The following is a 40919-nucleotide window of genomic DNA, read 5'->3' as shown; positions in this document are numbered from 1 at the left end:
TCGAAGTTTTACCCAAAAGACTTGCTCTTAGAACCCCATACTTCAACTCTGTTAGGTCGCTTAATATGAATGTATCATTAATGAATCACAAGATAAAGCCGTCCTACAAGGACGGGGCTTTAGACCCAAAATTTACGGTAACTTTACTGATAAGACTGGCTTGGAAGTTGGTGCGATCGTAGCCCTTCCAAAATTTCCAAACGCCCCAGCCATAGGCCACGAGCAGCAAAAAGGGGATAACAAATTTCATAGGTAGAAAGAGGGGTAAAGGTGAGTATCGTTACGTTTGCAATTTTAATCGCTTCTGGATGAGTGCTCATCTGTTGGCTCGTCGGTTTTGGGCGTGATGGTGAGATCCGGTAAGCCGTCGAGGTTTTCGGCTTGGGCGGGGGCTTTTTCGGTGGGCAGGATGAGGGTGAGGCCGTTGGGAATGCAGTCGATGGTGATTGGCGTTGTCCCGGACAGTTCGCCATCGATGACAACGTTTTGGGGGGGATCGGTGGTGATTGTGAGGCGGCGGGTGCGGAAGTAGCCGATGTCGTCGCGTTCGGCGGGACGGTTTTGGATCGCAGTTTGGAGAAGATGCTGGGAGGCAGCGATCGCCCCCGCCCAATTGACCGGCGAGATGATCGTGACATCAAGCAAGCCATCATCGGGTAATAATTCTGCTGGCCCTTGGGCAAAAATCGAGGTCGAGGGCGCAATATTAGCCACCGTCACCGCGATCGCTGTCACTGAAATCACCCGATCTTCTGTGTCGAGTTCCACTTGAAACGGATCGAGAGTCCGCAGTTGTTGCACTCCCGAAAACCAATAGGCCAAAGCGCCAAACTGGTCTTTGGCGGCGCGATCGGCTCCTTCCACCACATCGGCTTCCAACCCCACCCCCGCCAACAAAATCACCGGCCGCCCCTCACTGCGCCCCACATCCACCGCCTGGGTCAACCCCTCACGGATCACCGCACAGGCCGCCACGGGATCATTGGGAATATCAAAGGCCGCCGCAAACGCATTCGCCGTCCCCCTCGGAATAATCCCCAGGGGAATTTCCGTGTTAATCAATTCCCCCGCCACCTGAGACACCGTACCATCACCCCCCGACGCGATGATCAGGTCGTAGCCTTCGGTTTTGGCCTGCTTGACGCGATCGCGGGCACTGAGGTCGGGAGTCGTCGGGTAAATGGTGAGATCAAAATGGGGATCTAACTGCTTGGTGATGATGGCGCGATCGCGTTCTGCATTGCCTTGGCCCGATGCCGGGTTAAAAATCAAACAGGCTTTTGTTGACATCAACCCTCGCTTGTGGTGTTTGGTTGTCGGTCTTGAACCGAGGCCCAAGGCTGATCGCCGTGAGTTGTCGCGATCGCCCCGGCCTAACTCAAGATTCCTTCAAGATAATCGTAAATGCTGAATTGATCCGTCACCTGGGCCGGGGTTAACGCGCCATGAATCACCCCACGATACTGCACTAACGCCAAGTCAAACCGACAGGGAACGGTGCTGTATTGGGGAAACTCGCCTAAAAAGAGTTCAGCCGTGTGCCAGAGTTGGGCCTGTTTGCGGGGGGTGATGGCGAGGAGGCCGTGATGATCCCAGTTGCGATCGCCCCGCGTCTTCACCTCCACAAACACTAGGGCCTGATGATTGGGTTCTTGCGCCACCAGATCCAACTCCCCCCGGCGACATCGCCAGCGGTGGTGTAAGACCTGCCAACCCCGGCACTGAAGCCACTGTTGAACGCGAATTTCACCCCAATACCCGACCCAATAATCCTGCTGTTTCTGTGGTTTGCCCATGGGTACATCCCTCCTTCGTTGCATCACAATCTCGCTCCGTCCAAACTGAAAGAACTCTAGCGGAGAACAATGATAGGATCGCAATAAAACCTGATGAGCATCTGTGTTGAAACCGTCATGATTATGAAACGTTTGGGGTTAAACCTTCGCCGCATCGCCGCATTTGGCCTGGGTCTGATGATGCTGGTGATGCTCTGGGGGGCGATCGCTCCCCCTGCCGCCGCCACCGACTATAACAATCGCTTTTTAAACGGGGTCGATTTCTCCGGCCAGGATTTGCGCGATTCTCAATTCAAAAGTGCCGATGTGCGCCAGAGCGATTTTAGCCATGCCAACCTCGAAGGGGTAACCTTTTTTTCCGCCAACATGGATTCGGTGAACCTCGAAGCCGCCAATCTTCAGTTTGCCATGCTGGGATCAGCCCGCTTGACCCGTGCCAACCTCCACAATGCCAACCTGGAAGGGGCCTTAGCCATGGGGGCGCGGTTTAACGGGGCCAACATTGACGGGGCAGACTTTACCGATGTGTTGCTCCGTGAAGATATTCAAATGGAACTGTGCGATCGCGCCACCGGAACCAACCCCACCACCGGCCGCGCCACCCGTGACACCCTACTCTGCGACTATCTCTAAGGCGATGAACACCACCGCACCCACCCCAGAGCAAGACCGCATTTTGCAGCAAGCACGGGCCGGAGACCCCCAGGTGATTGCGCGGCTCCTCAATTACAAGCTCAATCCTGAAGGGATTAACGCTAAAGTCACTTGGAACAAAAGCCGTCTCCAGATCGATCTCGCCGCTGCGGAGTTTCCCCAACCCCAACGCTGCACCCAAATCATCGAACGGGGCTTAAAAAAACTGCAAATCCCCGGCTTGAGTCAGGTTGAAGTCATCGGCCAGCGATCGGAACAGTCCCAACCCCTCTGGCGACAAACCCTCTCCCTCGCCAGTACCGCCCTCGCGATTGATTTGGCCGCCTGGTTAGAATCCGGCTCCTCCCTTCAGGATGCGGTGGTCAATTTACCAGCGGTCTCCTCGCGTCGGAGTGAAATCACCACCCTCCCCGGCCCTGAAGTACAAGAGCAAAAATATCTTAATTTTCAACTGGGCATCGAAAACCCCGCTCTCCTGCCCGTGGAGTCGATTCAAGAGGTGCTGTATTTAGCGATCGCCCATGTCCTTCCCGTCCCCGACATGCCCGATTGTGTCTTGGGAATTTATAACTGGCGCGGCGAAATGCTCTGGATCTTAGACCTCAACCATCTCCTTGGCCTCGGCGGTCTCGATCTCGAATCCCTCTCCACCGTCACCGTGATCATCCTCAAATCCAGCACCCATTTACTTGGGGTTATGGTACAAACCATTGACGAAATCACCCCCTACGATCCCACCCTCCTCCAACCCCCCGACGGTCTTTTCCCCCCCGAACTCGAACCCTACATCACCGGCTATCTCCGGGAAACCAGCAGCATTGTCCTCAACTCCGAAGCCATTTTCCACGCCCCAGTTTTGCAACGCCGCTAGTGTCGTGGCATAGCTAAAATTGGGCTTTGTTGTAGGGTGGGTTAGGCGGCTAAAACACAGGCTATCACTGCAATCTAGCAATCCGCCGTAACCCACCGATAATGTCCAACGCTCCATGGGACGGTGCGTTACTGCAATCTAGCAATCCGCCGTAACCCACCGATAATGTCCAACACTCCATGGGACGGTGCGTTACTGCAATCTAGCAATCCGCCGTAACCCACCGATAATGTCCAACGCTCCATGGGACGGTGCGTTACGCTTCGCTAACAGCACCCTACTGGCGTGACACAGCTAAAATTGGGCTTTGTTGTCGCAAAAACCCGTTTTAACGGGTTCAGATTGAGTAGGCCAAAGTCGGCTTTGAGTCTCTCTAAAATTCCCGGACGCTAGCCTGGCCATCTTTCACTTCGCCCACAAGTACCAAGTCGGTACAGTTGACGAACAAGCCGTTTTCCAAAACACCGGGAATGTTGTTCAGGGTTTTTTCTAAACCGGCGGGGTCGGGGATGTCGTCAAATTTCACATCAATGACGAGATTTCCTTCATCGGTCACCACGGGGCCGGCTTTTTTCACGCCCATACGCAGTTCGGGTTTACCGCCTAGGGCAGCGATCGCCCGCATCACCGGAGTCATCGCCATGGGAATAACCTCCACCGGCAGCAAAAACGTCGAGCCGAGGCGATCCACTAACTTTCCTTGATCGACCACCACGATAAACATCTCCGCCAAGGTATCGACGATTTTTTCGCGGGTATGGGCTGCGCCGCCCCCTTTGATTAAATTTTTCTGGGGATCAACTTCGTCCGCCCCATCGATCGCCACATCAATTTTGTCCACAGCATCCAAGCTCGTCAGGGGAATGCCATATTTTTTGGCCAACACTTCAGCCTGAAAAGAGGTGGGAATACCGACAATATTCGTGAGGTCACCGCTGGCGAGGCGATCGCCCAAGGATTGAATCGCAAACGCAGTAGTTGACCCCGTGCCTAACCCCACAATTGAATTGGATTGAACCCGTGCGGCGGCAGCTTTGCCCACCTCCTGTTTCATCACTTGAACGGGATCGGTCGTCATACCATTACTCCTGATTAGTCGCATCAAAAACCGTTCTCATAATCCCACGAAACCGGGATCAATACGTTGAGATGGGGGGCGCGATCGCGCCGCCGTCCCCATCGCTCACAAAAAAAGGCAAGGAACCCACGTCCCTTACCCGAATGAACTCAAATAATTACAAGCGTGAATCGCTCAAGAACTGCTGGTTTGAGCAGACAGCATTTCTTTCAGTTTCGCCAAATCATCCGCCCAGCGGGGATCAGGTTGCACAGAGCCACCGCTTGAACTGGGCGTGGTAGCTCGCTTTTTCGCAGCGGGAGCGCGTTTCGGGCTGGGGGTTGGGGTGCTGCTGCTGGCGCTGCTCCCTTCCTTTTCTACCTTCGCTTTTTCACGGGGCAACGCTTTCTCAATTTTGAGCGTGCTTTCCATAAACGCTTGACCATTGTGCTTTTCAATCACTTGGTCTGCCATTTCGTCCGTCGGAACGGTCACAAACGCAAAGCCCCGGCATTTCCCGGTTTTGCGATCCTTAATCACCTTCGTCGAAACTTCTTCTCCAAATTCTTCAAAAATGGCGTGCAACGCTTGGCGATCCACAGATTCTTTCGGCAAATTGCCAACATAAAGACGAATAGACATAAGTTATTATCTCCGGATATGAATAAACGAAACGAACAAAGTCACCCAGTCACAAGCTGTGGACTTGGGCTAAACCGTAACACCGCTTTGCACAGGGAGCATGGAACGTAAATGAATTGAAGTGATGTTGTGCTCCCAGCCCATGATGATGCGATCGCGAATTTTTTGCCAAAATAATACTGATTAAACTGCCGACAACACGACTAAGAGTTTTCAGGCATACAACAGCTCAATTGTATAACAACGTCTACTCTGGGCAGGGAATGACCTGTGAACTCCTGCATAACTGACAGGCCAGATACAATTTACTTTTTTTTGTTGGCTCCACGATTAATTATTACAGAATGTTTACACAATTCGTCAAGTTTTCTCCAATCTTCTCTTCAAACGCCCCCGGAATTCTGAGATTAACCCCAGCCCTAATCCGTCCAAACGGTCAGTATACCCAGCCCTGACCCCCTTTCCTCCGCTGCCTAGTCCTCCTCAACATTCTTTCAGAGTTTGTGTTCAGTTTGAGCGGTTCTCCCTGGGGAAAGTCGCTAAAACGGGCGTAACACGAACAGCCACCGCCCTCGCCCATGGGTCAGAATTGGAGAAATCACAAAACGGTATCAATATTGACTGGCAGTTTTGTCAAGCCTTTGTTATGTTTTGTAATATCATCACCAATTCGCTTTGCTGATTGGGATGTCAGTTCAACGTCTTTATGTCGTTTGGAGGTCACTATGTCCAAGCCCATCGATCTATCTTTGGAGCAACAATTCAACATCCGCACGTTCGAGACTCAAGTTAATCAGATGAGTCGTGAACAGGCCCAAGAATTCTTGGTCAACATGTATCGCCAAATGTTGGTGCGTGAAAACATGTACAAAGAGTTTCTGCGGCACGAATGGGGGATTGGAGCCTAACCGACAAGATCCCCAGGAACGGCGAGGCCGACCTCAGTTCTCTTGCACTGTCCACAGCGGAAAATGCTAGGGACGCGGGGCGTTCCCTCAGACCGTTACTCTTAACCGTGACCCGACGGGTAACCGCCCACCTACAACCCACTCATCCCCAGCAGAAGATTATGCTGTGATTTCTCTGGGATTATCCTTTCTCTCTACCGGTGGTGCTGCGCCGATCCCTTTACTCCTCACCTTTATTCGATCGCGCCTCTGTGGTGCTGCGCCGATCGCCCCTGCGCCGATCCCTTTACTCCTCACCCTTGTGCGATCGCGCCTCTTCTGCACCATTGTGTTAAGCAAGCCACAGCGAAATTCAACAAGCATAGGATAATGAAAGGAAGCTGACCCCTCACCCGCTCCCGCTTATGTTTGAACGTTGCCTAGTTTGCACCGATTTTTCCGATGGTTTACATCGTCTGATCCATTTTGTCCCTGAATTAGCGGCGAGCGGTTGCCAACAGATTGTTTTTGTCCACACTGTACCCTTTTCGGACGAATGGGGCGTGCCACGGGTGGATCACGAAAAAATAGATCAGGCCCGAACCCGACTGCTGGCGGCGACGATGGATTGTCCCGCTGACACCGAGGTTCAGATTGAAGTGGTGTCCGGTAAGCCCACTGAAACCATCCCTAAATTGGTGGCCCATTACCACAGTCAAGTGGTGATGCTGGGAACCCCGACCCGCAGCTTGGCCCAAGAAACCATTTTTGGCAGTACCACGGTGGGGCTAACCCGCAGCCTCTCACAACCCCTGATGATCCTGCGCCCGCAACTGATTTCCACCTACACCCGCGAAGAGCTAAGCCTCCGCTGTCAACACCTCTGGCGCTATCTTTTAATTCCCTACAATGGCAGTGAAGCGGCACAGTATTTGATTCAAGAACTGAAAACCGTGCTCCAGCAGAACGAGCAGCAGCGTTTGCAAGCCTGTTTGTTAGTGTGGGTGATCACAGAAAGCGGTGGCCGACGGGAGTTTCGCCACGAGGTTGAGGAACAAATGGCCCAGGAAAAACTAGCAGATGTTCAGGCGGAACTTAAAGCCTACGGCTTGCAGGTGGAAACGGTGGTGCGTTCCGGTGACCCCATGGAGGAGCTAAATGATGTGGCGCTGGAGTTTGATATCAGTGCGATCGCAACGGCCTATGTCAGTCGAGGCGCGTTAATCGATTGGACTGCTCCGAGCTTTGCCAACGAAATTCTACGCCATAGTTGGTTTCCCGTCCTCTTCTTTTCATCCCAAGACTAAGCCCCTGCGCCATGCGATCGCCTGGGGTCAATAAGGGGGACGGGTGGAAACACTATTGTGGTTCGCTTCGAGCTTCATCAGAATTTTGGGCTTCAACTTTTCGAGTTCCTGCCGGAGCAAACCTTTACTCATCGCCGCTTGACCCGCGTCGGGAATACCCTTGCTAATTTGCACCCAATCTTGGAGGCGTTGACATTGTTCGGGGTCAATGGTGGTGGTGGTGACATGTTCGCAGCGGGCAGGATTTTCCAGGGCGAAAAACAAGACCCGATAATGGCCAATTTCCCCCAGTAAGCGCGTCACTTGCTGACCCATGGGGGTTTTAAGGTCAAGATAGCAGGGCAACCAACGCGCTCCGTGCTGACGGTTGTAAAGCACCGTTAACCACAACAGCATCGGATGGGGAATGGTGGAAAAGAGAAACTGATTATACCGAGTGCTAGAGCGTCGGTTAACAATGTCATTTAACTCCAGCATCACCCAGAGGGAGGCAACGGCATCGCTTTCAGAGCGGATGATTTGCGGGAAAACAATTTTTTGGCGCGGCTTATTGTTGGGCCATTGTTTACTCCAGCAAGCGTTTTCGATCGTGGAGGGGATGCTAGGGGTGGTTGAGGTCGCGGCGGTGGTGGCGATCGCATCCAATTGCGCAATTTTCTGCGATCGGTTGAATTCCACCTCCATCGGTTCAATCAGTTGCAAAATTTCCTGCACCGACTGGGGACGATGCTCCGGGTTTTTCGCCAAACACCGCATCACCAACTGGCTCAACTCCGGCGGAATTTTTAACTCCGGGCGCAGGGGCAACGGTCGGAATTCGTGGTGCGCCTTGTACCAGCCCCCAAAGGAATTATTTTCCGGCAACAGGGGCATATCCCGTGAGAGCATCTCGTAGAGCGTCACCCCCAGACTGTAGATATCCGAGCGATGATCTAATTCTTTCCCTTCCATCTGTTCCGGCGAACAGTAGGCCAACGTCCCCATAAACGAATGGGTTTGATCCCGGTTGGCTTCGATTAATTTCGCAATCCCAAAATCCAGCAGTTTCACCAGTTCCCCCACGCTGGGATCTTGGGTGAGGAGAATATTACTCGGTTTAATATCTCGGTGAATGATTTGGCTCGGTTCCCCTTTAAATAAAATGCCCTGGTGGGCACAGTTCAGCCCCCGGCACACTTGGCGCACAATACTCAAACACCGTCCGAAGGGGATGGCGTTGGCTTTGATGATGTCGCTGAGGTTTTCCCCTTGGAGAAACTCCATCACGTAGTAGGGCACATCATGTTCATCTACGCCGTAATCCTTAACGCGGACAATGTGCATCGTTTTTTCCGCGAGGAGAGCGCAAATGGTGGCCTCTCGCTCGAAGCGATCGCGCATCCGCTGATTTAACAGGGTCTGCGCCAAAAACTTGACCGCAACATTAACCCCGCCCAACAGCGTATCTTCGGCACGGTAGACACGCCCCATCGCGCCTTTCCCCGCGAGTTCAACCAGATGATAGCGATTCGATAAGCGACGACCAAGGTTTGGGTCAGTCATAGTTACGATTCCCTTCTGAGAGCCATAGGTGATGGAGGTGGAATGGCTTCAGGCGCAGGCTAGCCTTTCCCCACCATTATGGCTTGATTTTCATACAGAATTTGGTAAATATACGGAGCTAACCTTGACGACGAAGGGTGGCTTCTAGGGTGGTGGTCATGGCATTCCCGACAAAAATACCACTCGAGAGCAGATAGGTTTGATCATCAAGACGATACAGGCTCTCGAATCCGCTCTGTCGCTGGCTTTGGCGTTCATCATCGCTAATCACACGATAGGTTTGCACAATCGAGTCCGGTGCAACCCACCCTTCCCCTTCAATATGCCCAAAGACACTGTGTTGAAGGACAAAATTATAGAGGCGATCGCCTAAATCTAGACGGCCTCTGTACTGTAGGGTAATGGGCGGCTGCTCACCATTGGGAAAATCCAAGCGAGTCACCCAGGTAAACCAGTTTTCTTGTCCCCAGGCGATTAAGGTTTTGCCCTGGATGGGAATGGGTACACCACTGCGTTCTAACCAGTGACCTTTGAACGTCCAGCGCCCTTCCTCTAGCAGAAAGGTGTGAGACACGGTGCAATAAGAGACGATAGGTTTTCATGCACTAGTATACCCTCAGGACTGACGAATCACGGGATGAATCTCACCGAGGGTACAGGCCTGCTTGGCTCCCGTGACGGCGGGGACATTGCCAGGGCTGCCATCCTGCCAACGCCAATAGGCCAGGACGGCAAAGGCGATCGCTTCTTTACTGCCGGAATCTACACCGTGCTGATCCGTGGTTTCCACCCCAGCGGGGGCGAGGTGGTGGGCAAGGCGATCGCGCAGGTAATGGTTACGGCTACCGCCACCACAGAGGAGGATGCGATCGGGTGGGTGGGGTAAAAAGGTGCGGTAACTGAGGGCGACGGTGCGGGCGGTGAAGTCGGTCAGGGTGGCGAGCCAATCCGCATCACTGAGGCCGTAGAGTTGGGCCTGTTCCCAGCAGTGTTGGAGGTAGTCCGGGCTGAAGAGTTCGCGGCCCGTGGATTTCGGGGGCGGTTGGTGGAAAAAGGGATGTTGCAGCCAGGTGTCGATCAGGTCGGCGCAGGGTTGACCTTGGGCGGCCCATTGACCGCCGAGATCGTAGGTTTGTTGGTAATGGGTGAGTTGGGCGATCGCTAAATCGAGCAGCACATTCCCCGGCCCGGTATCCCAGCCTAAAATCTGGCGTTGCCAATCCGGAGACTGACGCGGCGGCAGATAAGTAACATTACCGATGCCCCCAAGGTTTTGGACGCAGCGATGTTCTGTGGGGTGGCTGAGGAGGGCCACGTCAAGACGCGACACCAGAGGCGCACCCTGGCCCCCAGCCGCGAGATCCGCCGCCCGAAAATTGCTCACCGTTGGAGTTTGGGTCAACTGGGCGATCACTTCCCCCCGGCCCAGTTGAACACTGTAGCCCAGGTGATCGCCCTGGGGAGGGCGGTGAAAGACGGTTTGACCATGGGAACCGATCAAATCCACGGGGCCGGTGCTGGCCTGGAGGTGTTGGGCGGCCCCAGCGAAGGCCGTTGCGATCGCATCATCAAGGGTCGTCAACTGCGCCACCGTCAGGGGTTCACCGCCACAAACGGCGAGAATGTGCGATCGCAGTTCCGGCTCATAGGGCACAGTGATCCCCGCTTCGAGCGTGACGCGAATATCGAGATCCTGCCCCTCGATCGTCACACAGGCCACGTCAATACCATCCACGGACGTGCCACTCATTAACCCCATCACCCGCATTCTGTTTCACTCCCAATTCACCTTAAACAGCAGAATCCCTTTCGATGCAGACACCGAAAGGGATCGATCCAAACCAACGCGATTACTGGGTCGCCAGTAATTCCACGTCAAAAATGAGCGTAGCATTGGGGGGGATCACACCGCCAGCACCCCGCGCCCCATACCCCAGATCCGGCGGAATGATCAGCGTGCGGCGTTCACCCACCTGCATTGATAGAACGCCCTCGTCCCAGCCTTTAATCACTTGACCCACGCCAATTTTGAAGGAAAAGGGTGTGCCGCGATCGCGGGAACTGTCAAACTTTTTCCCATCTTCCAACGTGCCCGTATAGTGGACTGTCACCCGTTGGCCCGCCGTGGGACTCGCTGCCCCTGCCGGTGCCGGGGTAATCACTTCATATTGCAAACCGGAATCCGTTGTCACAATGGTGCTGTCGCTCACAGGGGCTTCTTCCTCGTCAAGAACAATGGTGGGGGCCGGAGCCGCCTCACGTTCCGTCAGTGTATCAGGGGTTGGCTGGCTTTCGGCAGCGATCGCACTCGGCCCCGCCCCCAAACCCAACACCAACGAGGTGATCAAAACCACCGCACAGACCGCCATCACGCCAAAACTAATCCAAATTTCACGCATAAACACTTCTCTTAACGCCACAGTTTATTTTCTAAATCTCGCACTTGATGCTCCAAACGGTCAATGCGGCCGCGCAGTTCATCCACTTCCGACTGCCGCGCCACCCCAAAATCCTGGAGCACATTCCGCAGTTGGATCTGCATCCGCTCTTCAAAATTACCCTGTTCTGTTTTCACTTTGCCCACCACTTCATCAATAATCGTGCGGGCTTGCTCCGGATCAATCTTGCCTTCAGTCACTAATTGATCGCCGACCTCGGTTAATTTTTCCGCTAGGAATGAGGTTGTGCCCACGCCGATCATGAGCATTTCTTGAATCCAGTTGGTGTTTTCCATACCCGTCTCCCATGGCGTTGATTGTACAAATCCGCTTCTCCATTGTCCCGCCCCAGCCCTGAATCTGCCACTCTGCGGCCGGAAAAGTTATCACCCCCCCGCCGATCAAAACGCCCAGACAAGGCGGTTTGTGAACCTTAAGGAAATAATCCGGTAATTCCGTAATGCGAGCATCTTGCTCGCTAAAGGTTGAGAGCCTTTTTCAATGACCGGATTAAATCGTTAACCTCAATTAGCCCCTTGGGTTGAAAGCAAGGGAACGATGCGCCCTTAATACATCCGGGTGAGGATATAGGACGAGAGATCTTCGAGGGCTTGGGCACAGGGGGAGGGGGGCAGGGTTTTGAGGTGGGCGATCGCCTGTTGGGAATGATGGGCCGCTAAGGCACGCGATCGCTCAATGCCGTCCGTTTCCCGCACCGCAGCTAAGGCTTGTTCTAGATCCCCCGCTTGGCTAAATTCGCGCTCAATTAACGCCGCAATATAGGGCTTTTCCTCCATCGCGTAGAGCACCGGAGCCGTCAAGTTACCGCTGGCCAAATCCGAACCCGCCGGTTTCCCCAGCACATCACTGGTGGCGGTGAAATCGAGAATATCATCCACAATTTGGAACGCGAGGCCGAAATGATGGCCAAAATGATACAGGTCTTGGGTTAACTCCACCGACGCATCACTAAGCACAGCGGCAGCCTTGGCACTGTTGGCAATCAATGACGCGGTTTTGTAGTAGCTTTTTTCGAGATAGGCTTCGATGGATAAATCCGTATCAAAGCGGTTTAACCCCTGGCGAATTTCCCCCTCGGCAAAATCGCGAATCACCTCCGAGAGCAATTTCACCACCTGCAAATTATCCAGATTGGCGAGATACCAGGACGACTGCGCAAACAGAAAATCACCGGCCAACACCGCAATGCGATTCCCAAAAAAGTTATTCACCGTGGCCACATTGCGGCGTAACTCTGACTCATCCACCACATCATCATGGACGAGGCTGGCGGTGTGGATCATTTCGGTGATTTCGGCCAGGCGACGATGGCGGGGGGTAATCTCTTGCCCGGCCATGGTTCCCCGCGCCACCATCAGGACGATCGCCGGTCGCATCCGCTTTCCTCCCGCGCCAAAGAGGTGTTCCGCTGCCGCACTTAAAATCGGGTGCTTGGCCCCCACGAGGGTTTTAAGGTTGGTGCTGAGAATGTCAAGGTCGGCTTCTACGGGAGAAAACAAGGATTTTACAGAGGTCATTGGTACGCCCCAATCGGCAGAGGACAGCAGGATGGTTAAAAAAAGTTTACATATCTTTTCATTTATTTTAAGACAAGTGCCCAGTGATCCACCAAGTTTGTGGAAAATTCCGGGGTGATCCGGGGGGCGATCGCTCATTTTGACCCAAAACTGGACGGAATGCCCCTAAAGCATGGTGAGATCCCCCACCACCTCCAGGCGTTTATAGGGACTGAGTTTCATAAATTGTTCCGATAGGGTTTCTGCGACGGGGGGCGTGATCCAGCCCAGTTGACGCAGAATGTGGATCGCGATCGCCGACTTCGCCCGCTTCGCCCCATCATGCACCTTAATCGCCAAGCCTAATCCTTCCCCAACGCGGCTAATACATTGAATGCCTTCGGCTCCGGCTTTACTCACTAATTCCCCTTCCGTCATCCGCATCAATTCCGTATCAAAGGCCCCCTCTCCCGCCACCAAATGCGGATAGTAGGTCATCGCTCGCACAATCCGTTCGAGATCAAGATGATCCCCGGACGCTAGTTGGGCGTATAGACTCGCCATCTGGATCAGGGGCATTGAATAGATCGGCGCACCACAATCATCGCGGGCGCGAATAAATTCATCGGCGGGCATCCCCAGGAGTTCGCTGATTTTGGTGATGATCAGTTTTTGGACGGGGTGGCTACGGTGCAGGTAGGTTTCGAGGGGATAGTACCGCTGTTGGGCGACGGCGAGCATCCCGGCGTGTTTTCCGGAGCAGCAATGTTGGAGGGGGCTGTCTTTGTCGGGGGGGGTGGGACATTGGAGGGCGGTGGGATCAATGTCGCAGCGCCAGAGAATATTGAAGACTTGGCGGGCGTGCTCGACGCTGCCGTGGTGGGAACTGCAGATGACGGCAAGGTCGCGATCCGTGAGGCCGTAGCGTTCGATCGTGCCGGTGCTGGTGACGGCGAGGGCTTGGAAGGGTTTGAGGGCCGAACGGATAAAGGTGCTCATGGCCGCATTACCGGCTTGGGTGAGCAAGCGCCCGCGATGGTCGGCAATCACCGCTGTGACGCGATGGGTGGATTCAAGAATACCTTCTCGGAGGAGTTGTACTTCTAGTTCTGGGGCTGGGTTCCGAAGGCCTCGCGTCATAATAGCGTTTTAGCAATGGGATAAAGAATAGGGAAGGGGATCTAATTGAGGGTTAAAGGTGGGTATCGGCGACGAACCAGAGGGCACTGCCGCCGAGGATACTGAGGGCGATCCAGAGGAAGGTGGTCTGGAGTCGTTGGAGGATGGGTTGCACTTGATAGGATACAACGAGGCGATCGCGCATCAACACTTCATCGGTTTTTTGCCATCGCTGACCGTCATACCAGCCGGATTCTTCGTAGACTACCTCGGTTTGTGAGAGGCGATCGCGAATATACAGCCACCCTAAATAAAGGCGGAGCAACAGCAGCACCACAATCACCAACGCTCCCCCACTGGCGGCTAAGGCAAATTGCAGCGGCAGCCGTTCCGGTCGAAAGCTCGCCGCCGCCGTTGGCCCCGCAATCACCCAACTCCAGGCCCACACCCAAAACAGTTTGCGCACATAAACGAAGCGCGATTGCACCGTCCAGTTAAAGAGCCAGGCTTCGCGCAACTGCTCATATTCATTGAGGGGTTGTTGCTCTTCGGGGACAGGACACCGGGTGGAAGGTTGAGAGGACATCACAGTAGCGGCTCCGGATCATCAGCGGGGAAATCAATGCGCTCGGCATGACCCCAAAATGCCTCTAAATTATAAAACTCTCGCTCGGTGGGCAGCAGCACATGAACAATGATTTCGCCGTAATCTTGCAAGACCCAACTGCCTTCGGTTTTGCCGGCGGTGCGGAGGGGGTAGCGTTGCCACTGCTCTTCCATTTTGGCTTCGACGGCATCGGCGATCGCCCGCACCTGAGTGCGCGAAAACCCACTTGCCACGATGAAATAGTCACTAAGGTAACAGACATCAGTGACGCGCAAGAGGGTGATCTCGGCGGCTTTGCGCTCATCGGCAGCGATCGCGATCGTCCAGGCCATTTGAGAGGTGGGATCAGCCGCGAGGTGTGCCGGCAGTGAGGGAGGAGAAAGGGGCGATCGTTGTTGGGTCATGCACAAAATTAGAAAAACAGAACTCCCCCGATCATAACGAAGCCTGTTCCGGTCGTCCCAAAGTTGCAATGTTTTGTTGATGTGCCTACGGATCGCCGCCCCATCCCCCCGCCAGCATTATTTCAGAATCTCATCGCCCACCGTGATACAGGGTTCGGGCTGGGTGAGCTTGAGAAAGAGGTCTTCATAACGATCAATGGCAGATCGGCAGGCGTAATTAGCGATCGCATGCTGTCGCCCTTTTTGCCCCAGGCGTTCAAGCTCTTCGGGCTGACGATATAACGCCTCCACCGCCACCGCCAACGCCTTCGCATTTTCCGGCGGAACCAACACCCCGCCCCCACTGGCTCGAATCGCCATCGCCGCCGTCCCCTCCTCCGGAACCGCCGCCAAAATAGGGCAACCACTGGCCAGCAGCACCTGAATTTTAGAGGGCATATTAAAGGACACCACATTGAATTTCTGCACCACCAAGCCCACATTCGCCGCCGCCAGCATCGTGGGAAGCTGGGCACGGGGTTGGAACGTCAGGAATTGCACATTTTGGAGATTGCGTTTGCGGGCGCGGCGGCGCAAAGGATGGAGCGCATCCTCAGGGCCAACAATCACAAACACAATCTCTGGTAAGTGAGCGAGTTTCCGAGCGGCATCAATCACATTAATGAGCGGTTGGGTGAGGGCAATATTCCCGGAATACAGCACCACAAATTTATCGCCGAGCTTGTGCTCCGCACGAAACGCATTATCGTAGCGATCCAACGGGCGAATAAAATTAACATCGACCCAATTGGGAATCAAACAAATCTTTTGAGAATCGACGTTCTTTTGCGTCAGGTTTTCGATGAAGCCTTCAGAAATAACTGTAATTTTTGTGGCAATGAAATAATTAAATTTTTCTAATGCTTTGAAAATCTTAACAGCCACCGCATTCCGCAATAGGCCCACTTGAATCGCGGCATCGGGCAAGATGTCCTGCAAATTGAGCACCACCGGACAACGATAGAGGAACCCCAGCACGGCCGCCGGCACGCCCACCGGCAACCCCGGAACCGTCATCAAAATGACACTGGGCCGCCCCCCTCGCAGGGCTTGCAAAAAACTCAACAGCATAAAGCTCAGTTCAAAAAGGCCACGATTGATCAGGTTTCGGTTTTTACTGATGCGCACATAGCAGCGTTGAACCGTCACACCATTGATCTCTTCTGTGCAGTAGAGTTTGCCCCGGTAGGCTTCAAAAATCTCGCCGGCAGGATACCAGGGCATCGCGGTGATCACCCGCACTTCATGACCACGTTTGACCAATCCTTCTGCTAACTCGGTCATCAAGGGCGCAATACCGATGGGTTCCGGGTAGTAGTTATAGGAGTAAATGAGGATACGCATAAATTGGGAGACGATGAGAGAACGGCAGGGAGCGATCGCCAAACGGCATCAAGACGGATAGATGGCACTCCATTAATGACAAACTCAACCCAAAAGATCTATTTGCGTCCCACGAACGCAACGTCTTAACTATCTACTCCGCTTTCTATCCTACTGAATCCGTACCTAAAAGATTCGAGTAAAGAAAAATCAAAACCCAAAACGAGTACGGCAGAATGGAGGTGTTGCCTATAACTATAAAGGGGATTCAATGGCTATGATGCCTCGTACCTGGTTTACATCATTTTGTTTAGCGGTATTACTTTTCTTAACATCTTGCACCGCAGCGCCGCCGTCGGAGTTTGACCAAGCCCAACAGGACAGTACCCAATCGGGGGCTGCGGCAGTGGCAGATACCGCCGTCAGTGGCGGCAGTTTGAATGAATATTTTCCGCAACCAGCGGAAGATTATGATCTGGTGTACGCCCAAGAAAAAACGGGGTTTGCCCAGGCGAAGCTTAAGCAAGCCGGGACGGAGGTGGCGGTGCTCTCCATCGCTGACATTCGCAACAACCCCGATGCGGCCCAGAAATACGCCGACAGCGCCGAAACCTTAGCCGGTTATCCGTTGGCGGCGCAGGGAAACACCGGAACGGGGGTACTGGTGGCGGATCGCTTTCAAGTCAAGGTGCAATCTCGTGCGGAGAGTTTTACCGAAGGCGATCGCCAAGACTGGCTTGAACAGTTTAACCTCGATGGTCTCGCTGCCCTCGACAGTCCCTAACCTCACCATCGCGTCCAATGTTGAATGCTGAGGAGCGAGATCAACCCTGTTAGCTCCTTTGTCTTTCCTGTTCCTTTATTCGAGAGATGACCATGAGCAAACCGATTTTTGAACTTGTTGACGAATTGCCTGAGCAAAATATGACCGTCCGTGCCCTCAAGGCGCTGGATTTTCTTGTGCCCGGTGAGTGGAACAATCTGGTGGGGTTTAAGGAGACAATCCGCACCGTGACGGGCGAAACCGATCCGGAACTGGTGAAACAGATTGGCGATCGCGCCATCTGGCTCTTTAACGACAAATCCGAAGGCTACCAACGCGCCCTCTGGCTCTATCAAACCATCGACAGTGCTGACAGCGCCCTCGGAGCGGCGGCGTTGGCCAATAAAGTCGGGGAAAAAGTGCCCCTTTTGGGCTTCATGAGCAAACTGACCCCCAAAGCCGATCAAGCTCAAACCATTGATCTCTGCCTGAAGCTGGTGGTCGAAGTGGTGGCCTTTTGCCAAATTAACGGCATTCCCGGCGATAGCATCGGCGATTTTGTCAAATCCCTCGCGGACTACAGCGGTGAATCCCTGATGCGGATGGCCGCCTTGGTGTGTTTTGATGCGTTAATTCCCCTCGGCCCGGATTTTATCCAAGGCACTCAGGCTAAGCTGAACAGCCTTTCGCCCCAAGATCTCGAAAATAATGCGGTGTTTAGCCAAGTCAAACAACTCATTCCGGGCCAAAGCACCCCGAAACAATTAGCCTTTATCGGCGAGAGTTTCGACAGCGTCAAAGGTTGGATGGGCGGATTTGTGAACCGGAATGATCTATCCGTGGCGAAGGTAACGGGCAAGTTAGGGCAGTTTATCGAAGTGTCAGATAGTAAGCTCGATTACCTGGCGGCGTTTCTGGATGTCACCACGAATTACTACGAACATACCGGGACTCAAACCCTGGCCCGGCGACTCATTGAGCGGGCTGCCGCCGAAATTTAACCCGTTCATGGTTTAGATCCATGGCGATTCATCGGCAAGGGGCGGCAAGCCCCTTGCTTGTGGCTCGGTGCGATCGCAAATCACGTCCACCGCTGCCGGCGGGGGTGAGGGTTTAAGGTGTGCCGGTAATCCAGGTTTTAACCATGTCGAGGATGCTGGCTCCACCGCGATAGAACACCCAAATCACGGAGACCATGACCACTGCGATCGCCACACAAGCCGTTGCACCAGCGGCACAGATCGCGCCGTCGTCTTCCACAAGTCCAATCCCCGTTAGAAAAATCCCCATGGCGGGGAGGGTATTCGTACCGGGGATAATAATCATCATTGAAATGGCCATGAGGGCGATCGCACTGCCCACCCCTAGACGACCCGGTAAACTCGTGCAGACGGCGGTCAAGCGGGGCTTGCTGATCCCTTCGAGGCGACGTAACCAAGGCAACCCAGCTTTAACAAACCGTTGCGCCAGCTTGGTTTTGATGCTCCAATTCGCCATCCGCTGCGGCAACCATGGTTTTTGTGACCCGGTCATAAACTGCACCGCCAGGACAAAAATGAGCAGGCCAAAGGGCACGGAATAGCCCGGTGCTGGAATTGGCAAGGCCGAGGGTAACGACAAAATCACAAATAAAAAGCCAAAAACCCGCTCACCGGCCAGTAGCAGCACGTCGTTGAGTTTCACCGTCTCGGCGCGGTCTTCTTCAAAAAAATAGCGATTCAATTCCGTGGAAAGTTTGGCCATAGGGTTGCCGTTGATGGGGAAATGCCCGCATCTCAAAAATTTTTCCCATTTACTATACACCCCAGCGATCGCCTCCTAGCACATCGCCATTTTTAGCGCGACGACCTAGCCTAGAGGGATTCAGGAATGGGCGGCAAGGCAGAGGGATTGAGCAAACGATTCCAGGTCTCAATTTGGGCTTGGGCGGCGCTATAGGCAGCGGTATTGGGGGGCACAAGGCGGGCGATCGCCACAGCCTCAGCCAAGCTTGACCCCGATCGCTGACGGGCGATCGCCAAAATCTGCCCACTCCATTGATTGATCCGTTGCCGACTGGTAGCCCCTTGGCGGCTATTGCTGGGGACTTGCTGCGCCAGTTCAATGGCGGCTCTGAGGGCTTCGGGTGTACCGGCTTGGGCCCGCTGGGTCGCTTGGGCCAACTGTTCTGCGCCCCGCACCTCCTGCTGCCACCCTTCAATCTGCCGCTGGGCTTCCCCGTAGAGGCTCCGCCCGGAAGAAATTTGTTGCGCCACTTGGATCGCTTCGAGGTATTGACCCCGATTGGCTAAGGCGATCGCCCGATCCAGAGTGGGGCGGTCTTCTTCGCGTTCGAGTTGCCGTTGCCAATCATTAATCTGTTCTTGAGCTTCCCCGTAGAGACCCCGCCCAGAACTCACCTGGCGAGCGCGTTGAATTGCCCCTTCAAGATTCCCGGCACGCGCCAATTCTGCCGCAGCATCCAAGATCGGTTGGTCAGCGGTGCGTTCGATTTGGCGAGTCCAGTCATTGATCAACCCTTGGGCTTCGGCATAGCGGGGATTAGTTTGAGGGACGGTGCGGGCTTGGGAGATTGCCGCTTCCAGGGCGCTTTGGGTTCCCCCCCGTGCCAAGGCAATGGCCGCATCTAAACTTAAGCCGCCTTCAATGGAATCTTGCCAACGGCTGATCAGTTCTTGGGCTTGGTTGTACAGCGGGCGGCCAGGGGCAATTTCTCGCGCTGTGGCGATCGCATCTTCATAGTTAATCTGCGTCCCAAAACTCGCCACCGACACCGCATCGGCCAGGGTGCTAATGTCGGCAATTTCATCCTCTAGCCGCAAGGTGCTCGGAATTTTATTCACCACCTGCATCGCGGCTTGCCATCTTCCCTGCCGCAGATTGACCATGGCCAACTCCACCAGCTTTTCTTTGGCGCGATTGATTAAGGTTTGGGCTTCGTTATAGGTGGAGCTTGTTTTGGGCACTTGTTGGGCCGTGGCGATCGCTGCCAGTAAATTATCCAGGCCGCCCTGATCGACTTGGGCAAACACCGCATCTAATTTTTTACTCTCTTCGCGGGCCGTATTGAGGGTTTCAAAAAGCTGGTCATACCGGGTTGTCGCCCAGTAGCGATTATCTAATTGGGTCAGCCCCGCCGCCGTTTGGAAGGCTTGACCCCAAAGCCCTTCATCCATTTGCGCCAAAGCTTCCGCTTCAATGGCTTCGGCCTCGTCCCAAATCTCTTGCCAGCGTTGAATTTTGCCTTGAATCAGGGTGGGATCATCAAACTGGCTGGAAATTTGGGTGGCGAGGGCGATCGCTTCCTCTAAATTGCCCTCTTGAAACGTGGATTCCCCCAAGCGCAGTAGTTCCTCAATCCAAATTTCGGTGTAGCGTTCAATTTCGGGATAAAGGGGATGATCCACCGGGAGATTCTGCACCAGTTGCAAGGCTTCCATCAGATCGGGAATCGTCCCCTTATTGGCGGCCAACTGAGCACAGTAAAGCCGCATGGAAGCCGAAGCCGTGGGTAAAAAGATCTGGGGGCAGTTGGGAACGGCGGGCGACTTCAGGAGCAGAGCCGTAGCGGTGAACCCAATGCCGCCGGTGCAGAGGACAAGAAAAAGGGCGATCGCTTGCCAATTGAGGCGGCGGGGGGCAAGCTCAGTTTCTGCCGATGCCAATTCCTCAGGCTCAGGCTGGGGGGCAGGCCGAGTCTGGGTTGGCGTAGTGGGCTGGACAAACTTAGAGCGGGGCAATGCACCAATCAGGTGAAATCCATCATCTAAGGACTGTTCCCGGTTGGCGTGAGGGGAGGATGGCAATTGAGAGTAGTCATTTGGTTTCATCGCTAACCCCACAGTAATGCACGTGAGTTCAAGTCTTGCAGTGCAGAATGTGCATAATGATAACACGCTCATCCCTAGCCCTTGCCTCAGACCTTGATGGGTCGGGCGTTGCTTGCCCTCGTTGTCCTCAACAATACTATTGCCGTGTTAAACGTTGTGTTGCGCTGGTCATTTCTCCGTCGTGTGGTGTTAAGAATGTTGTCCGGATCATTGCTGTTGATGACCGTGCCCACAGCAGCGATCGCCCAAGCCCAAGATCTATCCTTAACCGTTGTTCGTGATCCGTCGAATCAAACCCAATGGAGTGGCATTACGCGCCGCTTACAAGCCCTCGACGTGGCCTATTGCGTCCTAGAGGGGACGGATCTACACCCCCAGCGTTTACCTCAACCGGCGAATGCGGTCATGGTGCTGGCCAATGTATCGGCTCTCAATGCCAGCCAAGGGATGGCGATCGCCGCCTGGCTCCAGCAGGGCGGACGAATCATTGCCACCGGCAACACCGGCAGCCTCGCCCCCGAAGCCGTCAAAACTCAACTTCAAACCCTCCTCGGTGCCACCTGGGGCTTTCCCCTCACCACCCCCACGGCCCTGCAATTAAACGCCACCCTCCCTGTGCCGGCCCTCCCCCTGGCTACCCCTCTCCAAGGCGCGGCCATTCTCCCCACCGATGGCAATAGCCGGGTGTTGGCCCACTGGCAAACCCAGCGGTCAACCCCAGCGATTGTCGCCACGGATCAAACCGTCTTTTTAGGCTGGCGCTGGGGCAATGACCAAGTGGCCTCTGTGAATACCGATGTGGCCTGGTTTGAAGCGTTGTTGCAGCAATATGGACGGCGGCGCAGTGCCGGGTTTGGCAATGGACAAAACTGCGCCACCGGGTCAAACAGGATCACCCAAACCGTGACGCAAACGGTTTCCCAAGCCAATCCCCCAGCCCCACCACGTCCCACCACTCCCCCCGGAGGGCGACCGGCGGCGGCAACGCCGGCCCCTGCGATTCCGGCCGCAGCCCCGACGACGGCCCCGCCCTCTTCCCCACAGGTGGCCACGCTGCTGGCGGCTGCACCGGCCTCCTTACGAGCGCAATATCAAGACGTGACTCATCTGTTTGAACGCTATGAAAGTGCGATCATCGCCGCCGAATCCCAAACCTTAACCGAGTCGTTTCAGGACACGGTGGCCCAAATTCGGAACAAGGGCGATCGCAGCCCGGCCCCAGCCTCCAGCACCTTGCAGGAAGCCCGCGATCGCCTCAATGCGATCGGCACCCTGATCGCCAGCCAATCCTTTCCCCAAGCCGCCGCCGCCACCCGTCAACTGCACAGCCACCTCTGGGACAGCTTCCCCACCGAGCAACCGATCCGCTATCCCGAAACCCGCGCCATTTGGCTCGATCGCGGCACCATCGTCCGCACCCGTTCCGAAGCCGATCTTGCCCGCATCTTTAACCGCCTCGCTGACGCTGGCATCAATACCGTTTTCTTTGAAACCGTCAACGCCAGCTACCCCATCTATCCCAGCACCGTCGCCCCCGAACAAAACCCCCTCACCCAAGGCTGGGACCCCCTCGCCGCCGCAGTTAAACTCGCCCACGAGCGCGGCATGGAATTACACGCCTGGGTCTGGATTTTCGCCGCCGCCAATGAACGCCACAATCAACTCCTGGGGCAACCCGACCACTACCTCGGCCCCGTCCTCAGCCGTAACCCCACCTGGGTCGCCACCGATCGCCGTGGCGATCCCTTTCAAGTCAACTCCCGCAAAGTCTTTTTTGATCCTGCCCATCCCGAAGTCCGCGCCTATCTTCTCGATCTAATTGACGAAATTGCCACCCGCTATGACGTAGACGGCATCCAACTCGACTACATCCGCTACCCGTTCCAAGATCCCAACCTGGATCAAACCTATGGGTTTGGCCTTGAAGCCCGCCGTCAATTTGCTCGCCAAACCGGCGTTGATCCCCTGACCATTCGCCCCAACGATCCCCTCTGGTCTCAGTGGACTCAATTCCGCATTGAGCAGATTAATACCTTCGTGCAAGCGGCCCACACCCTGTTACATACCAAACACCCTGGCACGCTCCTGTCCGCCGCTGTCTTTCCGATGCCGACACGAATTCGGCTGACCCGCCTCCAACAAAACTGGGAAGCATGGCTCCAGGGGGGCTATGTTGATCTGTTAGCACCGATGACCTATGCCACAACGACCACGGAGCTACAAACATTAACGGCTCCGGTGCTCGGCCATGGGGTGCGAAGTGCGACGTTATTGCTGCCGGGCATTCGGTTGTTGCAGTTGCCGATGGTGGGGACGTTGGATCAGATTCAATATTTACGGGACTACGCGACGGGGGGCTATGCCCTGTTTGCGGCGGAAAATTTAAGTCTCAACTTACAAACCGCCCTCCGCCAAACTCAAGGTCGCCGCACGCGGCAAGGGTCTGAACCGATCGCCCATCGCCAACCCTTTGAAACGGCTGTGTTACGGTATCGCGCCTTAGAGCGAGAATGGCAATATTGGGCGCAACAGGAGGCCTTGCCGGCGGATCAACCTCTCTGGCAAGATTGGGCGACCCGATCGGCCCAATTGGATCAAGCCCTGGCCCGGTTGGCGGCTGACCCGTCGGCTCGCCATGCTCAACAGGCCCAGCGGGTGCTGCGTGAGTTTCGAGCGAGGGTAGGGCAGCAGTGGCAAGGGGCGGCGATCGCTTCCCCCTATCGCCGCAAAGTGTGGGACAATCACCTGATGGGATTAGAGCATTTACTACGGTACGGGATTCAGCATAATTTGCCTTAATGCTTGGTCTAGGGTTTCAAGCGCCAACGTTCACCAGTTGTCGTACATTTACAGTGAATCTTGGATCTGGTAACTCCGATTCTAAGCAGGTTAACCTAGATGCGTAGCAAGATTTGGTGGTGTCGCGAAACTTAAGGAGTTGGTGTGTCCAAGTTTATTCAAAAGCCTGAAAAAAAAGCCGTCATGCCTGTACCGGAATCCTCTACACCGGCTACAGCTCAACCGAATGTGCCTCGCGCCTCAAAGGGTGCGGGGGGGCGATCGCGTCGTCCTCTGTACAAACGGGTCTGGATTTGGGTGGCTCTCGTGACGGCAACGGGAATCGGTGGAGGGTCAGCCTATCTCTATCAACGGTGGCAAGACCTCGAAGCGACACTCCCCGAATCGGTTGATGAGGTGATGACCTACAACCGTGAAGAAACCCTCCGGGTGATCGCGGCCGACGATACGGTGCTCCAAGAGCGCGGCCCGATCAGTCATGAAGAATTAGATATTGAAGAGATTCCAGACTCCCTGGTGCAATCCTTTATCGCCAGTGAAGATCGTCGCTTTTTGAATCACAAGGGTGTCGATTATCAGGGGATTTTGCGGGCCACTTGGGCGAACCTGCGGGCAGGGGAAGTGGTGGAAGGGGGAAGCACGATCACGCAACAGTTGAGCCGGATTGTCTACCTCAACCAAGACCAAGAGGTGATGCGTAAACTCCGGGAAATGCGGATTGCCCAAAAAATTGAAAATGCCTATAGCAAAGAGGAGATCCTCGAACGGTATTTGAATCTTGTCTATTTGGGCAGTGGGGCCTACGGGGTTGCTGATGCAGCGTGGGTCTATTTTGGCAAGGATGTTGATGAATTGACTGTGGTGGAAACGGCGATGCTGGCGGGGATTGCGCCGGCTCCGAGTGCCTATTCACCCTTGGAAAATCCGGAGGCGGCCCAGGGACAGCGCGATCGCGTCTTGAATCGGCTCTATGACCAAGGGTTTATTGAGGAAGCCGAGTATGAGGCAGCGATCGCCTCAGATCTCGCCCTCAATCCCCAAAAACCCAAACGCTTCAATCGTCAGGTTCCCTACTTCACCGACTACGTCCAAGAAAAACTACCCGAAATTCTCTCCGAGGAACAACTCGCAGCAGGGGGGTTAACGGTGGAAACCTCCATTGATCTAGAGTGGCAGATCGCCGCCGAAGCCGCCGTGGCGGAAATCTCCGAACGCTATGGTTCTAGCCAAGACTTCCAACAAGCTGCCCTGGTTGCCATTGACCCCACCACCGGCGAAATCAAAGCCATGGTGGGGGGCAAAGACTACAACAGTGAAGAGAATAACGGCCAGTTTAACCGAGTCACTCAGGCCCAACGCCAACCGGGATCGACCTTTAAACCCTTTGTCTATGCAACGGCGATCGCCGCCGGATTTTCCCCCTACAAGAGCTATCGAGACGCGCCCTACGTCGTCGATGGCTACGAACCGAAAAACTACGACGAAACCTATCGGGGCAACATCTCCATGCTCGATGCCCTGACCCGCTCCGTTAACATTCCGGCTGTGCGTGCGCTGATCGAAGTGGGTTGGAACCCCGTCATTGAAATGGCCAAAAAAATGGGCATCACCTCAAAACTTGAACCCACCTACTCCCTCGCCCTTGGGGTTTCCGAAGTCACCCTCCTCGAACTCACCAGCGCCTATGGCACCTTCGCCAATGAAGGGAAGCACGTCCCCGTCCATGGCATTACCCGCATCCTCGATCGCAATGGTGAGGTGATCTATGAAGCAGAGCGCCAGTCTGTACAGGCGATCGATGCTGAATCCACCGCGATTATGACCTGGATGTTAGAAACCGTCGTGGACTACGGCACTGGCACAGCGGCGAATCTGCCCGATCGTGATGTCGCTGGTAAAACCGGCACATCAGACGATTACCGTGACCTGTGGTTTGTGGGGTATATCCCTCAACTCGTGGCCGGGGCCTGGCTCGGCAACGATAACAACAGCCCCACATCCGGCGCTAGCACCACAGCAGCGGCTCTATGGCACGCCTTTATGAAACGCATTGTGGATGATATTCCCGAAGCTGATTTTCCCCCGCGGCCTGACAAGCTAGGGGGACGGGAAGCCACCATCGAAGTTGAACCGATTAAACCGAAGAAAAGTTTCTACCGAGAGCCGCCCAAGCCGGAACCTCCACCCTCGAATCGGAATCGTTCGACTCCTGCGCGTTCGTCCTCCCCCTCCTCCGGCAGTTCGTCGCCACAGTCTAGTCCCGCTCAAAATTCCAATTCTGAGCCAGCGAGCAGTCCAGCGAACAATGTGCGCAAGCGACAAACGGAGTCGAAGCCGAGCCAGCCAGCCCCCTCGCGTCCACCGGCAAACACTCAGAGTCGGCCGGCTCCCTCGCGTCCGCCGGCTCCGGCTCCGGCTCCGGCCCCCCCGCCCGCCGCTGCTCCCGCGCCCCCTCCGGCGGCTACCCCAGCCCCAGCCCCAGCCCCCGCACCGCCGGCCCCCCCTGTGATTGAAAAGCCGCCGAAACCTGCTGCCGATGCTCCGGCGGCCAGTGAATAGTGATCCCATCGTCTGGGAATGGCTCAGGCTAGAATTGAACCACTGAAACCCTAAGTTGGAGAAGAACCGTAATGCTAATGCGTCGTTTTGTGGCTGTAACCTGCGGTGTTGTGAGTGGATTGATGGCGATCGCATCCGGTGCGATCGCCCAAGTCGAAGTAACGAACGAATTCCCCGTTCCGCTCGAAACCATTCCCGAAGCCTTTGACAATGGCATCACCTACAGTTCCCAAGATGCCTTCTCGACCACATTCACCATCGGTCGTCAGATTGACTTCCTCACCGGCTTAACTGGGTTTCCTGAAGTGGAAATTAATCGGGATGCTGCGATCGTCCATTCCATGTACGTCGATGTTCTCCGCCAGCAATACAGCAACGGGCCCATCCTCCGCACCCCCGACCTCACCAACCCCTATAATTCCAGTCTCCGCACTGAACCCTCCTTTAGCAATCTTAATCAACCGCTGCCGGGGGGAGAATTCTGGCTCAATCCGATTCGCTAATCCAGGGTACAGGAGTTGAACCTGTCTAGGGCGAATTATGAGTTCGCTGCCTCAACCGCTCGGCCAACCCTGGGCATAATTTCTCTATCATTATATAGAGTGACCCACTCCTTTGCAGACTCAAAATTGGGGCGGGGCGTTTTTCGCCGTATAATAAACCGAATTGTTTTGCGCTAAGGTGGCATGATGATCCCCTGTGTCGAATTATGAAACTGAACTCAACCTTAATGCTCACGCTGGTTTTACTGCTGCTGATGGTGGGAGCAGGCGGGGTTACAGGCTGGTGGGCCTATGTTTTAGGGGATTTAGCCCTACAAGGTGTCAGTCAACCCGATGTTAGCCCGTCCAAAAAACTCACCCAACAACCAAACGAAACTTCTTCCCCTGACCCAGCAAGTCCAGCCAACACCTCAACGGGAACGCCACAGACCTTCAATTTTCTCCTTGATGAAGACACCTTAATCAAGCAGGCCCAAGAGGTGATCAACGGGACGAATCAAGTCCCGGAACCGCCGGAAAAGCCAGTGGCGGATGAGGTTGTAAACCCCGACGATACTGAATCGTCTGCTGAGACTCAGCTCATCCGCAACCCTTCATTTTCCACCATTGAAGGGGAGTCTCAAGGTGTGACATTACAGGTGAGTAATGTATATCAACAGGATGGTGCGCTGGTTTTAACGGTGAATTTAAAAAATGAAAGTAGTGCGGCGGTGCAGTTTCTCTACAGCTTTTTAGAAGTTCGGGATGAACAGGGGCGTTCCCTGACGGCGATCACCGATGACCTGCCGGGGGAAGTCCCCTCCAATGGGGATTGGTTTACGGGGACGATTCGGATCGCCGATGTCGTTCTCGCGGATGCGCAAACCCTCTCCCTGGCCCTGACTAATTATCCTGATCAAGAGTTACAACTCAATCTCACGGGAATTCCGGTGACATCCGAGGCGGCCGTTGAGTGAGGAGGCAATGAGACACACCGTCTCCCTATGAACGTTTTGATGGTTTCAACGTTTGATGCGATTCCCTTGACGGGTCAAGCTCTGGGGCTGCGCTTGGTGTCGGTGGGGCTGCTGATTGCGATTAATGCCTTTTTTGTGACGGCGGAGTTTGCGATTGTTTCGGTGCGGCGATCGCGCATTACCCAACTGGTGGCAGCGGGGGATCTTCAGGCGCGGATGGTGCAGACGCTGCAAAATCGGATGGAACGCCTCCTCTCCACAACCCAGATCGGGATTACCCTCTCCAGTTTGGCCCTAGGGTGGATTGGCGAAGGGACGATCGCTCTCATCCTGCGCACGATGATTCACAATTTGGGGATTCCCTGGTTTAGCCCTTGGTTTCTGTCCCATTCCCTCGCCACGCCGATCGCCTTTTTTGCCCTGGCCTATTTACAAATTGTCTTGGGGGAACTCTGCCCGAAATCCGTGGCGCTAATTTATTCGGAGCAGTTAGCGCGGATGCTCGCGCCGCCGAGTTTAGCGATCGCTCGTTTTTTTAACCCCTTCATTTGGATTCTCAATCAATCGACGCGCTGGCTCCTGCGTCTCGGCGGTGTTGAATATGCGGGCCAAGCCTGGTACAACCGCGTCACCCCAGAAGAATTGCAACTGATCATCACCACCGAGCGAGAATCCACCGGCTTAGAAGTCGAAGAACGAGAACTCTTGAAAAACGTCTTCGCCTTCGGGGAAGTGACGGCAGCGGAGGTGATGATCCCCCGTACCCAACTGACGGCCATTGATTCCACGGCCACCTTTACCGACCTGATTAATCTTGTCGTCAGCACTGAACATTCCCGCTATCCCCTAACGGGGGATTCCCTCGATGACATTGTGGGGATTATTGATTTTAAAGATCTGGCGATCCCCCTAGCGCAAAATCTCCTCGCCCCCGATACCCCGATCCGCCCCTGGGTGAAGCCCGCTCGCTTTGTGGCGGAAGGGATTCCCCTCAATGAGTTATTGACCTTGATGCAGCGATCGCACCTGGAAATGGTGATGGTCATGGATGAATTTGGCGGTACAGCGGGCCTCGTCACCCTCAATGATTTAATCGCGGAAATCATCGGCGATGAACAGATCAGCGATCCCAACGACGAACTGACAATCCACACCATCGACGAACAAACCTCCCTCGTCCCGGCTCAACTAGACCTCGAAGAAGTCAACGAAATGCTCGGCCTCGATCTCCCCCTCACCGATGAATACCAGACCCTAAGCGGCTTTGTTCTCTACCATTTCCAAAAAATCCCCCAAGAAGGCGAAGTGCTCACCTACGACAACCTAGAGTTAACCGTCGTCACCGCCGAAGGCCCCCGCCTCCATACGATCCGGATCTATCGCCACGAACCGGAACCGGCAACCGAGCCAGATAACGATCCACTAGACGATTGAGTTGAGCGGCGGTGATGATTCAGGTGGGCGGCTGGATGATGAGCATTTCGTTGCCGCCTTTTTGGAAATGGTAGGAGACGGGGCAGAGGTGGAGGCGATAGCCCTGAGTGGTGAGGGAATCATAAACCGCGTTGAAGTGGCGCGATCGCTCCCCCGTGAAATTCTCCACAATCGGGAAAATCCGCACCTCCGCCGCCACCCGCGCCAATTCCACCAACGCCGCTTGATGAAACGCTAGGGAAAGTTGCTCAGAATAGGTAAAGAGCAAATGAGACGAGAGGGCGAGGGTAAACTGTTGATCTGCAAAGGGGAGCGAGGGTAATTCTGCCACCTGATACCGCTGGGCGGCTTTCCCCGGAATGAGATCCGCGAGAAAGGTTTGCATGGCGAGGAGGCGGCGATCGCCTAAACGTTCCGGCGTTTCCCCCGGTCGCCAGTTAAATCGCTCCCGCGCTTGCTCCATTCCCTGAACAATGATCGGATAGACGGCCTCAATCCGCTGTTCAAGCTGGGCGGGGGAATAGTGATAGATCGGGTCACAGGAAATAATGTGGTGTCCCTGTTCGGTCATTTCGGCGTTAAAACTAGCGGGGCCGCCGGCACAATCAAGAATCACCCCGGCAAGATCTGCATCAGTGAGGTTAAACATGGCGTGGTAGTCTGCACTAGAGCGCCCCCACGGCACAATTTCTTCGAGTTGAAAAACCATCGGTTTGGAACGAGAGTGAAGGGGATGAAGTTGAGCGCGGCACTGCTTAAGGGTAGCGCAACCTGAAATAATGAAGAGCAGAAGACTGTTAGGGATGGAAAAGCTATGACGTTGCGATCATTTTTTATCGCGCTCCTTACGGCGGTGTTGGTGCTGCTGGCGATCGCCGGGGGCGGTGTGGCCTGGGTGTTGGCCCAAAGCCCGCTAAACCTCAACGATGGCGGCGTGGAGGCGACCCCAACGGCGGCCATGTTCATCCCGAAACAGTCGCCGCTGATGGTGTCGCTGTTGGTGAATCCCACTCGTTTAGAATCCTTGGTGCAGGTGGGGACTCCCTTGGGCGATCGCCCTCGCACCCGTCAAGAACTGGATCGCCTCAAAGCAGGACTCCTCGCCCAAACGGGCCTCAACTATCGCCGCGATATTCAAGGCTGGCTCGGTGACGAAATCACCGTGGCCATCACCTCCCTGGACTACGATCGCAACCCGGATAATGGGGCGCAAATGGGCTATCTGTTGGCCGTGGCGGCCCAGGATGGCGAGCGGGCGCGGGAGTTCTTGCAGATTCTCTACGCCAAAGGGGCGATCGCGGGTGAAGCGGATCTCGTCTTTGAACAGTACAAAGGTGTGAATCTGATCTACCGCCAAGCCCGTCAGGGTCAAGGGGCAAATTTAGCCAGTGCCGTCGTGGGCGATCGCTACGTCCTCTTCGCCAACCATCCCAAAGTCCTCCGCGATGCAATTAACAACGTCCAAGTTCCCGCCTTAAACCTTGCCCAAAGCACCGCTTATCAACAGGCCCTCGCCCCCATCAACCGCCCCCGCATCGGCGTCGCCTACCTCAATCTGCTCGCCGTCGCGAAAGCCTTCGACACCGAACCCACCGACCCCATTCCCACCCTCACCTTCGCCTTGGGTCTCAGCCCCGAAGGATTGATCGCTGATACCGCCGTCGCGGGCATTGCCACCGAAGAGGCTCAACCCCCCAGCCTCACCGCCCCCGTCACCGCTCTCCAATACCTCCCCCCCAAAACCAGCTTCACCGCCGCCGGTACAGACCTCCATCAGTTTTGGGAGCAGATCACCACCAGCCTCGGCGCAGACAGCCCCGTCGTGTCCCTCCTCACCACCGCCCTCACCCAATTCACCCCCGACCTTGACCCCACCGAGGCGATTTTTCCCTGGGTGACGGGGGATTATGCCCTGTCGGTGTTGCCGAATCGGGATTGGGTCTTTGTCACGCGGCAAACGGAGCAAACCCCCGCAGCCCTAGAGGAACTCGACAGCCGCGCCCAAGCCCAAAACCTGACGATCAGCACCGTCAGTATTCAAGACCAACCCGTCACCGCTTGGGCCGAACTGGCCGCCGCCGGGGGCCAGATTACCGCCAAGGTGCAGGGAGCTTACACCACCCTTGACGACTATCTCGTGCTTTCCAATTCCCTCAATGTGGTGAGTAATTTGGTGCGATCGCGCCGCGCCAACCTCGCCACCAGCCAGGCATTTCAGGCAGCGATCGCTCCCCTGCCCACCCCCAACAATGGCCTCCTGTATCTCGATTGGCCCCAAGTGCGACCCCTGATCACCGAAAAATTCCCCGTCGTCAAGGTGATTGAAGTGGCCGCCAAACCCATTTTGGAACATGTGCGATCGCTCTCCCTCACCAGCACCGGCCAAGCCGACGGCATCAGCCGCGCCACCCTCCTGTTTAACCTCAGCCTCTTCTAAACTCGATCACGCCAACGGAAACGACGGAGCCTTGCCCTCCGTCGCCATCGCATGTTCCACCTTGAACACATTTGCATAAAGATTGGCGATAATCTGCTGGCCCTTTTGGGTTAAGGCTAAATATTGCAGAGCATCCTCAATGAAGGGATACACCGCGTGCCAATAAAATTGAGGATAATTTTGCCGTAAATCCGCCGGCGTTTTAAACCCCAGCAGCGCATTGGCCCCCGTCTCCTCAAATTCATAAAACAGCGCGTTAATTTTACGGAGATAGCGCGGGTCACTGAGTTGACCAATTAGATCAGACGCTCGCAGCAAGCCCGGATAATCCATGGTGCAGCGATGATCATCCTGGTTGGGAACCGGAAAACGAGTCAGTTCGATACTCTGTTTAATTAGCGTCGCATCAATGAGGCGATGACCGCCAAACCGTTCTTCAATAAACAATTTACCGCGATCCACATGATACGGAGTCAGGGACGCATCGGAACAGCCCGACGGTAAGTGAACCATTTCGCCATTTTTTCCCGTGGCGTAGAGGCGTTCGGCTTCATTATCTTGGCGGCAAACTCCTTTGACGTAGCCGATATCATGGCAGGCCAAGGCAATGGAAAAATGGAGCCAATCTTCGCAGGACACCCCCCCTTCACGAATATGTCGCCCGTGGAGCACTTCTTGCCCCACCAGAGTCACTAAAATCGAATGCTCGACATTGTGATAGAGTGCGTCACTGTTGGCAATGTTTTCCATCGCCATACTTCCCGCCCAGGTGATAATCTCTGCGTAATCTGGCTTTAAGCCACCATAGGTGCGTTGATAGGCAGCCCGCAAACGCTTAACAAACTCATCGATCAGAATTTCTGTCGCATTAAAAAACATTCTGAACTAGATCACGGGGCGGAGTGGATGATGCTCACTTCAACTCTAGCAAACAATTGCGGTCTGCACGGCCAAAAACCCTGGGTTGACCTGCGACACAAACCAGAGTGAACCAAACTTGTGATGGGGTTGCACTCTGATTTGTGGGGGGATGTTGACGAATCCCTTCAAAAAATTAGTCTGCGTTCAACCAGACCCTTAGGTGGGCGCAAGTTGAAGGATTAAGCTGCGCCGATCAAAGGATTGAACCGTAGCAGTTTTACTGAGGTCTTCGATAACCCGTTCGAGAAGTTGAGCGGCGCGATCGCGGTGTTGATGTTCCCGTCCTCGCAAACGGACTTGAAATTTAACCGGATTCCCCTTGGCCAGCCATTCCGTGGCCCGGTTAATCCGCACACCATAGTCCGAATCGCCCACATTAGGACGGAGTTTGACCTCTTTCATCGTGGGTTTGGAGGTTTGGCGTTGCCGTTTCTTCTGTTGATATTTATGTTTGCCGTAGTCAATCAGTTTGGCCACGGGGGCTTCTTTATCGGTGGAGACCACCACCAGATCCAGTCCCACTTGTTTCGCCAGTTGCATGGCTTCACTGGTTTCAGTCAAGCCGCGATTATTATTCTCGTGGTCGATCAAAAGCACATGGGTTGATTTGATCTGGTGGTTCATGAGTTGTTTCTTAGCGATAGTCCTTTCCTCCTAAAGTAATTAAGTGTGGTTTTCAAAACTATGCCTACTCCCAGCCTAGCGCAATGTTCAGGGTTTCATCTCACCCGTAATATAGATTTTCAGAGACGGCGGTTCTATCTCACGCCAAAGTTCAGGGCCGATCTGAGCGCAGCGTTCGGGCTGTTTGCACGAAAACCATGACCCAGGGTGATCGGAGTGGCGACTACCCAAGTAATCCACGCTCCGTGTCTCTCTCCCTAAATATTATCCATCACCCCAGTTGCGAGTCTGGATCTGGGAGTCTGGATCTGGGAGCAGTGAGCCAGAGGCTCACACTCCCGCTGTCATCCTTTGGAGTGCGAGCTTCTAGCTCGCTGCCCTGATCAGCCAAGGCGATCGCATTAGCTCATCACAGAGCAAACTGAATTGGGCTTCAAACTAAGCTAGCAACAGGACTTGAACCCGCAACCGTCTCATTACAAGTGAGGTGCTCTACCAATTGAGCTATGCTAGCGACCAGTTAGATATCTTAACAAGCTGAGTCAGAGATTGCAAACAATTCAAAAATCTGACGGCACACGCTTTTCAGCTTGTCTGTGACATCGGGGTAGGGCAAATCTTGACCTTCAATTCGCCAATGGTCAATGGTGGAAAGTCGCCAAGCTTCACCGCGATGATTAAACGCCGCCACCTCAACCCCGATTAGGCGCTGGATTTGGGTGTCTAGATCGCAGTGAAAGCGCACTTGGACGAGGATGCTGCGACCTTGGAGGCGGGGACTCCAACCGGGAAAGTGGAAGCCGAGATCAATGGAGTCGGGGTCTACCCATTCTTGGGTGTCGGGGTCGCTCCGCCAGGGGGTGAGGTCGGCTTTCGCGTCGGGGAATGTGGTTTTGAATATGTTGGCGATCGCTGCAATTTTGCTCGTCAGTTGTAGGTTATGGGCTTGTTCTGCCGCATTCACGAGCCATCCTCCTCTCGATTAACACGGGTTTAAGCATTGGTTATACCGTACTTTTTCAAAATGTAACAAATCTTCGCCGCTAAAAAAGTACGATGGGGTTTGGGCCATGGCGTATGATGCCCCTCAAAGTCTTGTACTAGCAAACGGTCATGATTGTTGCGATTGATTTGGGAACGAGCAATACGGCCATTGCTCGCCTCTCAGCCACCACGAAGCAAGGGGAATTGGTGACATTGCCCCCGCTGACTCAGCAGTTTTTACAAAATCCGCCCTTGGTTCCCAGTCTCCTCTATGTAGAACAGGGGGCAACGGGGCAGGTGTTAGTCGGTCAGCAGGTGTGCGATCGCGGCTTAGATGTGCGCAATGATCCACGTTTTTTTCGGCGGTTTAAACGGGGCATTGGGGCGGAGGTGCAGGGATTTTTACCAGCACTCGATGGTAAAACGATCACCTTTGAGCAGGCGGGCACTTGGTTTTTGACGCAGATTTTGACGCAACTCCAAGCCCAAGAGCCGATTGAATCCCTGGTGCTCACGGTTCCGGTGGATAGTTTTGAATCCTATCGCCGTTGGTTAACCGATGTGTGTCAAGAGTTGCAGATTCCCCAGGTGCGGCTGTTGGATGAACCCACAGCGGCGGCCTTGGGCTATGCCAGCTTTGGGACAAAAACAGTGCTGGTGGTGGATTTTGGCGGCGGGACGGTGGATTTTTCCCTGGTGGATTTGCAGCCGGAGGAGAAGCGTGTCGGCACAAAACCCTTGGGATTTATCTTGAAATGGGGCGATCAATTACTGGGCGATCGCACCACGCAGCGGGTTAAAACCGCCCAAGTGTTAGCCAAAGCGGGACAAAATTTAGGCGGTTCGGATCTCGATGATTGGCTTGTCGATCACTTCGCCGCCACCCAAAATCTTCCCAAATCCACCCTCACCACCCGCCTCGCCGAACGGTTAAAAATTCGCCTCTCTAGCCAAAAAACCGCCGAAGAAGCCTATTTTGACGACGAAACCCTAGAAAGTTACAGCCTGAAGCTAAATAGGGCGGAATTTGACGCGATTTTGACCGAGCGGGGCTTTTTTGCGCAGTTGGATACGTTGATGACCCAGGTGTTGCAGCAGGGGCGATCGCAAGGGGTGGATTGGGAGGATATCGGGGCGGTGCTCTTGGTAGGCGGGACGACGCAACTGCCGGCAGTGCGGGACTGGATTGGGCGCTATGGGGAGCGGGAGAAAATTCGGACAGAGAACCCCTTTGGCGCGATCGCCCTCGGTGCGCTGCAACTGGCCCAAGGCTTTGAACTGAAAGACTTTCTTTACCACAGCTACGGCATCCGCTATTGGCATCGCCGCGACAAACGCCACGCCTGGCATCCGATCATCCCCGCCGGCCAGCCCTACCCGATGGCCGAACCGATTGAACTCCTGTTAGGGGCATCGGTGGAAAATCAGCCCAGCGTGGAATTGATCATCGGCGAACTGGGGACGCAAACCAGCAGCACCGAGGTGTATTTTGATGGCGATCGCCTCGTCACCCGCAGCCTAGAGAGTGGCGATGTGGCCGTTAAACCCTTGAACGATCGCGACGGAGCCAGGACGATCGCCACCCTGTCCCCGGCGGGTGTGCCGGGGCGCGATCGCCTCAAACTCCTCTTTGCGGTGGATGCAGAACGCCGCCTCCGATTGACCGTGGAAGATCTACTCACCCAGCAACTGCTTTTGCAAGATGCGATCGTCGCGGAGTTATCGTAGATTGAACAGCCGGGATGGCTATCCCACAAGATGTCTACCTCACAAACATACTTGCTATTTTTCTTTTTTGTTAGTTAGACTAGGCTAAGTTAAGCCATCCCGTCCTAGTCAGTGACTAGCGACTCTAAAAGGGGTGATTATTCAAGATAAGGTACAAAACCAAATGAAATACTCCGATCCTGTAAAGCATCACAGTCGGGTTCGCTTCACGTATTACTCATTTCGTAATATTAGTTGTCCAGAAGATACAGAAAATCAAAGAAAAGTTTTGTCGGGACATGCACCCATAGAAGCAATTGTAGATCTACCGACTAACGAAAATGTCCGTGACTACTTGCTCGGAGCAGAGGGAAGACAAAGAAAGACACCTACCGCCGTTCACCGAGCAATTCGGGATACACTCACAAACTATCCTGATAAATTCTCAATTCTAAACGGTGGCGTTGTAATTGTTGCACGTGGCTACGAAGTTAATGAGAAGTCCAAAGAACTTTTTCTAGATGAACCAAGCATTATTAATGGATCACAAACGCAAGGGATCTTGAAAGACTACCTTCGTGATGTTGAGAATGAAAAGAGTGGTGAGACACTTCCAGACATTCACATCACTTTCGAGTTGATCATCACTTCAGACGAATCATTAATTGCAGAAATATCCATCGCTCGTAACTTCCAAAACGACGTAAAGCTGCTCTCAATTTCAGGGCGACTTGGTGAGCTAGATGAGCTAGATCAATCAATTCAGTCCAACTTGCCTGGAAAAAAACTCCGAACATCTGAAACCGAGCTCTCAGAGAAGTACTTAGATACCGAAAGGTTACTTCAGGTTATTACCGCTTTAATTCCACCTGAGTTATGGGTAAAAGATAAAGACGGAGATTTTCCAAATAAAACTTTTACCTACAGTCAGAAAGCCCGGTGCTTGAAGGACTTTCGTGAGATTTACAAAAGTGCAAAAAGCACTGATTCTGAAAAATCACCAAATAAGAAACGATACGAAGAATTGTACAAATTCTACCTAGATATTGCACCCCAGGCATATCAACTTCACAAAAAGTGGAAAACTCATCAAGGCTTTCAGGGAACTGGTTTACGTTGCATATCTCGCGATGGACGTGATGTCATTGACATACCTGATGGAATCATATTTCCCATTCTTGCCTCTCTTTCTGTATTTGCGAAAAAACAAAATGGCAAGTGGACTATTGAAGCACCTAGCTTATTTAGTGATAAAGAAATAATTGCATCAGCAAAAACTGCTTATCAGCAAATTGCTGGTAGCAAACCACATTTAATGGGGAGAAGTAAAGCCTGCTACTCTCAGCTTTTACAAGTAACAAGTATCTATAAGCGAGTGAGCAGTCAGCAAGTCCAAACTTAGCATGAAGTAAATCCGGTAAGGGAGGTATTACCTCCTTCCCAACTCTTCAAATTAATATCCCAGGGTTAACGCATCGGGTTTGCGGGGGTCAGAGGCTCCGGTAATACGATCGCCCTCGATTAAGATACTCTGCACACTGCCCGCCGCGTATTGGGGCTGAACGTCGTGACCCATCAGGCGCAAGAGGGCGATCGTATCAGGGCTGATCCCCTCCTCCACATAAAGCTGATCCGGGAGCCATTGGTGATGGATGCGGGGGGCGGCGCTCGCTTCGGCGATGTTCATGCCGTGGTCAATCACGTTCAGAATCATCTGTAACACAATTGTAATAATCCGACTGCCCCCCGGACTGCCCGTAATTAAAACAGGCTTGCCGTCCCGCATCACCAGCGTCGGACTCATGGAACTGAGCATCCGTTTTCCCGGTGCGATCGCATTTGCCTCCCCCCCGATCAAGCCGTAGGCATTGGGAATCCCCGGTTTAGCCGAAAAATCATCCATCTCGTTGTTGAGCAAAATGCCTGTACCGGGGACGGTGATGCCGCTGCCGTAGCTGAAGTTGAGGGTGTAGGTGTTGGCGACGGCGTTCCCGAAACGATCGACGATCGCATAGTGGGTGGTTTCGTCGCTTTCGTGGGGGATGGGGTTGCCGGGTTTGATCGTGCTGCTGGGGGTGGCGCGATCGCGATTAATCTGGGTGCGTAGTTCGGCGGCGTAGGCCCGCGAGGTTAAACCCTCAAGGGGCACATCGACAAAATCAGCATCGCCGAGGTATTGGGCGCGATCGCTATACGCCCGCTTCATCGTTTCCGCCATCAGGTGAATCGTTTTGGCGCTGTTATGTCCCCAACGATCCAGGGGAAAGGGTTCGAGAATGTTGAGCATTTGGATCAGATGCACGCCGCCGGAACTGGGCGGCGGCATCGAATAGACCTGATAACCGTGATAGTCTCCCTGGACGGGTTCACGCCGAGCGGGGCGATAGGCAGCGAGATCCGCCTGGGTGATTAAGCCGCCATGGTTGGCCATTTCCGTGGCGATCGCTTCCGCAATCTCCCCCTGATAAAACGCCCCAATTCCCTGATCGGCAATCTGCTGCAAACTCCGGGCGAGATCGGGCTGCTGGAGAATTTCTCCAACACGGTAGGGCGTGCCGTCCTCGTGGTAGAAAATGGCGCGGGTGGCGGGGTTGGCAGTGAGGCGATCGCGCCCTTGCAGGAGGGATTCATACAGATCTTGGGACACCGGAAATCCATCGCGGGCGAGGGCGATCGCTGGTTGGATCGCATCGGCCAGGGCGATCGTGCCATAGGTTTCCAACGCCTGCGCTAACCCGGCCACCGTCCCCGGCACACCCACGGCCAAATGACTAAACCGCGATTTTTGCGGGTCGGCGTTCCCCTCCGCGTCCAGAAACATATCCCGTGTGGCCGCTTGGGGTGCTGTTTCCCGGTAATCGATCGCCACCGTCTCATCCATTTCCGCCTGATGGAGCAGCATAAACCCCCCGCCGCCCAAATTCCCCGCCCGTGGCAACGTCACCGCCAACACAAACCCCACCGTCACCGCTGCATCAATGGCATTGCCGCCCTGTTTTAACACCGTCAGTCCGGCCTCTGTGGCGAGAGCTTCCTGGGTGGCCACCATGCCCTGCTCGGCAATCACGGGATGGGTGCGATCGCTGTAGTCAAAAATCGGGGTGAACGACTGCGATCGCATGGGCCCACCGCTCAACGCCACCCACAGCGCCACCACAACCCCAATCACGCCCCACCGTACCGTTTTATTACTCATCATCATGAAGCCCTAACTGATGTCCCTGCTTATTCGTGCTGTGTTAACGGTACTGGAACGCCGCCACCGCTAAACAACCCCAGCCAATAATCAACCCCACCCCTCCCAACGGCGTGATCGCGCCAAGCCAGTTAATCCCCGAAAAGCTCAAGGCGTAGAGACTCCCGGAAAATACCACCACGCCCGCCACAAACGCCCACCCCGTCACCGTGAGCCACCCTTGCCCCGCTTCGGCGCGACCGAGGAGCAACGCCACGAGGAGCAAGGCCAGGGCATGATACATCTGATATTTAATCCCCGTCTCAAAGATGGCGAGGGCTTTCTCGCTGAGTTGCTCTTTCAGGGCATGAGCACCAAAGGCCCCACCCAAGACCGATAAGCCGCCCAAAATTGCGGCGATCGCTAAAAAAACTCGTACCATGTTCCCTCTGCTCAATCCCAACTCGCCCCATGATAAATCACGCCACTGGATCAACGACGTACCGATCGTGGCTCACAACAAAAAAGGAGAACCGCGATCGCAGTTCTCCATTCGACAATAGAGAGAATATTTAGAGAGAGGAGTCGAAACCTAGCCTTTTTTTTGCTTCCGCTTTGCCGCTGAGAAGAAACCACCCGCCACAGCCGAGGCAATCAAGAAGGTGGGCTCCGGAGTGCCCGTACTTTGGGGTGTGCCGGGGCTAGACCAACTGTACAAGCCACTGTAGGATTCACCATCATCTAACGCCGTCAACCCTGACGACACCGCCTCAAAGGTGTAGGCGTATTCTGTGCTTTGGAGGATGCCGTTTTCATACCGCTCCACCTTCGCCACTTCGCTGGCTTGGAGTTCTTCTTTCAAGCTGTCAATCGTGGTCAAAAGGGCGCTTAACCCTTCAACCACAGCCGGTGCTGAGGCAATCTGTTGCTCCAGAGCGGCGACGGTGATCCCCGCTTTCGCTGCCACTGCGGCTTTTTGCAGGGGACTCGCCCCGGCAAGCTGTTGTAAGGTGTTGTAGTTGGCGAGTTGGGCACTGGCGCGGGTGCTGAGGACGCTGCGGAGATCATAGAAACCCACGGTTTGCATTGCGATCGCACCATCATCCTGAAGCGAAAACTCGGCAATATTGGGATCACCCAAACCAGCCGATTTAAACGACTCCGTGAAGACACTCTGGGCAGAACTGCTGAGACCAGACCAACTGCTTTGCAGACTGTTGTAGCGCTTGAATAAATCATCCATCCAGGCTTGACCATATTCATCCCAGTCTGCGGTCGTCACGCTGCTGATCTTAGCCGTTTGGTTACCCCGCGTTGCCTCAAATCCGACATTCTCAGAGACAACCTCGCTCTTGTAAGTCAGTTCGACGTTGGTTTTGATATCTCCATCGGTGAGGGCCCGAATCGCGGCGGACTCCCCGTAGTTGTATAACGCATCCGGATCGGGATCGTTGGTATAGGTTCGATAGTTGGTCTCAGCGTCGTCAAAGTCGATACTAAATGACCAAGCTGGCTGCGAGGCTAACACCCCACATCCCGTCATAATGGCTAAGCCCAAAAGTAATTGCTGTGTCCGTTTCATCTTTAAAATCCTCTCCCGGTTACTGAATGATGTTCTCAACGTTGAACAGTCCATCTGCTGCTGACGATCGCTGCATGGTTTTGTTCTCGGCGGATTCGTCAGACGATATCTCTCCCTTTCTATTAAAGAGGTTTATCTTCAATGATGGGTGAAGATTCAGTAAACTTTCTTACCCACAACCATCAAGATTGCATGAAGTCTCTGAATCAACAACGTTACTACCCTGGTGGTTTTATCTTAATGGTATTGGCGAAAACTTTTTATGCAATCCCGTATTATTGACACTCCCACCGTTAAATCACAGATTATAACGGGGGATTCTTGCTTCATTGGGTTTGTCTAGTCTCAAGTCATCTCTGTCTTGAAACCCCGTCCAGATTCCCCGACCCAAGCATCTGTTTAACGTCCACTGAATGTCCCGCAGCAGACAACAAAAACTTAG

The 40919-nt window shown here is 54.3% G+C and carries 39 protein-coding genes and 2 tRNA genes; 15 read left to right on the top strand and 26 right to left on the bottom strand.

Features of this window, described 5'->3' with window-relative positions:
• Positions 1-103 precede the first annotated feature (103 nt).
• The 3 genes from PN477_RS02965 to PN477_RS02955 all read right to left on the bottom strand — a co-directional run bounded on the left by PN477_RS02965 (position 104) and on the right by PN477_RS02955 (position 1796).
• Positions 104-250 (bottom strand): hypothetical protein, encoded by a 147-nt coding sequence (locus PN477_RS02965; protein ID WP_272119678.1) that lies wholly within the window; start codon positions 248-250, stop codon positions 104-106.
• 44 nt (positions 251-294) lie between these two features.
• Positions 295-1290 carry a YegS/Rv2252/BmrU family lipid kinase gene (locus PN477_RS02960; protein ID WP_272119677.1) on the bottom strand — a complete coding sequence of 332 codons (996 nt, stop codon included), beginning with the start codon at positions 1288-1290 and terminating at the stop codon, positions 295-297.
• 83 nt (positions 1291-1373) lie between these two features.
• The gene (locus tag PN477_RS02955) at positions 1374-1796 is read right to left on the bottom strand and encodes a YraN family protein (RefSeq protein WP_272119676.1); all 423 of its coding nucleotides are present in this window, start codon (positions 1794-1796) and stop codon (positions 1374-1376) included.
• 93 nt (positions 1797-1889) lie between these two features.
• On the opposite strand from PN477_RS02955, the gene PN477_RS02950 reads away from it, so the two are divergent.
• Positions 1890-2429 carry a pentapeptide repeat-containing protein gene (locus tag PN477_RS02950; protein WP_272119675.1) on the top strand — a complete coding sequence of 180 codons (540 nt, stop codon included), beginning with the start codon at positions 1890-1892 and terminating at the stop codon, positions 2427-2429.
• Between the two features lie 4 nt (positions 2430-2433).
• Positions 2434-3321: a chemotaxis protein CheW gene (locus PN477_RS02945; RefSeq protein ID WP_272119674.1), complete on the top strand. Its 888-nt coding sequence runs from the start codon at positions 2434-2436 to the stop codon at positions 3319-3321.
• Positions 3322-3694: 373 nt separating this feature from the next.
• Here the strand turns inward: PN477_RS02945 and rpiA are convergent, their stop codons facing one another.
• Positions 3695-4399 (bottom strand): ribose-5-phosphate isomerase RpiA, encoded by a 705-nt coding sequence (rpiA, locus tag PN477_RS02940; protein WP_072622880.1) that lies wholly within the window; start codon positions 4397-4399, stop codon positions 3695-3697.
• Positions 4400-4573: 174 nt separating this feature from the next.
• Positions 4574-5020, bottom strand: coding sequence for an RNA recognition motif domain-containing protein (locus PN477_RS02935; RefSeq protein WP_272119673.1), 447 nt, complete (start codon positions 5018-5020; stop codon positions 4574-4576).
• Between the two features lie 725 nt (positions 5021-5745).
• Here PN477_RS02935 and PN477_RS02930 point away from each other — a divergent pair.
• The 3 genes from PN477_RS02930 (at position 5746) to PN477_RS02920 (ending at position 7214) form a co-directional block, all read left to right on the top strand.
• A complete protein-coding gene (locus tag PN477_RS02930) occupies positions 5746-5928 on the top strand; it encodes an NblA/ycf18 family protein (RefSeq protein ID WP_072622878.1) in 183 nt (60 codons plus the stop codon).
• A 166-nt stretch (positions 5929-6094) separates the two neighbouring features.
• Positions 6095-6298, top strand: coding sequence for a hypothetical protein (locus PN477_RS02925; RefSeq protein WP_272119672.1), 204 nt, complete (start codon positions 6095-6097; stop codon positions 6296-6298).
• Between the two features lie 34 nt (positions 6299-6332).
• A complete protein-coding gene (locus PN477_RS02920) occupies positions 6333-7214 on the top strand; it encodes a universal stress protein (protein WP_272119671.1) in 882 nt (293 codons plus the stop codon).
• Positions 7215-7241: 27 nt separating this feature from the next.
• On the opposite strand, the gene PN477_RS02915 is transcribed toward PN477_RS02920, so the two are convergent.
• The 10 genes from PN477_RS02915 to PN477_RS02870 all read right to left on the bottom strand — a co-directional run bounded on the left by PN477_RS02915 (position 7242) and on the right by PN477_RS02870 (position 16224).
• Positions 7242-8756 carry a serine/threonine-protein kinase gene (locus tag PN477_RS02915; protein WP_272119670.1) on the bottom strand — a complete coding sequence of 505 codons (1515 nt, stop codon included), beginning with the start codon at positions 8754-8756 and terminating at the stop codon, positions 7242-7244.
• A 118-nt stretch (positions 8757-8874) separates the two neighbouring features.
• Positions 8875-9330 (bottom strand): hypothetical protein, encoded by a 456-nt coding sequence (locus tag PN477_RS02910; RefSeq protein WP_272119669.1) that lies wholly within the window; start codon positions 9328-9330, stop codon positions 8875-8877.
• A 42-nt stretch (positions 9331-9372) separates the two neighbouring features.
• The gene (locus PN477_RS02905; protein WP_272119668.1) at positions 9373-10524 is read right to left on the bottom strand and encodes an anhydro-N-acetylmuramic acid kinase; all 1152 of its coding nucleotides are present in this window, start codon (positions 10522-10524) and stop codon (positions 9373-9375) included.
• Positions 10525-10606: 82 nt separating this feature from the next.
• Positions 10607-11155 carry an FKBP-type peptidyl-prolyl cis-trans isomerase gene (locus tag PN477_RS02900; protein ID WP_272119667.1) on the bottom strand — a complete coding sequence of 183 codons (549 nt, stop codon included), beginning with the start codon at positions 11153-11155 and terminating at the stop codon, positions 10607-10609.
• Positions 11156-11166: 11 nt separating this feature from the next.
• A complete protein-coding gene (locus PN477_RS02895; RefSeq protein ID WP_072622871.1) occupies positions 11167-11490 on the bottom strand; it encodes a phasin family protein in 324 nt (107 codons plus the stop codon).
• Between the two features lie 270 nt (positions 11491-11760).
• Entirely contained in the window at positions 11761-12732 is a 972-nt protein-coding gene (gene sds / locus PN477_RS02890; RefSeq protein WP_072622870.1) for a solanesyl diphosphate synthase, read from the bottom strand.
• A gap of 165 nt (positions 12733-12897) precedes the next feature.
• Positions 12898-13851 carry an asparaginase gene (locus tag PN477_RS02885; protein ID WP_272119666.1) on the bottom strand — a complete coding sequence of 318 codons (954 nt, stop codon included), beginning with the start codon at positions 13849-13851 and terminating at the stop codon, positions 12898-12900.
• A gap of 52 nt (positions 13852-13903) precedes the next feature.
• Positions 13904-14416 carry a CGLD27 family protein gene (locus PN477_RS02880; RefSeq protein WP_272119665.1) on the bottom strand — a complete coding sequence of 171 codons (513 nt, stop codon included), beginning with the start codon at positions 14414-14416 and terminating at the stop codon, positions 13904-13906.
• On the bottom strand, positions 14416-14841 hold the full coding sequence (gene rsfS / locus PN477_RS02875; protein WP_272119664.1) for a ribosome silencing factor: 426 nt from the start codon (positions 14839-14841) through the stop codon (positions 14416-14418). The genes PN477_RS02880 and rsfS overlap by 1 nt, the downstream gene beginning before the upstream one ends.
• 117 nt (positions 14842-14958) lie before the next feature.
• Entirely contained in the window at positions 14959-16224 is a 1266-nt protein-coding gene (locus PN477_RS02870; protein ID WP_272119663.1) for a glycosyltransferase family 4 protein, read from the bottom strand.
• A gap of 256 nt (positions 16225-16480) precedes the next feature.
• On the opposite strand from PN477_RS02870, the gene PN477_RS02865 reads away from it, so the two are divergent.
• Both PN477_RS02865 and PN477_RS02860 read left to right on the top strand, forming a co-directional pair.
• Positions 16481-16987: a hypothetical protein gene (locus PN477_RS02865; protein ID WP_272119662.1), complete on the top strand. Its 507-nt coding sequence runs from the start codon at positions 16481-16483 to the stop codon at positions 16985-16987.
• A gap of 92 nt (positions 16988-17079) precedes the next feature.
• On the top strand, positions 17080-17967 hold the full coding sequence (locus PN477_RS02860) for a hypothetical protein (protein WP_272119661.1): 888 nt from the start codon (positions 17080-17082) through the stop codon (positions 17965-17967).
• Positions 17968-18079: 112 nt separating this feature from the next.
• Here the strand turns inward: PN477_RS02860 and PN477_RS02855 are convergent, their stop codons facing one another.
• On the bottom strand, positions 18080-18709 hold the full coding sequence (locus PN477_RS02855; protein WP_272119660.1) for an exopolysaccharide biosynthesis protein: 630 nt from the start codon (positions 18707-18709) through the stop codon (positions 18080-18082).
• A 110-nt stretch (positions 18710-18819) separates the two neighbouring features.
• Positions 18820-20796, bottom strand: a complete 1977-nt coding sequence (locus PN477_RS02850; RefSeq protein ID WP_272119659.1) for a tetratricopeptide repeat protein — start codon at positions 20794-20796, stop codon at positions 18820-18822.
• 81 nt (positions 20797-20877) lie between these two features.
• On the opposite strand from PN477_RS02850, the gene PN477_RS02845 reads away from it, so the two are divergent.
• From PN477_RS02845 to PN477_RS02835, 3 genes are all read left to right on the top strand, one after another.
• Positions 20878-23595, top strand: coding sequence for a glycoside hydrolase family 10-like protein (locus tag PN477_RS02845; RefSeq protein ID WP_272119658.1), 2718 nt, complete (start codon positions 20878-20880; stop codon positions 23593-23595).
• A 144-nt stretch (positions 23596-23739) separates the two neighbouring features.
• Complete coding sequence (locus PN477_RS02840; protein ID WP_272146969.1) at positions 23740-26154, top strand: transglycosylase domain-containing protein; 2415 nt, start codon at positions 23740-23742, stop codon at positions 26152-26154.
• Positions 26155-26225: 71 nt separating this feature from the next.
• On the top strand, positions 26226-26657 hold the full coding sequence (locus PN477_RS02835) for a hypothetical protein (protein ID WP_072622862.1): 432 nt from the start codon (positions 26226-26228) through the stop codon (positions 26655-26657).
• Here PN477_RS02835 and PN477_RS02830 read toward each other — a convergent pair.
• Positions 26658-26730, bottom strand: a tRNA-Ile gene (locus PN477_RS02830).
• Positions 26731-26863: 133 nt separating this feature from the next.
• Here PN477_RS02830 and PN477_RS02825 point away from each other — a divergent pair.
• Positions 26864-27613, top strand: a complete 750-nt coding sequence (locus tag PN477_RS02825; protein ID WP_272119656.1) for a hypothetical protein — start codon at positions 26864-26866, stop codon at positions 27611-27613.
• 27 nt (positions 27614-27640) lie between these two features.
• Positions 27641-29047 (top strand): hemolysin family protein, encoded by a 1407-nt coding sequence (locus tag PN477_RS02820; protein ID WP_272146967.1) that lies wholly within the window; start codon positions 27641-27643, stop codon positions 29045-29047.
• Between the two features lie 19 nt (positions 29048-29066).
• On the opposite strand, the gene PN477_RS02815 is transcribed toward PN477_RS02820, so the two are convergent.
• Positions 29067-29756, bottom strand: coding sequence for a hypothetical protein (locus PN477_RS02815; protein WP_272119654.1), 690 nt, complete (start codon positions 29754-29756; stop codon positions 29067-29069).
• A 105-nt stretch (positions 29757-29861) separates the two neighbouring features.
• On the opposite strand from PN477_RS02815, the gene PN477_RS02810 reads away from it, so the two are divergent.
• Positions 29862-31484 (top strand): DUF3352 domain-containing protein, encoded by a 1623-nt coding sequence (locus PN477_RS02810; RefSeq protein WP_272119653.1) that lies wholly within the window; start codon positions 29862-29864, stop codon positions 31482-31484.
• A 6-nt stretch (positions 31485-31490) separates the two neighbouring features.
• Here PN477_RS02810 and PN477_RS02805 read toward each other — a convergent pair whose 3' ends face one another.
• The 4 genes from PN477_RS02805 to PN477_RS02790 form a co-directional block, all read right to left on the bottom strand.
• Positions 31491-32363 carry an Npun_R2479 family HD domain-containing metalloprotein gene (locus PN477_RS02805; RefSeq protein ID WP_272119652.1) on the bottom strand — a complete coding sequence of 291 codons (873 nt, stop codon included), beginning with the start codon at positions 32361-32363 and terminating at the stop codon, positions 31491-31493.
• Between the two features lie 198 nt (positions 32364-32561).
• Positions 32562-33029 (bottom strand): translation initiation factor IF-3, encoded by a 468-nt coding sequence (gene infC / locus PN477_RS02800; protein ID WP_072622856.1) that lies wholly within the window; start codon positions 33027-33029, stop codon positions 32562-32564.
• Positions 33030-33470: 441 nt separating this feature from the next.
• Positions 33471-33543: transfer RNA gene (locus tag PN477_RS02795), tRNA-Thr, on the bottom strand.
• 15 nt (positions 33544-33558) lie between these two features.
• Positions 33559-33993 (bottom strand): hypothetical protein, encoded by a 435-nt coding sequence (locus PN477_RS02790; protein ID WP_272119651.1) that lies wholly within the window; start codon positions 33991-33993, stop codon positions 33559-33561.
• Positions 33994-34142: 149 nt separating this feature from the next.
• Here PN477_RS02790 and PN477_RS02785 point away from each other — a divergent pair, with 149 nt between their 5' ends.
• Both PN477_RS02785 and PN477_RS02780 read left to right on the top strand, forming a co-directional pair.
• Positions 34143-35741, top strand: a complete 1599-nt coding sequence (locus PN477_RS02785) for an Hsp70 family protein (protein ID WP_272119650.1) — start codon at positions 34143-34145, stop codon at positions 35739-35741.
• A gap of 163 nt (positions 35742-35904) precedes the next feature.
• On the top strand, positions 35905-37122 hold the full coding sequence (locus tag PN477_RS02780) for an AIPR family protein (RefSeq protein WP_272119649.1): 1218 nt from the start codon (positions 35905-35907) through the stop codon (positions 37120-37122).
• A gap of 51 nt (positions 37123-37173) precedes the next feature.
• On the opposite strand, the gene ggt is transcribed toward PN477_RS02780, so the two are convergent.
• From ggt to PN477_RS02765, 3 genes are all read right to left on the bottom strand, one after another.
• Entirely contained in the window at positions 37174-38919 is a 1746-nt protein-coding gene (gene ggt / locus PN477_RS02775) for a gamma-glutamyltransferase (protein ID WP_417158740.1), read from the bottom strand.
• A 40-nt stretch (positions 38920-38959) separates the two neighbouring features.
• Positions 38960-39337 carry a DUF423 domain-containing protein gene (locus tag PN477_RS02770; protein WP_272119647.1) on the bottom strand — a complete coding sequence of 126 codons (378 nt, stop codon included), beginning with the start codon at positions 39335-39337 and terminating at the stop codon, positions 38960-38962.
• Positions 39338-39487: 150 nt separating this feature from the next.
• The gene (locus tag PN477_RS02765) at positions 39488-40477 is read right to left on the bottom strand and encodes an NF038130 family PEP-CTERM protein (RefSeq protein WP_272119646.1); all 990 of its coding nucleotides are present in this window, start codon (positions 40475-40477) and stop codon (positions 39488-39490) included.
• Positions 40478-40919: the final 442 nt, after the last annotated feature.

Source organism: Spirulina subsalsa CS-330 (assembly GCF_028330765.1).
GTDB classification, from domain to species: domain Bacteria; phylum Cyanobacteriota; class Cyanobacteriia; order Cyanobacteriales; family Spirulinaceae; genus Spirulina; species Spirulina subsalsa_A.
This window is presented reverse-complemented; position numbering and strand designations above follow the sequence as displayed.

Coding starts and splice junctions, on each gene's coding strand:
- PN477_RS02945 (WP_272119674.1), top strand. CDS start 2,434: ATGAACACCACCGCACCCACCCCAGAGCAAGACCGCATTTTGCAGCAA.
- PN477_RS02935 (WP_272119673.1), bottom strand. CDS start 5,020: ATGTCTATTCGTCTTTATGTTGGCAATTTGCCGAAAGAATCTGTGGAT.
- PN477_RS02960 (WP_272119677.1), bottom strand. CDS start 1,290: ATGTCAACAAAAGCCTGTTTGATTTTTAACCCGGCATCGGGCCAAGGC.
- PN477_RS02955 (WP_272119676.1), bottom strand. CDS start 1,796: ATGGGCAAACCACAGAAACAGCAGGATTATTGGGTCGGGTATTGGGGT.
- PN477_RS02820 (WP_272146967.1), top strand. CDS start 27,641: ATGAACGTTTTGATGGTTTCAACGTTTGATGCGATTCCCTTGACGGGT.
- sds (WP_072622870.1), bottom strand. CDS start 12,732: ATGACCTCTGTAAAATCCTTGTTTTCTCCCGTAGAAGCCGACCTTGAC.
- rsfS (WP_272119664.1), bottom strand. CDS start 14,841: ATGACCCAACAACGATCGCCCCTTTCTCCTCCCTCACTGCCGGCACAC.
- PN477_RS02850 (WP_272119659.1), bottom strand. CDS start 20,796: ATGAAACCAAATGACTACTCTCAATTGCCATCCTCCCCTCACGCCAAC.
- PN477_RS02805 (WP_272119652.1), bottom strand. CDS start 32,363: ATGTTTTTTAATGCGACAGAAATTCTGATCGATGAGTTTGTTAAGCGT.
- PN477_RS02950 (WP_272119675.1), top strand. CDS start 1,890: ATGAGCATCTGTGTTGAAACCGTCATGATTATGAAACGTTTGGGGTTA.
- PN477_RS02965 (WP_272119678.1), bottom strand. CDS start 250: ATGAAATTTGTTATCCCCTTTTTGCTGCTCGTGGCCTATGGCTGGGGC.
- PN477_RS02895 (WP_072622871.1), bottom strand. CDS start 11,490: ATGGAAAACACCAACTGGATTCAAGAAATGCTCATGATCGGCGTGGGC.
- PN477_RS02920 (WP_272119671.1), top strand. CDS start 6,333: ATGTTTGAACGTTGCCTAGTTTGCACCGATTTTTCCGATGGTTTACAT.
- PN477_RS02765 (WP_272119646.1), bottom strand. CDS start 40,477: ATGAAACGGACACAGCAATTACTTTTGGGCTTAGCCATTATGACGGGA.
- PN477_RS02780 (WP_272119649.1), top strand. CDS start 35,905: ATGAAATACTCCGATCCTGTAAAGCATCACAGTCGGGTTCGCTTCACG.
- PN477_RS02855 (WP_272119660.1), bottom strand. CDS start 18,709: ATGGCCAAACTTTCCACGGAATTGAATCGCTATTTTTTTGAAGAAGAC.
- PN477_RS02810 (WP_272119653.1), top strand. CDS start 29,862: ATGACGTTGCGATCATTTTTTATCGCGCTCCTTACGGCGGTGTTGGTG.
- PN477_RS02815 (WP_272119654.1), bottom strand. CDS start 29,756: ATGGTTTTTCAACTCGAAGAAATTGTGCCGTGGGGGCGCTCTAGTGCA.
- PN477_RS02885 (WP_272119666.1), bottom strand. CDS start 13,851: ATGACGCGAGGCCTTCGGAACCCAGCCCCAGAACTAGAAGTACAACTC.
- PN477_RS02860 (WP_272119661.1), top strand. CDS start 17,080: ATGAGCAAACCGATTTTTGAACTTGTTGACGAATTGCCTGAGCAAAAT.
- ggt (WP_417158740.1), bottom strand. CDS start 38,919: ATGATGAGTAATAAAACGGTACGGTGGGGCGTGATTGGGGTTGTGGTG.
- PN477_RS02835 (WP_072622862.1), top strand. CDS start 26,226: ATGCTAATGCGTCGTTTTGTGGCTGTAACCTGCGGTGTTGTGAGTGGA.
- PN477_RS02825 (WP_272119656.1), top strand. CDS start 26,864: ATGAAACTGAACTCAACCTTAATGCTCACGCTGGTTTTACTGCTGCTG.
- PN477_RS02930 (WP_072622878.1), top strand. CDS start 5,746: ATGTCCAAGCCCATCGATCTATCTTTGGAGCAACAATTCAACATCCGC.
- PN477_RS02905 (WP_272119668.1), bottom strand. CDS start 10,524: ATGCGGGTGATGGGGTTAATGAGTGGCACGTCCGTGGATGGTATTGAC.
- PN477_RS02865 (WP_272119662.1), top strand. CDS start 16,481: ATGATGCCTCGTACCTGGTTTACATCATTTTGTTTAGCGGTATTACTT.
- PN477_RS02900 (WP_272119667.1), bottom strand. CDS start 11,155: ATGCGTGAAATTTGGATTAGTTTTGGCGTGATGGCGGTCTGTGCGGTG.
- PN477_RS02915 (WP_272119670.1), bottom strand. CDS start 8,756: ATGACTGACCCAAACCTTGGTCGTCGCTTATCGAATCGCTATCATCTG.
- PN477_RS02770 (WP_272119647.1), bottom strand. CDS start 39,337: ATGGTACGAGTTTTTTTAGCGATCGCCGCAATTTTGGGCGGCTTATCG.
- infC (WP_072622856.1), bottom strand. CDS start 33,029: ATGAACCACCAGATCAAATCAACCCATGTGCTTTTGATCGACCACGAG.
- PN477_RS02880 (WP_272119665.1), bottom strand. CDS start 14,416: ATGTCCTCTCAACCTTCCACCCGGTGTCCTGTCCCCGAAGAGCAACAA.
- PN477_RS02870 (WP_272119663.1), bottom strand. CDS start 16,224: ATGCGTATCCTCATTTACTCCTATAACTACTACCCGGAACCCATCGGT.
- PN477_RS02785 (WP_272119650.1), top strand. CDS start 34,143: ATGATTGTTGCGATTGATTTGGGAACGAGCAATACGGCCATTGCTCGC.
- rpiA (WP_072622880.1), bottom strand. CDS start 4,399: ATGACGACCGATCCCGTTCAAGTGATGAAACAGGAGGTGGGCAAAGCT.